The organism is Pseudomonas sp. NFACC45, from assembly GCF_900113505.1.
In the GTDB taxonomy this organism is placed as follows: domain Bacteria; phylum Pseudomonadota; class Gammaproteobacteria; order Pseudomonadales; family Pseudomonadaceae; genus Aquipseudomonas; species Aquipseudomonas tehranensis.
Genome location: NZ_FOPO01000003.1, coordinates 88,321 through 144,395, shown reverse-complemented (window position 1 = coordinate 144,395; position 56,075 = coordinate 88,321). Strand labels below are relative to the sequence as shown.

General features: G+C 58.8%; 57 protein-coding genes and 1 tRNA gene (1 of these 58 running past the window's edge). 17 read left to right on the top strand and 41 right to left on the bottom strand.

Annotated features, from left to right (window positions below; translation table 11 throughout):
• Window positions 1-1,260: the 5' portion of a PTS system trehalose-specific EIIBC component gene (treP, locus tag BM132_RS06275; protein WP_092454062.1), read on the bottom strand. The gene continues 183 nt to the left of window position 1, outside the view; only the first 1,260 of its 1,443 coding nucleotides appear in the window; it begins with the start codon at window positions 1,258-1,260; the stop codon falls past the left edge of the window.
• A gap of 244 nt (window positions 1,261-1,504) precedes the next feature.
• On the opposite strand from treP, the gene treR reads away from it, so the two are divergent.
• Complete coding sequence (treR, locus tag BM132_RS06270; RefSeq protein WP_092454060.1) at window positions 1,505-2,209, top strand: trehalose operon repressor; 705 nt, start codon at window positions 1,505-1,507, stop codon at window positions 2,207-2,209.
• Between the two features lie 39 nt (window positions 2,210-2,248).
• Here the strand turns inward: treR and BM132_RS06265 are convergent, their stop codons facing one another.
• The 3 genes from BM132_RS06265 to BM132_RS06255 form a co-directional block, all read right to left on the bottom strand.
• The gene (locus BM132_RS06265; protein WP_092402635.1) at window positions 2,249-2,773 is read right to left on the bottom strand and encodes a helix-turn-helix transcriptional regulator; all 525 of its coding nucleotides are present in this window, start codon (window positions 2,771-2,773) and stop codon (window positions 2,249-2,251) included.
• Between the two features lie 4 nt (window positions 2,774-2,777).
• A complete protein-coding gene (locus tag BM132_RS06260) occupies window positions 2,778-3,053 on the bottom strand; it encodes a hypothetical protein (RefSeq protein ID WP_092454058.1) in 276 nt (91 codons plus the stop codon).
• 103 nt (window positions 3,054-3,156) lie between these two features.
• Window positions 3,157-4,071, bottom strand: coding sequence for an SDR family oxidoreductase (locus tag BM132_RS06255; protein ID WP_092454056.1), 915 nt, complete (start codon window positions 4,069-4,071; stop codon window positions 3,157-3,159).
• A 106-nt stretch (window positions 4,072-4,177) separates the two neighbouring features.
• Between BM132_RS06255 and BM132_RS06250 the strand changes: the two genes are divergently transcribed.
• Entirely contained in the window at window positions 4,178-4,789 is a 612-nt protein-coding gene (locus tag BM132_RS06250) for a TetR/AcrR family transcriptional regulator (protein WP_092402629.1), read from the top strand.
• Window positions 4,790-5,107: 318 nt separating this feature from the next.
• Here BM132_RS06250 and guaA read toward each other — a convergent pair whose 3' ends face one another.
• The 3 genes from guaA to BM132_RS06235 all read right to left on the bottom strand — a co-directional run bounded on the left by guaA (window position 5,108) and on the right by BM132_RS06235 (window position 9,027).
• A complete protein-coding gene (guaA, locus tag BM132_RS06245) occupies window positions 5,108-6,685 on the bottom strand; it encodes a glutamine-hydrolyzing GMP synthase (RefSeq protein ID WP_047227488.1) in 1,578 nt (525 codons plus the stop codon).
• Window positions 6,686-6,764: 79 nt separating this feature from the next.
• Entirely contained in the window at window positions 6,765-8,234 is a 1,470-nt protein-coding gene (guaB, locus tag BM132_RS06240; RefSeq protein WP_092402627.1) for an IMP dehydrogenase, read from the bottom strand.
• 244 nt (window positions 8,235-8,478) lie between these two features.
• Window positions 8,479-9,027, bottom strand: a complete 549-nt coding sequence (locus BM132_RS06235) for a sugar ABC transporter ATPase (protein WP_092454054.1) — start codon at window positions 9,025-9,027, stop codon at window positions 8,479-8,481.
• Window positions 9,028-9,179: 152 nt separating this feature from the next.
• Here BM132_RS06235 and xseA point away from each other — a divergent pair, with 152 nt between their 5' ends.
• The 3 genes from xseA to leuA all read left to right on the top strand — a co-directional run bounded on the left by xseA (window position 9,180) and on the right by leuA (window position 13,529).
• On the top strand, window positions 9,180-10,559 hold the full coding sequence (gene xseA, locus BM132_RS06230) for an exodeoxyribonuclease VII large subunit (protein WP_092454052.1): 1,380 nt from the start codon (window positions 9,180-9,182) through the stop codon (window positions 10,557-10,559).
• A 3-nt stretch (window positions 10,560-10,562) separates the two neighbouring features.
• Window positions 10,563-11,384, top strand: a complete 822-nt coding sequence (locus BM132_RS06225; RefSeq protein ID WP_092454050.1) for a peptidoglycan DD-metalloendopeptidase family protein — start codon at window positions 10,563-10,565, stop codon at window positions 11,382-11,384.
• Window positions 11,385-11,849: 465 nt separating this feature from the next.
• On the top strand, window positions 11,850-13,529 hold the full coding sequence (gene leuA / locus BM132_RS06215) for a 2-isopropylmalate synthase (protein ID WP_047227484.1): 1,680 nt from the start codon (window positions 11,850-11,852) through the stop codon (window positions 13,527-13,529).
• Window positions 13,530-13,712: 183 nt separating this feature from the next.
• Here leuA and BM132_RS06210 read toward each other — a convergent pair whose 3' ends face one another.
• The 22 genes from BM132_RS06210 to trmJ all read right to left on the bottom strand — a co-directional run bounded on the left by BM132_RS06210 (window position 13,713) and on the right by trmJ (window position 33,311).
• Window positions 13,713-14,129 carry a hypothetical protein gene (locus BM132_RS06210; protein WP_092454046.1) on the bottom strand — a complete coding sequence of 139 codons (417 nt, stop codon included), beginning with the start codon at window positions 14,127-14,129 and terminating at the stop codon, window positions 13,713-13,715.
• Between the two features lie 71 nt (window positions 14,130-14,200).
• Complete coding sequence (locus BM132_RS06205) at window positions 14,201-14,992, bottom strand: amidohydrolase (protein WP_092454469.1); 792 nt, start codon at window positions 14,990-14,992, stop codon at window positions 14,201-14,203.
• On the bottom strand, window positions 14,980-16,128 hold the full coding sequence (locus BM132_RS06200) for a pyridoxal phosphate-dependent aminotransferase (RefSeq protein ID WP_092454044.1): 1,149 nt from the start codon (window positions 16,126-16,128) through the stop codon (window positions 14,980-14,982). Before BM132_RS06200 ends, BM132_RS06205 begins: the two co-directional genes overlap by 13 nt.
• A 316-nt stretch (window positions 16,129-16,444) precedes the next feature.
• Window positions 16,445-17,917, bottom strand: a complete 1,473-nt coding sequence (der, locus tag BM132_RS06195) for a ribosome biogenesis GTPase Der (protein ID WP_076386232.1) — start codon at window positions 17,915-17,917, stop codon at window positions 16,445-16,447.
• A gap of 201 nt (window positions 17,918-18,118) precedes the next feature.
• Window positions 18,119-19,270, bottom strand: a complete 1,152-nt coding sequence (bamB, locus tag BM132_RS06190) for an outer membrane protein assembly factor BamB (RefSeq protein ID WP_092454042.1) — start codon at window positions 19,268-19,270, stop codon at window positions 18,119-18,121.
• Entirely contained in the window at window positions 19,263-19,904 is a 642-nt protein-coding gene (locus tag BM132_RS06185; protein WP_076386234.1) for a YfgM family protein, read from the bottom strand. The genes bamB and BM132_RS06185 overlap by 8 nt, the downstream gene beginning before the upstream one ends.
• A 40-nt stretch (window positions 19,905-19,944) precedes the next feature.
• Window positions 19,945-21,234 (bottom strand): histidine--tRNA ligase, encoded by a 1,290-nt coding sequence (gene hisS / locus BM132_RS06180; RefSeq protein ID WP_092402611.1) that lies wholly within the window; start codon window positions 21,232-21,234, stop codon window positions 19,945-19,947.
• Between the two features lie 24 nt (window positions 21,235-21,258).
• Window positions 21,259-22,368 carry a flavodoxin-dependent (E)-4-hydroxy-3-methylbut-2-enyl-diphosphate synthase gene (gene ispG, locus BM132_RS06175; protein WP_003185136.1) on the bottom strand — a complete coding sequence of 370 codons (1,110 nt, stop codon included), beginning with the start codon at window positions 22,366-22,368 and terminating at the stop codon, window positions 21,259-21,261.
• Window positions 22,369-22,371: 3 nt separating this feature from the next.
• Window positions 22,372-23,397, bottom strand: a complete 1,026-nt coding sequence (locus BM132_RS06170) for a RodZ domain-containing protein (protein ID WP_092454040.1) — start codon at window positions 23,395-23,397, stop codon at window positions 22,372-22,374.
• Window positions 23,397-24,155: a type IV pilus biogenesis/stability protein PilW gene (gene pilW / locus BM132_RS06165; RefSeq protein WP_092402606.1), complete on the bottom strand. Its 759-nt coding sequence runs from the start codon at window positions 24,153-24,155 to the stop codon at window positions 23,397-23,399. The genes BM132_RS06170 and pilW overlap by 1 nt, the downstream gene beginning before the upstream one ends.
• Before the next feature lie 12 nt (window positions 24,156-24,167).
• Window positions 24,168-25,316, bottom strand: coding sequence for a dual-specificity RNA methyltransferase RlmN (gene rlmN / locus BM132_RS06160; RefSeq protein WP_092454038.1), 1,149 nt, complete (start codon window positions 25,314-25,316; stop codon window positions 24,168-24,170).
• A 28-nt stretch (window positions 25,317-25,344) separates the two neighbouring features.
• Window positions 25,345-25,770, bottom strand: coding sequence for a nucleoside-diphosphate kinase (gene ndk, locus BM132_RS06155; protein WP_042727994.1), 426 nt, complete (start codon window positions 25,768-25,770; stop codon window positions 25,345-25,347).
• 188 nt (window positions 25,771-25,958) lie between these two features.
• Entirely contained in the window at window positions 25,959-26,159 is a 201-nt protein-coding gene (gene iscX, locus BM132_RS06150) for a Fe-S cluster assembly protein IscX (RefSeq protein ID WP_092454036.1), read from the bottom strand.
• Between the two features lie 14 nt (window positions 26,160-26,173).
• Window positions 26,174-26,515, bottom strand: a complete 342-nt coding sequence (fdx, locus tag BM132_RS06145) for an ISC system 2Fe-2S type ferredoxin (protein WP_092402602.1) — start codon at window positions 26,513-26,515, stop codon at window positions 26,174-26,176.
• Window positions 26,516-26,518: 3 nt separating this feature from the next.
• Window positions 26,519-28,381, bottom strand: a complete 1,863-nt coding sequence (gene hscA / locus BM132_RS06140) for a Fe-S protein assembly chaperone HscA (protein ID WP_092454033.1) — start codon at window positions 28,379-28,381, stop codon at window positions 26,519-26,521.
• Between the two features lie 50 nt (window positions 28,382-28,431).
• Window positions 28,432-28,953: a co-chaperone HscB gene (gene hscB / locus BM132_RS06135; RefSeq protein ID WP_047227472.1), complete on the bottom strand. Its 522-nt coding sequence runs from the start codon at window positions 28,951-28,953 to the stop codon at window positions 28,432-28,434.
• An 8-nt stretch (window positions 28,954-28,961) separates the two neighbouring features.
• Window positions 28,962-29,285, bottom strand: a complete 324-nt coding sequence (iscA, locus tag BM132_RS06130; RefSeq protein ID WP_003185155.1) for an iron-sulfur cluster assembly protein IscA — start codon at window positions 29,283-29,285, stop codon at window positions 28,962-28,964.
• A gap of 24 nt (window positions 29,286-29,309) precedes the next feature.
• Entirely contained in the window at window positions 29,310-29,696 is a 387-nt protein-coding gene (iscU, locus tag BM132_RS06125; RefSeq protein ID WP_003185157.1) for a Fe-S cluster assembly scaffold IscU, read from the bottom strand.
• Window positions 29,697-29,738: 42 nt separating this feature from the next.
• Window positions 29,739-30,953 (bottom strand): IscS subfamily cysteine desulfurase, encoded by a 1,215-nt coding sequence (locus BM132_RS06120; RefSeq protein ID WP_047227470.1) that lies wholly within the window; start codon window positions 30,951-30,953, stop codon window positions 29,739-29,741.
• Window positions 30,954-31,003: 50 nt separating this feature from the next.
• Window positions 31,004-31,495, bottom strand: a complete 492-nt coding sequence (gene iscR / locus BM132_RS06115) for a Fe-S cluster assembly transcriptional regulator IscR (RefSeq protein WP_003185160.1) — start codon at window positions 31,493-31,495, stop codon at window positions 31,004-31,006.
• Window positions 31,496-31,761: 266 nt separating this feature from the next.
• Window positions 31,762-32,538, bottom strand: coding sequence for a serine O-acetyltransferase (gene cysE, locus BM132_RS06110; protein ID WP_092454031.1), 777 nt, complete (start codon window positions 32,536-32,538; stop codon window positions 31,762-31,764).
• Between the two features lie 2 nt (window positions 32,539-32,540).
• On the bottom strand, window positions 32,541-33,311 hold the full coding sequence (trmJ, locus tag BM132_RS06105; protein WP_047227467.1) for a tRNA (cytosine(32)/uridine(32)-2'-O)-methyltransferase TrmJ: 771 nt from the start codon (window positions 33,309-33,311) through the stop codon (window positions 32,541-32,543).
• A gap of 144 nt (window positions 33,312-33,455) precedes the next feature.
• Between trmJ and suhB the strand changes: the two genes are divergently transcribed.
• Window positions 33,456-34,274: a type III secretion system regulator SuhB gene (suhB, locus tag BM132_RS06100; protein WP_003185165.1), complete on the top strand. Its 819-nt coding sequence runs from the start codon at window positions 33,456-33,458 to the stop codon at window positions 34,272-34,274.
• A gap of 312 nt (window positions 34,275-34,586) precedes the next feature.
• Here suhB and BM132_RS06095 read toward each other — a convergent pair whose 3' ends face one another.
• From BM132_RS06095 to queA, 6 genes are all read right to left on the bottom strand, one after another.
• Entirely contained in the window at window positions 34,587-35,135 is a 549-nt protein-coding gene (locus BM132_RS06095) for a glycine zipper 2TM domain-containing protein (RefSeq protein ID WP_047227466.1), read from the bottom strand.
• A gap of 116 nt (window positions 35,136-35,251) precedes the next feature.
• Entirely contained in the window at window positions 35,252-36,166 is a 915-nt protein-coding gene (gene secF / locus BM132_RS06090) for a protein translocase subunit SecF (protein ID WP_092454029.1), read from the bottom strand.
• A 9-nt stretch (window positions 36,167-36,175) separates the two neighbouring features.
• Window positions 36,176-38,044 (bottom strand): protein translocase subunit SecD, encoded by a 1,869-nt coding sequence (gene secD / locus BM132_RS06085; protein WP_092454027.1) that lies wholly within the window; start codon window positions 38,042-38,044, stop codon window positions 36,176-36,178.
• A gap of 63 nt (window positions 38,045-38,107) precedes the next feature.
• A complete protein-coding gene (yajC, locus tag BM132_RS06080) occupies window positions 38,108-38,443 on the bottom strand; it encodes a preprotein translocase subunit YajC (protein ID WP_007982729.1) in 336 nt (111 codons plus the stop codon).
• A gap of 43 nt (window positions 38,444-38,486) precedes the next feature.
• Window positions 38,487-39,602 (bottom strand): tRNA guanosine(34) transglycosylase Tgt, encoded by a 1,116-nt coding sequence (gene tgt, locus BM132_RS06075; RefSeq protein ID WP_177218148.1) that lies wholly within the window; start codon window positions 39,600-39,602, stop codon window positions 38,487-38,489.
• 14 nt (window positions 39,603-39,616) lie between these two features.
• Window positions 39,617-40,666, bottom strand: a complete 1,050-nt coding sequence (gene queA, locus BM132_RS06070) for a tRNA preQ1(34) S-adenosylmethionine ribosyltransferase-isomerase QueA (RefSeq protein WP_025211994.1) — start codon at window positions 40,664-40,666, stop codon at window positions 39,617-39,619.
• A 108-nt stretch (window positions 40,667-40,774) separates the two neighbouring features.
• Here queA and BM132_RS06065 point away from each other — a divergent pair.
• Window positions 40,775-40,859: transfer RNA gene (locus tag BM132_RS06065), tRNA-Leu, on the top strand.
• A gap of 375 nt (window positions 40,860-41,234) precedes the next feature.
• The gene (locus BM132_RS06060) at window positions 41,235-41,564 is read left to right on the top strand and encodes a hypothetical protein (protein ID WP_092454023.1); all 330 of its coding nucleotides are present in this window, start codon (window positions 41,235-41,237) and stop codon (window positions 41,562-41,564) included.
• A 227-nt stretch (window positions 41,565-41,791) separates the two neighbouring features.
• Here the strand turns inward: BM132_RS06060 and BM132_RS06055 are convergent, their stop codons facing one another.
• On the bottom strand, window positions 41,792-42,538 hold the full coding sequence (locus BM132_RS06055) for an SDR family oxidoreductase (protein ID WP_086946342.1): 747 nt from the start codon (window positions 42,536-42,538) through the stop codon (window positions 41,792-41,794).
• A gap of 139 nt (window positions 42,539-42,677) precedes the next feature.
• Between BM132_RS06055 and BM132_RS06050 the strand changes: the two genes are divergently transcribed.
• The 3 genes from BM132_RS06050 to BM132_RS06040 all read left to right on the top strand — a co-directional run bounded on the left by BM132_RS06050 (window position 42,678) and on the right by BM132_RS06040 (window position 46,571).
• Complete coding sequence (locus BM132_RS06050) at window positions 42,678-43,580, top strand: LysR family transcriptional regulator (protein ID WP_092454021.1); 903 nt, start codon at window positions 42,678-42,680, stop codon at window positions 43,578-43,580.
• A 669-nt stretch (window positions 43,581-44,249) separates the two neighbouring features.
• The gene (locus BM132_RS06045; RefSeq protein WP_256244155.1) at window positions 44,250-44,549 is read left to right on the top strand and encodes a hypothetical protein; all 300 of its coding nucleotides are present in this window, start codon (window positions 44,250-44,252) and stop codon (window positions 44,547-44,549) included.
• Window positions 44,550-44,720: 171 nt separating this feature from the next.
• Window positions 44,721-46,571 (top strand): DUF7380 domain-containing protein, encoded by a 1,851-nt coding sequence (locus BM132_RS06040; protein ID WP_256244154.1) that lies wholly within the window; start codon window positions 44,721-44,723, stop codon window positions 46,569-46,571.
• A gap of 223 nt (window positions 46,572-46,794) precedes the next feature.
• On the opposite strand, the gene BM132_RS06035 is transcribed toward BM132_RS06040, so the two are convergent.
• The 3 genes from BM132_RS06035 to BM132_RS06025 form a co-directional block, all read right to left on the bottom strand.
• Window positions 46,795-47,877: a type I restriction endonuclease gene (locus BM132_RS06035; protein ID WP_092454019.1), complete on the bottom strand. Its 1,083-nt coding sequence runs from the start codon at window positions 47,875-47,877 to the stop codon at window positions 46,795-46,797.
• Between the two features lie 995 nt (window positions 47,878-48,872).
• Window positions 48,873-50,099, bottom strand: a complete 1,227-nt coding sequence (locus BM132_RS06030) for a hypothetical protein (protein ID WP_092454017.1) — start codon at window positions 50,097-50,099, stop codon at window positions 48,873-48,875.
• Between the two features lie 235 nt (window positions 50,100-50,334).
• Window positions 50,335-50,694, bottom strand: a complete 360-nt coding sequence (locus BM132_RS06025) for a DUF6124 family protein (protein WP_092454016.1) — start codon at window positions 50,692-50,694, stop codon at window positions 50,335-50,337.
• 492 nt (window positions 50,695-51,186) lie between these two features.
• On the opposite strand from BM132_RS06025, the gene BM132_RS06020 reads away from it, so the two are divergent.
• Genes BM132_RS06020 through BM132_RS06005 form a run of 4 tightly spaced genes read left to right on the top strand, consistent with a single transcriptional unit; the run spans window position 51,187 to window position 52,992 of the window.
• The gene (locus BM132_RS06020) at window positions 51,187-52,380 is read left to right on the top strand and encodes an S-type pyocin domain-containing protein (protein ID WP_092454014.1); all 1,194 of its coding nucleotides are present in this window, start codon (window positions 51,187-51,189) and stop codon (window positions 52,378-52,380) included.
• A 16-nt stretch (window positions 52,381-52,396) separates the two neighbouring features.
• Window positions 52,397-52,645, top strand: a complete 249-nt coding sequence (locus BM132_RS06015; RefSeq protein ID WP_092454012.1) for a pyocin S6 family toxin immunity protein — start codon at window positions 52,397-52,399, stop codon at window positions 52,643-52,645.
• A 24-nt stretch (window positions 52,646-52,669) separates the two neighbouring features.
• Window positions 52,670-52,765 carry a colicin E3/pyocin S6 family cytotoxin gene (locus tag BM132_RS06010; RefSeq protein ID WP_092454465.1) on the top strand — a complete coding sequence of 32 codons (96 nt, stop codon included), beginning with the start codon at window positions 52,670-52,672 and terminating at the stop codon, window positions 52,763-52,765.
• Window positions 52,762-52,992, top strand: a complete 231-nt coding sequence (locus BM132_RS06005; RefSeq protein ID WP_092454010.1) for a DUF7683 domain-containing protein — start codon at window positions 52,762-52,764, stop codon at window positions 52,990-52,992. The genes BM132_RS06010 and BM132_RS06005 overlap by 4 nt, the downstream gene beginning before the upstream one ends.
• Before the next feature lie 34 nt (window positions 52,993-53,026).
• On the opposite strand, the gene BM132_RS06000 is transcribed toward BM132_RS06005, so the two are convergent.
• Entirely contained in the window at window positions 53,027-53,734 is a 708-nt protein-coding gene (locus tag BM132_RS06000) for a class I SAM-dependent methyltransferase (RefSeq protein WP_092454009.1), read from the bottom strand.
• 233 nt (window positions 53,735-53,967) lie between these two features.
• On the opposite strand from BM132_RS06000, the gene BM132_RS05995 reads away from it, so the two are divergent.
• Complete coding sequence (locus BM132_RS05995; protein WP_092454007.1) at window positions 53,968-54,372, top strand: DUF488 domain-containing protein; 405 nt, start codon at window positions 53,968-53,970, stop codon at window positions 54,370-54,372.
• Window positions 54,373-54,561: 189 nt separating this feature from the next.
• Here the strand turns inward: BM132_RS05995 and BM132_RS05990 are convergent, their stop codons facing one another.
• Window positions 54,562-55,107 carry a DUF4256 domain-containing protein gene (locus BM132_RS05990; protein ID WP_092454005.1) on the bottom strand — a complete coding sequence of 182 codons (546 nt, stop codon included), beginning with the start codon at window positions 55,105-55,107 and terminating at the stop codon, window positions 54,562-54,564.
• Window positions 55,108-55,551: 444 nt separating this feature from the next.
• Here BM132_RS05990 and BM132_RS05980 point away from each other — a divergent pair, with 444 nt between their 5' ends.
• On the top strand, window positions 55,552-55,968 hold the full coding sequence (locus BM132_RS05980) for a VOC family protein (RefSeq protein ID WP_092454003.1): 417 nt from the start codon (window positions 55,552-55,554) through the stop codon (window positions 55,966-55,968).
• Window positions 55,969-56,075: the final 107 nt, after the last annotated feature.

The window sequence follows — 56,075 nt, the reverse complement described above, 5'->3', positions numbered from 1 at the left end:
GAAAATGCAGCCCAGGGCCGAGCCGGCCAAGGCGCAGTAAAAGGGGAATTTGTAGCGCAGGTTGACCCCGAACATCGCAGGTTCCGTGATGCCGAAGTAAGCGGAAATCGCCGAGGTGGACGCCATGCTCTTGTCCCGGACATTGCGGGTCATGTAGAACACCGCCAGCGCCGCGCTACCCTGGGCCAGGTTGGACATGACGATCATCGGCCAGATAAAGGTCCCGCCCTGGGTCGAGATCAACTGAAGGTCCACCGCCAGGAACATGTGGTGCATGCCGGTGACCACCAGTGGCGCATAGAGCAGGCCGAAAATCGCGCCGCCAATCACTGGCGCCAGGTCGAACAACGCCACCATGCCTTCGGTGATCAGGATCCCGAGGTGCCGGGTGACCGGCCCAATGATAGCGAGGGCCAGCACCCCGGTGACCACGATGGTGGTGATGGGAATCACCAGCAGCTGGATGGCGTTGGGCACCCTGGCACGCAACCACTTCTCGATCACGCTCATGACATAGGCCGCGAGCAGGATCGGCAGGATCTGCCCCTGATAGCCGACTTTTTCGATCCGGAACCAGCCGAAGATATCGAAATAGGGCAGGCTCTGGCCGTCCAGTCCCGCCACGGCCTTGCCGTAGTTCCAGGCGTTGAGCAGGTCCGGGTGGACCAGCATCAGGCCCAGCACGATGCCGAGGATTTCACTGCCGCCAAAACGCTTGGCCGCCGACCATCCCACCAGGGCCGGAAGAAAGACGAAGGACGTGTTGGCCATCAGGTTGATCAGGCTCCAGACACCGTCCAGGTTCGGATACGCGTCGAGCAACGTCTGGTCGGCAATGAACATGCCCTTGGCGCCCAGCAGGTTGTTGACGCCCATCAACAGACCGGCGATCACCAGTGCGGGCAGGATCGGCATGAACACGTCGGAAAGCACACGTACCAGGCGCTGCATGCCGTTGCCCTTCTGCGCGCCCTGGCGCTTGACGTCGGCAATGGTCGCGGCCGCAAGGCCAGTCAGTTCCCGCAGGGCAGCGTAGACCTTCTCCACTTCGCCCGGCCCGATGACCACCTGGAACAGCCCGCCGGTAAAAAACGAGCCCTTGACCAGGTCAATCTGGTTCAGCGCGGCGCTGTCCACCCGCGCGGCGTCCTTGAGGGACAGGCGCAGGCGCGTCACGCAATGGGCGGCCTGCTCGATATTGTCGACGCCACCGAGGCTTTGCAGCAGCTCACTGGCGATTTTGGGGTAGTCGTGGCTCATGCTTTTTTCTTCCGCGTCATTCTTGTTATTGAGAGTCGACAGCACGTGGAAGAGAAAGTACTCGTCTGTACGAGTTAAATCAACAACTCGTACAGACGAGTTTTGAAATTGTTTATGATACCTCCTGATAAAACAGGAAACGTCCTACGCTCCTGCCATCAAATAACGACAGCCGAATGGACAACTCCCCCACTTGCCCCTTAAGGTTCCGCCCCGGTGAACAGCGCGGCACAGAGCCATTTCCATGAGTAAATACAATCAGATCTACAACGATCTGCTGACCAGCATTACCACCGAACGCCTGGAGCGTGGCGCCCGCTTGCCTTCGGAAACCGAACTGATGGACAGCTACCAGGCCAGTCGCGGCACCGTGCGCAAGGCCATCGAACAGCTTCAGGAACGTGGTTTTGCGCAGAAGATCCATGGCAAGGGCACCTTTGTGCTGTCGACCTCTCCCATCGAGTTCCAACTCGGCGGGATCGTCAGTTTCCAGGAGACGTACCCACGCCTGGGCGACGATGTCAGCACCGATGTGGTCGAGTTCACTCAACTGCCGTTGGAAGGCGCCCTGCTCGAGCACATCAAGGCCCCCGTCGGCAGCCCGATCACACGCATCAAGCGGGTACGGCGAATCGATGGCAAACGGGTGATCCTGGACATCAACCATTTCGTCAGCGACGTGATCCCCGGCCTGACCCGCGACATAGCCGTGCAGTCGATCTACGCCTTCATCGAACAGACCCTGCAGCTACAAATCGCCTATGCCCAGCGCACCATCGAAGCGGTCCGCTGCGGTAAGGACGACCAGCAACACCTGGACCTCGACGGCCAGAGCCACGTCATCGTGGTCAGCAACCAGACCTTTCTCCAGGACGGCCGACAGTTCGAGTACACCGAATCGCGGCATACCCTGGATAAGTTCTATTTTTCGGATGTGGCGCGGCGCTGAAGTCGTGTGCAATCCCCGTTCAGCGACGCCACAAGCATGTCACCCAACCAAAGCTTCCAACTCTTTGGAAGCCATGCCCGGTAACCGTCGGCCTTCTTTCGCAACGTTGACCTGCAAGGCCACCTGGGCCACGGCCAACACGTTCTTGGTCAGCGAATAGCTGCCCTTGGCCTGCAGCCAGGTCAGAACGTCCGCCAAGTGCCAGATAGACGCACTCCCCTCATGCACGGGCGTCGGGAAGCTGCCCGGATGAGCCAACATCAGCTTGCGCATGTTTTGCCGAGATACACCGACGATCTCGGCTACGTCGGTCAGCCCGACTAAATCAGGTGCAACCTCGATCAGTCTGGCCGATGGCACGGCGCGGCGAACGTCGCCCAGCGCACTAAGCACGGCCTCAACTGCATCAGGCGCATCGCGAGTGAACTCAAGCGCCAGCCGCCCCGGCTGCCCGATGCCTACCAAGGCATCGTCGCAGCCCGCTTCACCCAGCCGCTCGACCAGTTCATCCGGGGTGCAACCATCGTCAGCAAGCTGATATTTCAAGGTAAAGGTAAATTCCATTGTTCTATTCCTTAGCATCGTAATCCGCACCGCGCCGATTGCGATGCGTCGAGCAATTGTCCACGACGCGTCGCAACGCTCGCGCATGGTTGCCAGGATTCTTCGGCGTGCTCCATATCGATGTGATGCAGAACTCGCCACAACGGCACTCCACGTCGTTGTACGGGCAATAAACCCGTTCCCAGGCGTGACCGCCGCCAACTTCTATGCGCCACCCGCGCCCTTCGGCATGCCTGAGCGCGTCTTCGATCTCTTTCTTCGGGTGCGTTGGACGAATCATCCGTGATCTCCAGTATTCGCATGACCCGCAGAGTTGTCAGATGACAACCTTCCCTTCTTTCAAGCAGCCGCACACAGCAACGTCTCAAAAAGGCGCGGTTGGTTTACCGAAAGACCGCTTCCGTAAGCCCTTCCGACTCAATCCACAGCCTCGCAGCAACGCCCGTATCCAGTGCTTGCGGAGGTATCTTGGCAACGGCCGGATAACCGCGTGTTTCGCTGAGCCTGTCCGGGCCGTAATAGACACCGCCTTGAGCCTGCGTTGAAGTCGCGGCGAAGAGGGTCGGCAACGCCCCCTGCGCTGCCGGCTGGAACAGGAACCACATGTACCGACGAGCCATACCCGGAACGCTCCATGCACCGGCGCCATTGGGCAGCAGATCGGTGCGCGAGATGCCAGGATGGGCAGCGACGCTCTGGATGCCCCAGCCCGCAGCATCGCTGCGGCGTTGCAATTCAAGGGCGAACATCAGGCAAGCGAGTTTCGATTGACTGTAAACCGGCATCGGCTTGTAGCTGCGCTGAGCTTGCAGATCATCAAAGTTGATCGTGCCGCTTCGGGCGGCGACGCTTGAAAGACTGACCACCCGTGGCTTGTTACCCTTGCGCAACAGCGGCAGCAGTTGGGCGGTCAAGGCGAAGTGCCCCAAGTGGTTCGTGCCGAACTGCAACTCGAATCCGTCGCAAGTCACCTGACGCTTCGGCGGCGCCATCACTGCCGCGTTGTTGATCAGCAAGTCCAGGCTGTCGCGCGAACTCCGCAGGCTCTCGCCGAACGCCTCGATGGATTCGAGGCTGGCGAGATCCAGAGCCTCGAAAGTCACATTCGCGCCGGGAACACTTTGGCGAATCTGATTGACTGCTGCTGCCCCTTTCGACCGATTTCGGCCTGCGATGATGACATTCGCACCGGCACGGGCCAGCGCCAGCGCGTCCTGGAACCCAAGGCCGCCAGTACCGGTGACGACCGCCGTACGGCCGCGTTGGGAAGGGATATCGGAAACTGTCCAGTGAGTCATGATCCTTGCCTGCCGAGGAGTGGGAACGTACACTAGGTGCACATAAATATGCACTTAGTGCTAAAACTTAATGCACTTAGTGCATAAATGCAACAGGCCATCGAAAATGTCAGAAACCCTCCCTCCCGCAGGTGCAGCCCCCACAGAAGGCTTGCGGGAACGCAAGCGCCGCGAAACACGTCAGCGCATCGCCGAGGCCGGCCAACGCTTGTTCCTCGCCAACGGTTACGAAGGCACAACGCTGGACACCATCGCGGCAGCGGCTGGCATTTCGCGCCGCACGTTTTTCTCGTACTTCAAATCGAAGGACGACATCATCTTGTTCTGGCAGGACGCCGATTCGGCCAGACTGATTGCCGACCTGCTGAAGACATCGCCCGACGTACCGCCACTCGATGCTGTTCGCGATGTGATGGTCAAGCACATCGCGCGCTATACGACCGAGCAGATGACAGCCGTGGACAATCTCATGCGTTCGAGCGAATCGCTTCTTGCACGCAAGCAGGCGTACTACGCGGAACAGGAGCAAGCGCTGTTCAATACGCTGTGTGAGGTCTGGCGGCAGCCTGAGCGGCGGCTGGCCCTTCGGATGGTGGCTGTGGTGTCCGTCGGTGCGATGAGACTCGCGCTTCAGGCGTGGCGGGATCAGACCGGCCAGCGAAAGCCGGTGGCCGAGTTCCTGCAGGACGCCTTTGACAGTTTGAGAACAGAGCTTTGACTGTGGCGACGAGGCGTTTGCGGTTGGCCATTGAGACCGGACGCGGCAGAACTGCCGCGTCCGGTTCGGGAAGAGCCCCGGCGCACGCCGGGGCCATACTGCGAGGTCATACGGCCAGTGTGGAGGCCACCCTCTCCTCGGCGGCATCTTCCGGCCCATCGTCATCGCTCAGCATGTGGCGCCGCTGCTCGGCGTACTCGGCCTTGTTGTAGACCGAGCGCGAAGAACGTCCGTCCTCAGCTTTCGTGACGTACCTTTTTAATCAATACATTACAGCGGCTTTTCGATAGCCTGCGGTTGACCCCAAAGGACCTGATTTCACTCCCACTCAATCGTCGCCGGCGGCTTGCTCGACACGTCATAAGTCACGCGAGAGATGCCTTCGATTTCATTGATGATGCGTCCGGAAACGGTTTCCAGCAGCTCGTACGGCAGATGCGCCCAGCGAGCGGTCATGAAGTCGATGGTTTCCACAGCGCGCAGGGCGACGACCCAGGCGTAGCGACGGCCATCGCCGACCACGCCAACCGATTTCACCGGCTGGAACACCACGAACGCCTGGCTGACCTTGTGGTACCAGTCGGCCTTGCGCAGTTCTTCGATGAAGATGTGGTCGGCGCGACGCAGCAGGTCGGCGTATTCCTTCTTCACTTCACCGAGGATCCGCACGCCCAGGCCCGGGCCTGGGAATGGGTGGCGGTAGACCATGTCGTACGGCAGGCCCAGTTCCAGGCCGAGGCGACGTACCTCGTCCTTGAACAGTTCGCGCAGCGGCTCGACCAGCTTGAGGTTCATCTCTTCCGGCAGGCCACCGACGTTGTGGTGGGACTTGATCACGTGGGCCTTGCCGCTCTTGGCGCCGGCCGACTCGATCACGTCGGGGTAAATGGTGCCTTGAGCCAGGTACTTGATGTTGTCCAGCTTGCAGGATTCGGCATCGAATACGTCGATGAAGGTGCGGCCGATGATCTTGCGCTTCTTCTCCGGGTCGGACTCGCCGGCCAGGTTGTTCAGGAACTGCTCTTCGGCGTTGGCGCGGATCACCTTGACGCCCATGTTCTCGGCGAACATGGCCATCACTTGCTCACCTTCGTGCAGGCGCAGCAGGCCATTGTCGACGAAGACGCAGGTCAGTTGGTCGCCGATGGCCTTGTGCAGCAGCGCGGCAACCACCGAGGAGTCCACGCCGCCGGACAGGCCGAGCAGTACGTTGTCGGTGCCGACCTGGGCGCGAACCTGGGCGATGGCGTCTTCAGCGATCTTCGACGGAGTCCACAGGGCCTCGCATTCGCAGATGTCGAGGATGAAGCGCGACAGGATGCGGCCGCCCTGCTTGGTGTGGGTCACTTCCGGGTGGAACTGTACGCCGTAGTAACGGCGATCATCGTTGAACATGCCGGCAATCGGGCAGCTCGGGGTGCTGGCCAGGATGTGGAAGTCTTCCGGCATCTTGGTGACCTTGTCACCGTGGCTCATCCACACGTCGAGGCCGAACAGGCCGTCGGCGTCGATGTGGTCTTCGATGCCGTCCAACAGGCGGCTCTTGCCGACCACGTCGACGCGGGCATAACCGAACTCACGCAGGTCGGAGCCTTCTACCTTGCCGCCCAGCTGCTCGGCCATGGTCTGCATGCCGTAGCAGATACCGAAGACCGGCACGCCGAGGTCGAACACCGCTTGCGGGCAGCGCGGGCTATCGGCTTCGTGCACGGACTCCGGGCCGCCGGCGAGGATGACGCCTTTAGGCGCGAATTCGCGAATCGCTTCGTCATCCATGTCGAACGGATGCAATTCGCAGTACACACCGATTTCACGCACGCGGCGGGCGATCAGCTGGGTGTACTGGGAACCGAAGTCGAGGATCAGGATGCGGTGAGCGTGAATGTCGAGGGCCATGACTCATTCTCATGTAGTGAATCAGAAACAACTCGGGGCTGAATGAACAGCCCCGGTGATTAACGTTTTACTGAAGGCCTTAACCTACTCGGTAGTTCGGCGCTTCCTTGGTGATCTGCACGTCGTGGACATGGGACTCGGCCATGCCGGCGCCGGTGATGCGGACGAACTCCGGCTTGGTGCGCATCTCGTCGATGTTGGCGCTGCCGGTGTAGCCCATGGAAGAACGCAGGCCGCCCATCAGTTGATGGATGATGGCGCTCAGGGTGCCTTTGTACGGCACGCGACCTTCGATGCCTTCAGGCACCAGCTTCTCGGCGCCTGCGGAGGAGTCCTGGAAGTAACGGTCGGAGGAGCCCTGGGCCTGGGACATGGCGCCCAGCGAGCCCATGCCGCGGTAAGCCTTGTAACTGCGGCCCTGGAACAGTTCGATCTCGCCCGGCGCTTCTTCAGTACCGGCGAACATCGACCCCATCATCACGCAAGAGGCCCCGGCGACGATGGCCTTGGACAGGTCACCGGAGAACCGGATGCCGCCGTCGGCGATCAACGGTACGCCTGTGCCTTCAAGGGCAGCGGCGACGTTGGCGATGGCGCTGATTTGCGGCACGCCGACACCGGCAACAATGCGGGTGGTGCAGATCGAGCCAGGACCGATACCGACCTTGACTGCATCGGCGCCAGCTTCGGCCAGGGCCTTGGCGGCAGCGCCGGTGGCGATGTTGCCGCCGATCACCTGCACGTCAGGGAAGTTCTGCTTGACCCAGCGAACGCGGTCGATCACGCCTTTGGAGTGACCGTGGGCGGTGTCGACCACCACCACGTCGACGCCGGCATTGACCAGGGCCGCGACGCGGTCGCCGGTGTCCTTGCCGGTGCCGACCGCAGCGCCTACGCGCAGACGACCCTGGTCGTCCTTGCTGGCCAGCGGATAAGCCTTGGCTTTTTCGATGTCATTGACGGTCATCATGCCCTTGAGGGCAAACTTGTCGTCGACGATCAGCACGCGTTCGATGCGGTGTTTGTGCAGCAACTCGCGAACTTCGTCCTTGCCGATGCCTTCCTTGACCGTGACCAGACGCTCTTTAGGCGTCATCACCTGGCGAACGGTGGCGTCCAGACGGTTCTCGAAACGCACGTCGCGGGAGGTGACGATGCCGACCAGGTCGCCATCGTGCAGCACCGGAACGCCGGAGATGTTGTGCATGCGGGTCAGTTCGAACAGATCACGGACCGTGGCGTCAGCCTCGATGGTGATCGGGTCCTTGACCACGCCAGCCTCGAACCGCTTGACCTTGCGCACTTCGGCGGCCTGCTGTTCGATGGTCATGTTCTTGTGGATGATACCGATACCGCCTTCCTGGGCCATGGCAATGGCCAGACGGGCTTCGGTCACGGTGTCCATGGCGGCGGAAACCAGCGGAATATTCAGCTCGATGCCACGGGTAAGACGGGTTTTGAGACTGACTTCGTTAGGCAGTACCTCGGAATAACCAGGCACTAAGAGAATGTCGTCGAAGGTCAGAGCTTCTTGGCTGATACGCAGCATCGCGGGGGCTCCCGAGCGGGAAAATGGAAGCGCGCCATTATACTCATGGACCCCCTCTGGCTCAATGTAAAACTCTGTCTATTATTGCCTGGCTGATCGATGGGCTAAATCAATGCCTGACCGCCTGCATCTATCCCTGTGGGAGCGGGCTTGCTCGCGAAAGCGGTGGATCAGCTACCTATATGCAGAATGACACACCGCCTTCGCGAGCAAGCCCGCTCCCACAGGGGTTATTGCGGCGCCCTTACAACTCCACCTTCACCCAACTCACCGACTGATCCAGCCAGTCGGCGAACTCGTCGATAAAGTCCTGCTTGAACCCCGCCTCGAGCCAGTTGTTGAAGATGAACCCCAGATTGGAAAAGCCACACGGCTGCAGGAACAGGAACCCGTTGATGTCATCTTCATGCCCACACTCGGGACAAGTGAAGTTATCGGTGCGGGCAGGCATCCACTCTTCCAGGCTTTCGAACAGCGCCTCGCCGATCTCCTTGCGGCATTCGGCGCAGCCCGCTTCCTCGAGAAAGCCTTTGGCCGGGGTATAGATGCAGCGCTTGGTGATGATTTCCAAGCCATTGACCGGCTCGCCAAACGGCAAGGCTTCAGGGTGCATGACCACCTCGCGGGCGCCAGGGGCGATGGCGTGGGCCATGCGATTGCCGGTACGCCCGCAGGTGGTCAGTTGTTCTTCGACGATATTCTTGCGGACCAGCCAGCGCACAACCGCCCGGGCCCGAGGCTCGTGGACCGGCAAGGAGGAAATTTTCGGGACGATGATGCTTTGCGAATTCATGGGACATCCTGCGGTGAATCTACCGGTGGCGACGAGCAAAGCCCGCGCCCACCTGGAACCTATGGGCAATGGAGCATTGTACCGCGCCCATTCCCGGAAGGTTTTGCGGTGAACATGGAGATTGAGCAGCGAATGCCCTTATCATGCGGCCCATGATTAAAGATCCCTTTGCCCGACTGGGCCTGGACCGCGAGGTCCTGACTGTCAGCCAGCTCAACGGCCGTGCGCGGGTGTTGCTTGAAGACGTGTTCAGCAACATCTGGGTCGAGGGCGAAATCTCCAACCTTGCCCGGCCCGCTTCTGGCCATGTGTATTTCACCCTCAAGGACAGCGGCGCCCAGGTGCGTTGCGCACTGTTCCGGCAAAATGCCGCGCGGGTGCGTCAGGCCCTCAAAGACGGGCTGGCGGTGAAAGTACGCGGCAAGGTCTCACTGTTCGAGGGCCGCGGCGACTATCAGCTGATTCTCGACACCGTGGAACCGGCGGGCGATGGCGCCCTGCGCCTGGCCTTCGATGCGCTGAAGGAAAAGCTCAGCGCCGAAGGTCTGTTCAGCGCCGAACGCAAGGTGCCGCTGCCGGCCCATCCGCAACGCATCGGCATCATCAGTTCGCCCACCGGCGCGGTGATCCGCGACATCATCAGCGTCTTCCGCCGCCGTGCGCCGCAGATTTCCCTGACGCTGATCCCCACCGCCGTACAGGGCCGCGAAGCCACTGCGCAAATCGTCCGCGCGCTGAAGCTGGCGGATGCCCGGGGGTTCGATGCGCTGATCCTGGCCCGGGGTGGCGGTTCGCTGGAAGACTTGTGGTGCTTCAACGAAGAAGCCGTGGCCCGGGCCGTGGACGCCTGCGTCACGCCGATCGTCAGCGCCGTCGGCCATGAAACCGATGTGTCCATCAGCGATTTCGTCGCTGACGTGCGCGCTCCGACCCCGTCCGCCGCTGCCGAACTGCTGGCCCCCGATGCCGGCGACCTGGTGCGCCGGGTCGAAAGCCTGCACCGGCGGCTGGTGATGCGCATGCGCGACCGCCTGATGCGCGATCAACTGCGCCTCGAAGGCCTCACCCGCCGCCTGCGTCATCCTGGTGAACGCCTGCGCCAGCAAGCCCAGCGTCTCGACGACCTGGACATGCGCATGCGCCGGGCCTTCGAGCGCAGCCTCAATACCCGCCGCGAACGCCTGATCCGCCTGGAAACCCGCCTGGCCGGGCAACATCCGGGGCGGCAACTGGCACTGCTGCGCCAGCGCCTGGACAGCCTCGCCTCGCGCTTGCCCCGTGCGATGCGTGAAGGGCTCAAAGCCCGACGCGTGCAGCTGCACAACCAGATGCAGACGCTGCACATTGTCAGCCCCCTGGCGACCCTCGGCCGGGGCTACAGTATTTTGCTGGACGAACGCGGCCAGGCGATCCGCAGCGCCGGGCAGACCCAAACCGGCCAGCGCCTGACTGCGCGGCTCGGTGAAGGCGAACTGCTGGTGCGGGTCGAAGACAATCACCTGACGCCGGTCACCCTTTCTCTATTGGATTGATTCATGCTGCGATATCTCGCCCCATTGCTTTTGCTGTGCCTGACCTTCAACGCCAACGCCGACAGTTACATCACCCGCCTGCTGAACAAACCGGTGCCCGGCGGCGTAGCCGTGGTGGACCTGGGCAGCGCGGCCCAGCCGCCAAAAGCCAGTTACCAGGGCAAACCGGTGCTGGTGGTCAAGGAAAAGGACAACTGGCTGGCGATTGTCGGCATCCCGCTGACGGTCAAGCCCGGCACCCAGCAGATCAGCAGTGGCGGCAGCACTCAGCCGTTCGTGGTCGGCTATAAAAAGTACCCCGAGCAACACATCACGCTGAAGAATAAGCGCCAGGTCAATCCAAATCCGGCGGACCTCAAACGCATCAACGCCGAACTGGCCGTGCAACTGAAGGCGTATCGCAGCTTCAGCCCGAACATCCCCAGCAACCTGCTGCTGGACAAGCCGGTCAACGGTCCGATGTCGAGCAAGTTCGGCGTGCGGCGCTTCTTCAACGGCGAAGAACGCAACCCCCACGCCGGCCTGGACTTCGCCGTCCCCGCCGGCACACCCATCAAGACCCCGGCCGCAGGCAAGGTGATCCTCACCGGCAATTACTTCTTTAATGGCAACACCGTATTCGTCGATCATGGCCAGGGTTTCATCAGCATGTTCTGCCACATGTCGAAGATCGACGTGAAGGTCGGCCAGCAGCTCAAGCGCGGCACAGTCGTCGGCAAAGTCGGCTCCACGGGGCGGGCGACCGGGCCACACATGCACTGGAACATCAGCCTGAACGATGCGCGGGTGGATCCGGCGATTTTTATCGGGGCATTCCAGCCCTGAGTTTTTGCGGTGAAGCTGCCGGCCTCATCGCGAGCAGGCTCGCTCCCACATGGGGATCTCTGGTGAACCCAGCATTTGCACCACCAGAGATCCTGTGGGAGCGAGCCTGCTCGCGATGACGGCAGACGCCTCACCACCATCCTGTGAATTGCCAAGCTCAAAACATCGACGCAATTTCCAAGATCAACACCTCTAATATGCGCGATTAAATCTCGCAAACCAGTCTAAAAACAGAACTTATCTCAATTTTTCCCGACTGCTTGCGATCCGCCCTCCGCGCGGTTAGGGTTGAAGGCATGAAAACCTCTCACACCCTCATTCAGCTTCGCCAGCACCGCAGCCTGTGCCTCGTCAGCGCACGACTGCCAGGCTGAATCGCGGCACCTCGTTCCGGCTGTAAGCCACCCCCGTACGAACCACCGGCAGGCCGCCTTTTTCCGGCCACGACAATAAAAGGATTCCCAGATGAGCATGCTCAAAGACCCGTCTTCCAAGTACCGCGCGTTCCCGACCATCAACCTGCCGGATCGCACCTGGCCATCGAAGACCATCACCGCCGCGCCGATCTGGTGCAGCTCCGACCTGCGTGACGGCAACCAGTCGCTGATCGAGCCGATGGACGCCGCCAAGAAGCTGCGTTTCTGGAAAACCCTGGTCGCCGTGGGCGTGAAGGAAATCGAAGCGTCGTTCCCGGCGGCTTCGCAGACCGACTTCGACTTCGTGCGCACCCTCATCGAAGAAGGCCACATCCCGGACGACACCACCATCCAGGTGCTGACCCAGGCCCGTGAAGACCTGATCGCCCGCACGTTCGAATCTCTGCGCGGTGCGAAAAAAGCCATCGTTCACCTGTACAACGCCACCAGCCCGTCGTTCCGCCGCATCGTGTTCAATCAGGACAAGGAAGGCGTGAAGGAAATCGCGGTGAACGCGGCCAAGCTGTTCGTCAAATACGCCGCGCAACAGCCAGAAACCCAGTGGCAGTTCGAATACTCGCCAGAAACCTTCAGCGCCACCGAGCTGGAGTTCGCCAAGGAAGTCTGCGACGCGGTGATCGAGGTCTGGAACCCGACGCCTGAGCGCAAGGTCATCCTCAACCTGCCGGCCACCGTGGAAGTTGCCACTCCGAACGTCTACGCCGACCAGATCGAATGGTTCGGTCGCAACATCACCCGTCGCGACAGCGTGCTCATCAGCCTGCACACCCATAACGACCGTGGCACCGGCGTAGCCGCCACTGAACTGGGCCTGATGGCCGGCGCCGACCGTGTCGAAGGCTGCCTGTTCGGCAACGGCGAGCGCACCGGTAACGTCGACCTGGTGACCGTCGCGCTGAACCTCTACACCCAGGGCATCAACCCTGAGCTGGATTTCTCCGACATCGACGGCGTGCGCAAAGTGGTCGAAGAGTGCAACCAGATCCCGGTGCACCCGCGCCACCCGTACGTGGGCGACCTGGTTCACACCGCATTCTCCGGCTCGCACCAGGATGCGATCCGCAAGGGTTTCGCCCAGCAGAAACCGGACACCCTGTGGGAAGTGCCGTACCTGCCGATCGACCCGGCCGACATCGGCCGCAGCTACGAGGCGGTGATCCGGGTCAACAGCCAATCGGGCAAAGGCGGGATCGCCTACCTGCTGGAGCAGGAATACGGCATCAGCCTGCCACGTCGCATGCAGATCGAGTTCAGCCAGGTGGTGCAGCGCGAAACCGATCGCCTGGGCCTGGAAATGACCGCCCAGCAGATCCATGCCCTGCTCCACAGCGAATACCTGCAAGCCAACACCCCGTACGCGCTGGTCAGCCATCGTCTGCAGGAAGAAAACGGCAACAGCGCCGTGGAAGTCGAAGTGGCCAGCAAGGGCCAGGGCGAGACCAACCTGCACTGGCGCGGCAAGGGCAACGGCGCGCTGGAAGCGTTGGTGGCCGGCCTGCCGATTCCGGTGGAGATCATGGACTACAACGAACACGCCATCGGCGCCGGCACCAACGCCAAGGCTGCGGCGTACATCGAGCTGCGGGTCAACGGTGAGCGCGCGGTCCACGGCGTGGGCATCGATGAGAACATCACCACCGCCAGCTTCAAGGCCCTGTTCAGCGCGCTGAACCGCTCCTTGAGCCAGCCGGAAGCCAAAGCGGCTTGATGGTTTAGCTGAAATGCAAAAGGCCCCGAGGTGTGAACCCTGGGGCCTTTTTGTTTGGCTGATGTTTTGTGCTGGCTGTTTCGGCCTCATCGCGAGCAGGCTCGCTCCCACATTGGAATCGCAGCCCCGCACCCTGTGGGAGCGGGCTTGCTCGCGAAGGCGCCCTACCAGATGGCCGAGATGTCAGGCATGGGTATCGATCGAAACAGTCATCGCCTGCAGCAAAGCGGCCTGCAAGGTCTGCAATGTGGCCTGGGTGGCCATGATCTGGGTCTGGATCGCCATGGTCTCTTGGGCTTTCTGCTCCTGGTTGGCCTGGCTTTTCTGCACGCGAGCCAACTGGGCTTGCTGCTCGGCCAGCAGCTTTTCAGTCTGCTCTATCTGTTTTTTTAGCTGTTCGATGACATCGCCACTGCCGCTGGCCGGAGCGCCAGCGATGTTCGCGCCACTGGTGTCAACTTTCAACTGGCGGTCTTTGTCTGCGCCGGCGTCAGTCGATACTGCCGAGCTGACCGCTGCTTCATCTTCCGCACCCTTGATAGAAACCTTGGGTGCAGAGAGTGGGTATGGATTTACCGTGATTGCGCTGATACTGGTCATAGGGGGACTTCTCCTTGGCTGCCCCGGTTATCGGCCACCATCAGCGCGTCTGAAGGGCTGAATCGTTTCAATCAGATGAATTCGAACGTGTCGGCATCCAGGTTCGCCGGAAAGCGTGTGCGATATGCCGCCAGGTCCGCCGCATTCAAACACACGGTGAACACCCCGTCGGCCTCACCGGCGCTGAGCAGGGTTTCGCCCTGGAAGTCCAACACCTGACTGTCACCGGTATAGGCAAAGCCCTTGCCGTCGTGGCCGATGCGGTTTACCGCTGCCACGTAACACAGGTTCTCGATTGCCCGGGCCGGCAACAGACGATTCCAATGCTGGCGCCGCGCGCCGGGCCAGTTGGCGGTGTACAGCAACAGATCAGTGTCCTCGGCGTCACGGCTCCACACCGGGAAACGCAGGTCATAGCAAATCAGCGGACGGATGCGCCAGCCGTTGAGTTCGAACAGCACCTGGCGCTCGCCCGGCGTGTAGTGATTGTGCTCACCAGCCATGCGGAACAGATGACGCTTATCGTAATGCAGCACTTCGCCGTCCGGTCGCGCCCAGAGCAGACGATTGCGATGGCTGCCGTCGGCGGCCTGGATAATCACACTGCCGGTGATCACCGCTTCGAGCTTCGCTGCCTGAGCCTGGAGCCACTTGTGTGAAGGACCGTTTTCCGGCTCAGCCAAGGTCTCGGACTCCATGGAGAAACCTGTGGTGAACATCTCCGGCAGGATAATCAGGTCCGCCCCGCGCGCCTGCGCAAGCAAGCTCTCAAAATGTTCCAGGTTGGCCTGGCGATCGTGCCAGGCCAGGGTGGTCTGGATCAGCGCCACATTGAGGTTGGGCAAGGCACTCAGATCACGCATAGTTTTTCCGCCGCTTCGCGCAGCGTCTCCTCGCGTTTGGCAAAGCACAGGCGCACCAGGCGCTGGCCTTCGGGTGGGTTCTGGTAGAACACCGAGACAGGGATCGTCGCCACGCCGTGCTCACGGGCCATCCAGATTGCCATGTCGACGTCATTGAGGTCCGGGCGGATCTGCGAGTAGTCCACCAACTGGAAATAAGTGCCGGGCACCCGCCTGAAACTAAAGCGCGAAGGGGTCAGCAAGTCACAGAACAGGTCACGCTTGGCCTGGTAGAAGTCCGGCAGCTCTTCGACGTGTTCCGGGTGATCGGCCATGTAGTCGGCCAGGGCGTACTGCAACGGCGTCACGCCGCAGAAGCTGACGTACTGATGCACCTTGCGCAGTTCCGCCGTCAGGGCGGGTGGCGCCACCACGTAGCCGGTTTTCCAGCCAGTGACGTGGTAGGTCTTGCCGAACGAACTGACCACAAAGGCCCGCCGGTACAGTTCTTCATGGGCCAGGACACTGGCGTGGGCGACGCCGTCGAACACCAGGTGTTCGTAAACCTCGTCACTGATCAGGTAAATGTCGCGGTCGCGAATCAAGGCCGCCAACTGGTCGAGCTCGGCGCGGCTGATCAGGGCGCCACTGGGGTTGTGCGGCGTGTTGAGAATGATCATGCGCGTACGCGGGCTCAAGGCTTCGCCGAGCTTCTGGAAATCGATGGCGAAATCATCCAGGCCCAATTGCACATGCACGCAACGGCCACCGGCCAACTCGACGGCAGGTTCATAGCTGTCGTAGCAAGGGTCGAACACAATCACTTCGTCGCCGCTGTGAACCACGGCCGCGATGGCGCAGAAAATCGCCTGGGTCGCACCGGGGGTCACGGTCACTTCCTGGTCGGCATCAACGCTGACGCCATAGCTGCGGGCAATCTTCGCCGCAATCTGCTGGCGCAGCGCCGGCAAACCGGTCATGGGCGAGTACTGGTTATGACCTTGGGCCACATGCCGGCCGACTGCATCGCGCAGGGCCTGCGGACCATCGAAATCGGGAAACCCCTGAGACAGATTGAGCGCGCCGGTCTGCGCGGCGAGTTGGGACATCTGGGTGAAGATAGTGATGCCGACATTCGGCAACTTGCTGGTGATCATTGGGGTTCCCTGCGTCTACACCCGGCTCTGGCGCGGCGCGGGAGAGCTCGAGGATAGCCCAATCGCCGGGCATGAAAAAGGGTGCCCATGGGCACCCTTCTCATTTGTCGCAGAGTGAACCACCGTGGCGAGGGAGCTTGCTCCCGCTGGGTTGCGCGTAGGAGCTGCCGAAGGCTGCGATCTTTTGATCTCTCGCTTGGGACTCAAGCGTCTAGGGAAAGATCGCAGCCTCGTTGCACTCGACAACTCCTACAGGGCGCAACCCAGCGGGAGCAAGCTCCCTCGCCACAGAAGTTCCCAGGCAATCGTCATCGAATCAACGCTTATCGCGGCGCTTCTTGTCGGCTTTCTTGTGGTGCGACATCAAACGGCGCTTCTTGTTGACCTGACGGTCGGTGAGCGTGTTCTTGTTGCCTTCGTACGGGTTCTCGCCGCCCTTGAACTCGATGCGGATCGGCGTACCGACCAGCTTGAGGACGCGGCGATAAGTGTTTTCCAGATAACGGACGTACGACTTGGGTACTTTCTCGATCTGGTTACCGTGAATCACGATGATCGGCGGGTTGGCGCCACCCAGGTGAGCGTAACGCAGCTTGATCCGGCGGTTGTTGACCATCGGTGGCGCGTGCTCGCCGACGGCGTCTTCCAGGATCTGGGTCAGGCGGTTGGTCGGCCAGCGGGTGACCGCCGACTTGAACGAGTTCTGCACCGACGCGTAAAGGTTACCCACGCCCGTACCGTGCAAGGCCGAGATAAAGTGGATGTCGGCAAAGTCAACGAAGAACAGCCGACGCTGCAGTTCGACCTTGACGAAATCCCGTTCGCTAGGCGTCATGCCGTCCCACTTGTTGATCGCGATGACCAACGCACGGCCGGCTTCCAGGGCGAAGCCCAGCAGGTTCAGGTCGTGATCGACCACGCCTTCGCGGGCGTCCATCACGAAGATCACCACGTTGGCGTCTTTGATCGCCTGCAGGGTTTTGACCACGGAGAATTTTTCGACTTCTTCGTGGATCTTGCCGCGCTTGCGCACACCGGCTGTGTCGATCAGCGTGTACTTCTCTTCGTTACGCTCGAACGGGATGTAGATACTGTCGCGGGTGGTGCCGGGCTGGTCGTACACGATGACCCGGTCTTCGCCGAGCATGCGGTTGACCAGCGTCGACTTGCCGACGTTCGGACGGCCGATGATGGCGATCTTGATCCCGTCTTTTTCGCTAGGGCCAGGAATGCGCTTGGCTTCCTCGCCTTCGGCAACGATTTCTTCTTCGCCGTCTTCCGGTTCGTCTTCGTCGTCTTTCGGGAAATCAGCCAGGGCGATTTCCAGCATCTGGGTGATGCCCCGACCATGCGCACCGGCAATCGGAATCGCCTGGCCCATGCCCAGCGGAGCGAATTCGGCGCGAGCCATGTCCGGATCGATGTTGTCGACCTTGTTGGCCACCACGTAGGAACGCTTGTTACGTTTGCGCAAATGCTCGGCGATCATCTGGTCGGCGGCGGTAAAACCGGCCTTGGCGTCTACCAGGAACAGCACCACATCCGCTTCTTCAATGGCGAGCAGTGACTGCTCGGCCATTTTTTCGTCCATGCCGTGTTCATCACCGGAGATACCACCGGTGTCGACCAGAATATAGGTACGCCCTTGCCACTTGGCCTCACCGTATTGGCGATCACGGGTCAGACCGGACAAGTCGCCGACAATGGCGTCGCGAGTCCTGGTCAGGCGATTGAACAAGGTGGACTTGCCGACGTTCGGTCGGCCCACCAGGGCGATTACGGGAACCATGCGGCTCTCCACTTCGTTATTTCAGAAAATACAAAAGCCGCTGCGAGGCAGCGGCTGGTGCTCGGAGGCAGTCCTGTGGGAGCGGGCTTGCTCGCGAAGACGGTGTGTCAGTTAACAAATTTTCTTCTGATACACCGTCTTCGCGAGCAAGCCCGCTCCCACAAAGGACGGGCCGCTTGAGATCTAGCCCCAAGCATAGTCTTACTTGATGGTCAGGGCTTCCAGTTTGCCGCTGTTGCCATACACATAAATCATATTGCCCACCACCAGCGGACGGGCGCGCAGGCCGTCGCTGTCGATGCGCTCACGGCCGACAAAGCGACCGTCCACCTGGCTGAGCAGGTGCAGGTAACCTTCCAGGTCACCGACTGCAACGTAGCTGGAGAACACTTCCGGGGCCGACAGTTGACGACGGGCCAGGGAATCGTTGCTCCACAATGCGGTGGTGGAACGCTCGTCGACGCCTTCAACCGTGCCCGAGGACAGGCTCACGTAGACGCTGCCCAAACCCTCGGCAACACCGGCGTAGCTGGACGCATCGCGCTGCCACAGCGGGCGACCGCTTTCCAGGTCCAGCGCCGCAACGCGCCCCTGATAGCTGGCGACATACAGCGTACCGCCAGACAACAGCAGGCCGCCGTCGATGTCGACCACACGCTCCAGTTCCGAACGGCCCTGCGGGATGGCCACGCGCTGTTCCCAGACCGGCACGCCGTTGGAAATATCCAAGGCAACCACTTTACCGGTCGACAACCCAGCCACCGCGAGGCGGTTGGTCACGATCGGCGCACTGGTGCCGCGCAGGGTCAGTACCGCCGGAGTGCTGTCGTACAACCAGCGCTGCTCGCCAGTAGCTGCATCCAGACCGATCAGGCTGTCATCCTGGGTCTGTACCACTACCACGTCACCGTTGGTGGCCGGCGGTGCGAGGACTTCACTGGTCACGCGGGCGCGCCATTTCTCTTCACCGCTGCTGGCGTCCAGGGCCACGATTTCGCCCTTGAGCGTGCCGATCATGACCAGCCCGTAACCCACGCCAACGGCGCCGGAAACGGGCAGTTCGAGATCCTGCTCCCACTTGACGTCGCCGTTGATGCGGTCCATCGCCATCACCACGCCAGTGACGTCGGAGGCATAAATAGTGTCGCCATCGATGGCCGGCACCAGCATGTTGTAGGTTTCACCCTGGCCGTCACCAATGGAGCGGCTCCATTGCTTCTGCAGCACGACTTCTTCTTTGAAGTCGGTCAGTTCGGCCGGTGGCAGTTCTTTCTTGCTGTTGCTGCTGCAACCCGCGGCCAGAATGGCCAGAGCCAGCAATGCTGCATGTTTCCAACGGATCACGTCACGCATCCCCTTTGGCCAGGTCGTCCAGCTTGATTTGCAGGCCACCGACCGCGGCTTCATCCGACAGCGCAGCCTTGGCTTTTTGGTAGGCCGCATGGGCCTCATCAGCACGACCAAGCTGTACCAGCAGGTCGCCCTTGAGTTCTTCGCGGGTCGCCAGGAACGCCTTGTCGGCATCACCGTCGAGCAGCTTCAACGCCTCTTCGGCCTTGTTCTGCGCCGCCAGCACCTGCGCCAGACGCTGACGCGCCACTTCGCCCAGGGTCGGGTTGACCGGCTTGTCGACAATGGCCTTCAGCTCGGTGGCGGCGTCGTCCAGCTTGCCGGTGTCGACCGCGACCTTGGCCACGAACAGACGGCCATATTGCGCATAGGCCGTGCCGCCGAATTCGTTGTCGAGCTTGCCGGCCAATTCCGCCACACGGGCAGCGTCAGGCTTGCCGTCCGGGGTCAGGGTGGTTTCCAGCAACTGCTGATAGAGCATCGAAGCGCCTTGCGCCTGGTTGCTCTGGTATTTCTGCCAGGCCTGCCAGCCGAACACGATGACCAGCGCCAACAGGCCGCCAGTGACCAGCGGCTTACCGTTGCGCGTCCACCAGTCCTTCAAATCCGCCAGCTGTTCATCTTCGGTACTCGACACCCCAATACTCCTTAATCGCTAAATCGGCTGTTTGACAGCTTCAACCCTGCACGACGCAGGTGGCCAGGTGTGCGGCAAGCGCATCCCAGGCAATGCTTTGTTGTTCGCCCTGGCCACGCAGGGGTTTGAAACCTACCACTTGCTGGGCCAATTCGTCGTCACCGAGAATCAGTGCATACAACGCACCGCTCTTGTCGGCCTTCTTGAACTGGCTCTTGAAGCTGCCGCCGCCGGCGTTGATCTGCAGGCGCAGGTTGGGCAACTGGTCGCGGACTCGCTCGCTCAGCGCCAGGGCCGCCAGTTCGGCTGCTTCGCCGAAGGCGCACAGGTAAACGTCGACCTGACGGGCGATTTCTTGCGGAATCTTGTCCAGCGTCTCAAGCATCAACACCAGACGTTCGATGCCCATGGCAAAACCCACACCCGAGGTTGGCTTGCCGCCCATCTGTTCCACCAGCCCGTCGTAACGGCCGCCGGCACACACCGTGCCCTGGGCCCCCAGCTTGTCGGTGACCCATTCGAAGACGGTCTTGCTGTAGTAGTCCAGCCCGCGGACCAGCTTGGGGTTGATGACGTAGGGAATGCCGACGGCGTCCAGGCGCGCCTTCAGGCCTTCGAAGTGCAGACGGGACTCTTCGTCGAGGTAGTCAGCCATTTTCGGCGCATCGACCAGGATCGCCTGCGTGTCGGCGTTCTTGGTATCCAACACCCGCAGCGGATTGGTCTTGAGGCGGCGCTGACTGTCTTCGTCCAGCTTGTCCAGGTGAGCGGACAGGAACTCCACCAGCGCTTCGCGGTAGCGCCCACGGGACTCGCTGGTGCCCAGGCTGTTGAGTTCGAGCTTGACCGCATCACGAATGCCCAGCTCGCCCCACAGGCGCCAGGTCAATACGATCAGCTCGGCGTCGATGTCCGGACCGTCGAGGTTGAATACTTCCAGGCCGATCTGGTGGAACTGGCGATAACGACCTTTCTGCGGACGCTCGTGGCGAAACATCGGGCCGATGTACCAGAGTTTCTGCACCTGGCCACCGCCGGTAATGCCGTGCTCCAGCACCGCGCGCACGCACGCCGCCGTGCCTTCGGGACGCAGGGTCAGCGAATCGCCGTTGCGGTCCTCGAAGGTGTACATCTCTTTTTCGACAATGTCGGTCACTTCGCCGATGGAACGCTTGAACAGCTCGGTGAACTCGACGATCGGCATGCGGATCTGCCGGTAACCGTAGTTATCCAGCAAACGCGCCACGGTGCCCTCGAAATAGCGCCACAGGGGCGTCTGCTCGGGCAGGATGTCGTTCATGCCACGAATGGCTTGCAGGGACTTGCTCACAGGTAATCCTTAAATTCGTTCGACTCAACCACGCGCGATTACAGCAGCGTCGGCTTCGACCTTTTCGGCCGCTTTCTGGCGGATCAGCCGTTCCAGTTCATCCACCAGATTGTCATTCGTCAGTTTCTGCGACGGCTTGCCGTCGATGTAAATCAGGTTCGGTGTACCGCCGGTGAGGCCGATATGGGCTTCCTTGGCCTCACCTGGCCCGTTGACCACGCAACCAATCACCGCGACATCCAGCGGCACCAGCAAGTCTTCCAGGCGCCCTTCCAGCTCGTTCATGGTCTTGACCACATCGAAGTTCTGCCGCGAGCAGCTTGGGCAGGCGATGAAGTTGATGCCGCGGGAACGCAGGTGCAGGGACTTGAGAATGTCGTAGCCGACTTTCACTTCCTCCACCGGATCGGCCGCCAACGAGATGCGGATGGTATCGCCAATTCCTTCGGCGAGCAGCATACCGAGGCCGACGGCGGATTTCACCGTGCCCGAACGCAACCCACCGGCTTCGGTGATGCCCAGGTGCAATGGCTGGACGATTTCCTTGGCCAGCAGGCGGTAGGCTTCGACGGCCATGAACACGTCGGAAGCCTTCACGCTGACCTTGAAGTCCTGGAAGTTCAGGCGCTCCAGGTGCTCGACATGGCGCAGGGCCGACTCCACCAGCGCAGCCGGGGTGGGTTCGCCGTATTTCTTTTGCAGGTCTTTTTCCAGGGAACCGGCGTTGACGCCGATGCGGATCGGAATACCACGGTCGCGGGCGGCATCCACCACCGCACGCACGCGGTCTTCGCGACCAATGTTGCCCGGATTGATGCGCAGGCAGTCCACACCCAGCTCGGCCACGCGCAGGGCGATGCGGTAGTCGAAGTGAATGTCGGCCACCAGCGGCACTTTGACCAACTGCTTGATTTTGCCGAACGCCTCGGCGGCGTCCATGTCCGGCACGGAAACCCGCACGATATCGACACCGGCGGCTTCCAGTCGGTTGATCTGCGCAACGGTGGCGGCCACGTCGTTGGTGTCGCTGTTGGTCATGCTTTGCACAGCGATGGGCGCATCGCCGCCAACAGGAACGTTGCCGACCCAGATCTTTCGCGATTCGCGACGTTTGATTGGAGATTCGCCGTGCATGACTTATTGACCCAACTTCAGGCGAGCGGTCTCGCCACTGGTGAACGGAGCCACGTCGACCGGTTGGCCGTTGTAGCTGACCTGCGCGCCACGGGCATAACCCAGGCGCACGGCAAACGGCGGCGTGCCGTTGACGGAAGCACTGTCGCCCTTGCGCTTGAGGCCACTGAACAGCACCTTGCCGGTGCCATCGGTGATCTGCGTCCAGCAGTCGGCGGTAAATTGAATCTGTACCTGGCCTTCACCGGCAGCGGGTGCGACCGGAGCGGTGGAGGCTGTCGGAGCCGCTGGCGCTGCGGCGGGTGCAGCAGGAGCCGGCGCAACCGGAGCCGGCGTATTCGGCACGCTCGGCGCTGGGGCAACCGGCTCGCTGTTGGTTGGGGCGGGGGCAGCGGGCGCGTCTGCCGGAGCGGCCGGCACACTCGGTTCGGCACCGACGGCCGGATCAGCGCCGTCCTGCCCCTGAGGCAACACCAGGGTGGTTTCCCCTGCGCTCTGGCCTTCCACCACAGCCTGATCTTCCGGCTCGTCCAGCGGATGTATGCGGGTGGTGCCGTCGGCGCCTTCGACTTCGACATGCTCAGGGTTCATGGCGATGGGATCCTTGGCGCGCAAGGCGGCCTGATCCTGCCACCAAAGGAAGCCGCCACCAATCACCGCGATCAACAGCAACAAGCTGACGATTCGCAAAATGGTGTGGGAAACGCGAACCGGCTCTTCGATGCGACCCAGGCTGTGCACGCTGCTGCCCTGAGCGTCGGAACCGGTGTATTGATCGAATTGCTGGACCAGTTCGGTCTGGTCCATCCCGAGCAATTTGGCGTAGGCACGGATGTAGCCCCGGGCAAAAGTATGCCCGGGCAGCTTATCGAACGCGCCCGCTTCCAGGTTGCCCAGGGAAGCCACAGTGAGATTGAGCTTGAGGGCCACCTCTGCCAGCGACCAACCATGGCTTTCGCGAGCTTGGCGCAGGGTCTCACCGGGATTTACGCGAGTCGCTGCTACAACTTCAGGATGCGCCGCTTTCATCATTGCTCCGACAGGTATTGCTGATATTCCGGCGTACCGGGATAGAGTCTTTTTAGTTGCAGGCCAAAACTGGCGGCCTTGTCACGATCTTCAAACACGTGGGCCAGCCGAACACCGAGCAATAGACTACGTGCATTTTGCTCGCTCAGCAGGCTAAAACGTTCGTAATAATCGCGCGCGGGCACATAATGCCTGTCTTCGTAAGACAACTCAGCCATTTCCAGCAATGCCCGCGGCTGCTGGCGGTTGAGCCGCAGGGCTTTTTCAAGCTGCTGGCGAGCCAGATCACGCTGGCCAAGTTTCGAGGCCGTCATGCCCAGGTTCTCGAAAACCCGTGAGCGCTCGGGATAAAGGGTGTCGGCGGCCGCCTGCTCGAAGCGTTCGTAGGCTTCTTTATAGCGCTCCTGCTCGAAGAGGAAACTGCCGTAATTATTCAGGATCCGTGCATCCTGCGGCTGGGCAGACAGCGCCTTGCGAAAATGCGCGTCAGCCAGCTCAGGTTCCATCTCAGCCTGGAATACCAACGCCAGGGCCGCGTTGGCATCGGCATCTGAATCGTCCAGCTCCAGGGCTTTCTTGAGCGGCACCTTGGCTCGCTCGGTCATGCCCTGTTGCAGATAGCCTATGCCCAATTGCACATAGGCTTCACGCGCCTCGTCGCGCCCCTTGCTGGTTTTCATGGGGTTGTAGTCACCCGACAGAACACAACCGGTACAAAGACCGGCCAACAGCAACAGCAGCGCGAAGCGCAGGGACATAGAGTTCCTCTCTTAGTGACTGTTCGCAGCGTTTTGCGCGACATCGTCGACGGCGTTCAACTCACGCACGGCAATGTAGCGCTCACTGCGACGGGTGCGATCCAGCACCTGTCCTACCAATTGGCCACACGCGGCATCGATGTCTTCGCCGCGGGTGGTGCGCACGGTGACGTTGAAGCCAGCGTGGTGAAGCTGATCCTGGAAGCGACGAATCGCGTTGTTGCTCGGACGTTCATAGCCGGAATGCGGGAACGGGTTGAACGGAATCAGGTTGATCTTGCAAGGGATGTTCTTGAGCAACTCGATCATCTCGACCGCATGTTCAACCTTGTCGTTCACGTCCTTGAGCAGCGTGTACTCGATGGTCAGCACGCGTTTTTCGCCCAGGGACGACATGTAGCGCTGACACGATTCCAGCAGCATCTTAAGCGGGTATTTCTTGTTGATCGGCACCAATTGGTTACGCAATGCGTCATTGGGTGCGTGCAGCGACAACGCCAGGGAGACGTCGATGTGCTTGGCCAGCTCATCGATCATCGGCACCACGCCGGAGGTAGACAGGGTCACCCGGCGCTTGGAGATGCCATAACCCAGGTCATCCATCATCAGGTGCATGGCAGCGATGACGTTGTCGAAGTTCAGCAGCGGCTCACCCATGCCCATCATCACCACGTTGGTGATGGCACGGTCGACGGTCGCCGGGACGCTGCCAAAGGATTTGTTGGCAATCCACACTTGGCCGATCACTTCGGCGGCGGTGAGGTTGCTATTGAAGCCTTGCTTGCCGGTGGAGCAGAAACTGCAATCCAGGGCACAGCCTGCCTGGGACGAAACGCACAAGGTGCCGCGCTTGCCCTGGGGAATGTAAACGGTCTCGACGCAGCTGCCGGACGCCACGCGCACCACCCATTTACGGGTGCCATCGCTGGAGATGTCCTCGCTGACCACTTCCGGACCGCGAATTTCAGCAACGGCCTTGAGCTTTTCGCGCAGGGCCTTGCTGACATTCGTCATGGCGTCGAAGTCGTCGACGCCAAAGTGGTGAATCCATTTCATCACCTGGCCGGCACGGAAACGCTTCTCCCCGATCGAGTCGAAGAATTTCTCCATTTCCGGCTGGGTCAGGCCCAACAGGTTGGTTTTGCCGTTCGATGTAGTCATGGATTCACCTTCACTCAAAAGCCTGGGCTTAGCGAGTGGTTACTTCAGTAGCGGAGAAAAAGTAAGCGATTTCGCGAGCAGCAGCGGCTTCGGAGTCCGAACCGTGAACGGCGTTGGCGTCGATCGACTCAGCGAAGTCAGCACGAATGGTGCCGGCAGCGGCTTCTTTAGGGTTGGTGGCGCCCATCAGCTCACGGTTGCGAGCAATAGCGTTTTCGCCTTCCAGCACCTGAACGACAACCGGACCGGAAGTCATGAAGGCAACCAGCTCACCGAAGAAGCCGCGCTCGCTGTGCTCAGCGTAGAAGCCTTCGGCTTCGGCCTTGGACAGTTGCTTCATTTTCGAAGCTACAACGCGCAGGCCAGCGTCTTCGAAGCGGGTAACGATCTTGCCGATCACGTTTTTAGCAACGGCGTCAGGCTTGATGATGGAGAAAGTACGTTGAACAGCCATGGTGTAACTCCAGAAACGGTAATTTGCGAAAAATTAAACCCGCGAATTATACGCGGGTTCTTGGGTATTGCCTAACTGCGTCTGCCTACGTGCAGGAGCTGCCGAGCGAAGCGAGGCTGCGATCTTTTGATCTTGACCGTTCGCTTATAATCGCGAAAAGATCGCAGCCTTGCTTCGCTCGTCAGCGCCTACTCTGTCTCTTCGATCCAGGCCGACTGAATCGCTTCCAGCACCTTCTCACCGCCACGGGTCGGATCATCGCTGAACTCCGGCAACGCCAGCACCCACTTGTGCAGATCGACGAAGTTCACGTAGCGGGGGTCCACATCCGGCTTGGATTCAGCCAGCTGGATTGCGATTTCCAGTACATCAACCCATTTCAGACTCATTGCAGCTTCCTGAATCAGTGCGGCGCTTCGGCCGCATGGTTAAGCGAATATTTCGGGATTTCGACGGTCAGGTCTTCGGTGCCGACAATAGCTTGGCAGCCTAGACGCGATTGGGCTTCCAGGCCCCAGGCCTTATCAAGGAAATCTTCCTCCAACTCATCCGCTTCTTCCAGCGAATCGAAGCCCTCACGAATAATGCAATGGCAAGTCGTGCAGGCGCAGACGCCGCCACAGGCACTTTCCATCTCGATATGGTGCTCATGGGCCAGCTCGAGAATGGAAATTCCGGGCTCAGCCTCCACGACCATGCCCTCGGGACAGAACTTCTCGTGGGGCAGAAAAATCACCTGCGGCATCAGTTATTCCTCAATTTCATTCAGGTTGCGCCCCGCCAGGGCGGCTTTGACCGTCGAGTCCAGGCGGCGGGCAGCAAAGGCATCGGTGACTTGCGACAGACGCTTGGTCTGCTGCTCGATGGCATAACCATCGGTGCCTTTGATCAATTCAGACAATTCCTGCATTTGCAGCTCGATCACCATGCGTTCCTCGGCGTCCAGCAGACGGTCGCCATCGGCCTCAAGAGCGGCCTGCACGGCTTCGACCAGACGCTGGCCGTCGACCTGCTGCTCGCGCAATACGCGGGCGACCTTGTCGTCGCTGGCATGCTGGAACGAATCCTTGAGCATTTTGGCGATTTCGCCGTCGGTCAGGCCGTAGGACGGCTTGACCTGGATACTCGCCTCGACGCCCGAACCCAGCTCGCGGGCGGAAACATTGAGCAAACCGTCGGCGTCGACCTGGAAGGTCACGCGGATCTTCGCCGCACCGGCCACCATCGCCGGGATGCCGCGCAATTCGAAGCGCGCCAGGGAACGGCAGTCGCTGATGAGTTCACGCTCGCCTTGCAGCACATGAATCATCATGGCCGACTGGCCGTCTTTATACGTGGTGAAGTCCTGGGCACGGGCAACGGGGATGGTGGTGTTGCGCGGAATCACCTTCTCCATCAGGCCGCCCATGGTTTCCAGGCCCAGGGACAATGGAATCACGTCGAGCAACAGCAGCTCGCCGCCGTCGCGCTTGTTGCCGGCCAGGGTATCGGCCTGGATCGCGGCGCCGATGGCAACCACCTGGTCCGGGTCGATTTCAGTCAGCGGCTGGCGGCCAAAGGCCTCGGCAACGGCTTCGCGAACCCGAGGCACACGGGTCGAACCGCCGACCATGACCACGGCCTTGACGTCTTCGAGCTCCACACCGGAATCACGCACGGCACGGCGGCAGGCCTTGAGGCTGCGGGCGACCATGGGTTCGATCAGCACATCAAAGGCTTCACGACTCAGCACAGCCTTCCAGTCGCCGTGAGCCACTTCGACCGTTGCAGCGTCGGTCAGGGCTTCCTTGGCGGCACAGGCCGTTTGCAGCAGGTGACGTTGCGCGCCCGGATCAAGGTCGGCGGACAGGCCCGCTTGCTCAATGATCCAGCCGGCGATGGCGTGATCGAAGTCATCGCCGCCCAGGGCGCTGTCGCCGCCGGTGGCCAGGACTTCGAAGACGCCGCCGGTCAGGCGCAGAATGGAAATATCAAAGGTGCCGCCGCCCAAGTCGTAGATCGCGACGAGGCCTTCGGCGTGCTGGTCCAGACCATAGGCCACCGCAGCGGCAGTCGGCTCGTTGAGCAGGCGCAGCACGTTCAGACCGGCCAACTTGGCCGCGTCCTTGGTGGCCTGGCGCTGGGCATCGTCGAAATAGGCCGGGACAGTGATGACCGCACCGACCAATTCACCGCCCAACGCCGCTTCAGCGCGCTGGCGCAACACCTTGAGAATGTCGGCGGAAACTTCCACCGGGCTTTTCGGGCCCTGTACGGTTTCAATGAACGGCATGTGGGATTCGCCGTCGACGAAACGGTACGGCAGCTGATCACCCAATTGCTTGACGTCGGACAGACCACGGCCCATCAGGCGCTTGACCGAGACAATGGTGTTGAAGGGATCGGTCGCGGCGGCCAGCTTGGCTGATTCGCCCACTTCCACGCGATCGGCGTGATAGCGCACGGCAGACGGCAGAATCACTTGCCCCTGCTCATCGGCCAGCGGTTCGGAAAGGCCGCTGCGCAACGCAGCGACCAGGGAATTGGTAGTACCCAAGTCAATTCCCACAGCCAGGCGACGCTGGTGCGGTTGTGGACTTTGGCCGGGTTCGGCGATCTGCAGTAGGGCCATCGTAATCAGGACTTATCTGTAATCAGGCGTGCGACCGGAGCGGCACTGGGTTAATCGTCGAGGCGCTCTTCTAGCTGGCGCACTTCGTAGGTGAGCTTGTCGAGGAATTGCATGCGCCGCATCAGGCGTTCGGCCTGTTCGCGCTGCGCAGCATCGTCCCAACAGGCTGCGAAGCTTTCATTCAAGGTGTGCTGGGCGTCCTTCAGGCGGCGCTTGAACACCGCGACACCGGCCAGATCGGCGCTGTCCTGCAGATCTTCGAGTTCTTCGCGCCACTGCATCTGCTGCAATAGAAACTCGGGATCATGCACGGTGACTTCCAGAGGCAACTCATGACCGCTGATGGCCAGCAGATAACGCGCGCGCTTGGCCGGGTTCTTGAGCGTCTGGTAAGCGTCGTTGAGGTTCGCCGACTGTTCCAGCGCGCGCCGCTGCTCTGCCTCCGAGGCATCAGCGAAACGGTCGGGATGGACACCGCGGGCCAGCTCCAGATAACGAGCGGACAACTGCTCGAGATCCAGGGAAAAGCCCGGCTGCAACTGGAACAAAGCAAAATGACAAGGAGTACCCACAAGCCGCCTCAGATGTTGAAGCTTTCGCCGCAGCCACATTCACCGCGCACGTTGGGGTTGTTGAACTTGAAGCCTTCGTTCAACCCTTCCTTGACGAAATCCAGTTCAGTGCCGTCCAGGTACGTCAGGCTTTTCGGATCGATGATCACTTTCTGACCATGACTCTCGAACACCTGATCGTCTTCGCCCACTTCGTCGACGAATTCGAGCACATAGGCAAGACCAGAGCAGCCCGTGGTGCGAACACCCAGGCGGATACCCTCGCCCTTGCCGCGCCCTGCAAGAGAGCGCTGGATATGGTTAGCTGCCGCTTCTGTCATCTGGATAGCCATGAAAACTCCTTACCTGTGCGCGGATCAGATCAAGCCTTTCTTCTGCTTGTAATCGCGAACGGCGGCCTTGATGGCGTCTTCGGCGAGTACCGAGCAGTGGATCTTCACTGGCGGCAGGGCCAGTTCTTCGGCCAGCTGAGTGTTCTTGATGGTTTCAGCCTCATCAAGGGTCTTGCCCTTCATCCACTCGGTGGCCAGGGAGCTGGACGCAATGGCCGAACCGCAGCCATAGGTCTTGAACTTGGCATCTTCGATGATGCCTTGCTCGTTGACCTTGATCTGCAGGCGCATCACGTCGCCGCACGCCGGGGCGCCGACCATGCCGGTGCCAACATCAGGGTCCTGCGCGTCCATCTTGCCGACGTTGCGCGGGTTCTCGTAGTGGTCGATGACCTTTTCGCTATATGCCATTTGCTTCAATCCTCATCAGTGAGTCGCTCTGGAGGCGACTTCTCAGTGCGCCGCCCACTCGATTTTCGAGATGTCGACACCGTCTTTGTACATATCCCACAGCGGCGACAGAGCGCGCAGCTTGGTAACGGCCTCGCAGACTTTCTGCGCGGCGTAATCGATTTCTTCTTCGGTGGTGAAGCGGCCGAAGGTGAAGCGGATCGAGCTGTGAGCCAGTTCGTCGTTGCGGCCCAGGGCGCGCAGTACGTACGAAGGCTCGAGGGACGCCGAGGTGCATGCCGAACCGGACGACACGGCCAGATCCTTGAGCGCCATGATCAGCGACTCGCCTTCAACGTAGTTGAAGCTCAGGTTCAGGTTGTGCGGTACGCGGGCGATCATGCTGCCGTTGACGTAGAGCTCTTCGAGGTGCTCGACCTGCTTGAAGAAACGGTCGCTCAGTGCCTTGATACGCACGTTCTCGGCAGCCATGTCTTCCTTGGCCACACGGAAGGCTTCGCCCATGCCGACAATCTGGTGGGTCGCCAGGGTGCCGGAACGCATGCCACGCTCGTGACCGCCGCCGTGCATGGTCGCTTCGAGGCGAACACGTGGCTTGCGGCTCACGTACAGCGCGCCAATGCCTTTAGGGCCGTAGGTCTTGTGGGCCGAGAACGACATCAGGTCGACTTTGAGCTTGGACAGGTCGATGTCGACCTTGCCGGTGGACTGGGCCGCGTCGACGTGGAACAGGACGCCCTTGGAGCGGGTCAGCTCGCCGATGGCTTCGATGTCGTTGACGGTGCCGATTTCGTTGTTCACGTGCATGATCGAAACCAGGATGGTGTCGTCGCGCAGTGCGGCTTCAACCATGGCCGGGGTGATGATGCCGTCTTCACCTGGCTCGATGTAGGTGACTTCGAAGCCTTCACGCTCCAGCTGGCGCATGGTGTCCAGGACAGCCTTGTGCTCGATCTTGGAGGTGATCAGGTGCTTGCCCTTGGTGTGATAGAAGTGCGCGACACCCTTGATTGCCAGGTTGTCGGACTCAGTAGCACCAGAGGTCCAGACGATTTCACGTGGGTCGGCGTTGACCAGGTCAGCGACCTGGCGGCGGGCGTTTTCGACCGACTCTTCAGCTTTCCAGCCGAACACGTGGGAGCGGGACGCCGGGTTACCGAAGTTTCCGTCGACCAGCAGGCATTCACTCATCTTTTGCGCGACACGCGGATCAACCGGGGTGGTCGCAGAGTAATCAAGGTAAATCGGCAATTTCATGGACTTTCTCCTAAATCAGGCTGGCTGGCGTTCCGCGTGCTCTGCGGCGGTCATTCGACGGCGGACGCTTCAATCTTGTCCAGGTGCGGCGCCTTGCTGTTGCAACGGCGCTGGTCCTGACGCTGGGCTACTTCTTGCACCTCACGGCGAGTTACAAGGTCAGCCAAGCTGATACCGCTTAGAAATTCGTGAATCTGCAGGCTCAGGTCACACCACAAGTGATGGGTCAGGCAAGTATCGCCGCCATGGCAGTCGCCAAGGCCCTGGCATTTGGTCGCATCGACCGATTCGTTCACCGCGTCGATCACCTGGGCGACCTGGATGCCCTGCATGTCGCGTGACAGCTGATAGCCACCACCGGGGCCACGCACACTGGAAACCAGGTTGCTGCGGCGCAGCTTGGCGAACAGCTGCTCAAGGTAAGACAGGGAAATGCCCTGGCGCTCGGAGATATCGGCCAGGGACACCGGCCCGTGCTGCGCATGCAATGCCAGATCCAGCATCGCGGTCACGGCGTATCGGCCTTTTGTAGTCAGTCGCATGGACAATTACCACGGAGTTCGGAATGGGGCGAGTATGCAATTCCCGAGTATTTAAGTCAACTATAAGACCTAGTGCTTTACTCAGGTTTACCCGCAAAAGAGCGCGCGCATCATAGCAAAGGCTGGCCAGTGGCGACCAGTGATACCGCGTTATCGTTCATCGCGAGCAGGCTCGCTCCCACAGGGGCCTTTGGTGGCTACCCAATATGCGTACACCGCAAATCCTATGTGGGAGCGAGCCTGCTCGCGATGAGGCCAGCAGGGTCTCAACTGGCCTGGCTTTGATCCTTATCCTTCACACACGCAAAATCTTCCTCGCGCAGTTCAGGCAGGTCCTTGGCGCAGTAATTACTGCCCAGGTCCTTCAGGGCGCCGCACATCCCCTCCAGACGCCCGTCGACGGCCTGCAGGTGATCGAGCAACTGGTTGATGGCGCGAGCGACCGGGTCGGGCATGTCTTCGCCGACACCGTAGGCATCGAAGCCGATCTTCTCGGCCATGGCCTTGCGGCGGGCGTCCTGCTCTTCATCGGACTTGACGATGATTCGCCCCGGGATACCCACCACGGTCGCACCGGCCGGCACAGCCTTGGTCACCACCGCATTGGAGCCGACTTTCGCCCCCGCCCCCACCGTGAACGGCCCGAGCACCTTGGCGCCGGCACCGACCACTACGCCGTCTTCCAGCGTCGGGTGGCGCTTGCCCTTGTTCCAACTGGTGCCGCCGAGGGTCACGCCCTGATACAGCGTCACGTCATCGCCGATCTCGGCGGTTTCACCAATGACAATGCCCATGCCGTGGTCGATGAAGAACCGGCGACCGACCTTGGCGCCCGGGTGGATCTCGATCCCGGTCAGCCAGCGTCCGAAGTTGGAGACAACCCGCGCCAGCCACTTCCAACCCATGTTCCATAAGGCACCGGAGAGGCGATGGATCCAGATGGCGTGCATGCCCGGGTAGCAGGTCAGCACTTCAAAGGCATTGCGCGCCGCCGGGTCACGATGGAAAACGCTTTGGATATCTTCACGCAAACGATCGAACATCTTTATTCCTTCCGCTTAATCAGCTCGCCACGGGCCGCTTTCTGGGTTTCCGTGAGGATGCCGCGCAATATATTCATCTCCGCCCGGCTGACCGAGCTTCGTCCGTACAACCGACGCAGGCGCGCCATCAAGTGCCGGGGCTTGTCCGGGTCAAGAAACTCGATATCCACCAGGGTCTGCTCCAGGTGCTCATAGAGCCGCTCCAGCTCGTCCATGGTCGCCAGTGTCTCACTGCGCGGCGACGTGGCCTCGAATTTTTCGACCTTGCTGGGTTTGCCTTCGGCTGCCAACCAGGCCATGCGCACTTCATAACTCAATACCTGCACCGCCGCCCCGAGGTTCAGGGAACTGAACTGTGGGTCGGAAGGGATATGCACGTGAAAGTGACATCGCTGCAGCTCTTCGTTGGTCAGGCCGGAATCTTCACGGCCAAATACGAGGGCGATCTCAGCGCCCTGCCCGGCTTCCTCGACCACCTTCGTTCCGCATTCGCGGGGGTCGAGCAGCGGCCAGGGGATGCGGCGATCGCGGGCGCTGGTGCCGAGCACCAGGTTGCAGCCCACCAGGGCATCTTCCAGGGTGGCGACCACTTGGGCGGCTGCCAGGATGTCACCAGCACCGGAAGCCCGGGCGTCGGCTTCGTGATGGGGAAACGAGCGTGGCTCGACCAGCACCAGCCGCGACAGGCCCATGTTCTTCATGGCCCGCGCAGCCCCGCCGATATTTCCCGGATGGCTGGTATTGACCAGGACGACACGAATGTTCTGCAACAAGGGAGGCGCTCTCGAACACGATAAAGGGAGCAAATCTTACCTAAGCACCTACCGTTAAGCTATGAAAGCGAACACCAACCTTCTCCTGGGAAAACTTTCTGATAGAATGCGCGGCTTTCTTTAACAACCTTAGGTGACACATCCATGCAGCCCATGCTGAATATCGCGCTGCGCGCCGCCCGCAGCGCCAGTGAACTGATCTTCCGCTCCATCGAGCGCCTGGATACCATCAAGGTCGATGAAAAAGACGCCAAGGACTACGTGTCCGAGGTTGATCGCGCCGCCGAACAGAAAATCGTCGACGCGCTGCGCAAGGCTTATCCGAACCACTCGATCCTGGGTGAAGAGACCGGCATGCACGCCGGCACCGGCATCGAAGGTGAAGAGTACCTGTGGATCATCGATCCTTTGGACGGCACCACCAACTTCCTGCGCGGCATCCCTCATTTCGCTGTCAGCATCGCCTGCAAATACCGTGGTCGCCTGGAACACGCCGTCGTGCTGGACCCGGTTCGCCAGGAAGAATTCACCGCCAGCCGTGGCCGTGGCGCCCAACTGAACGGTCGTCGCCTGCGCGTCAGCGGTCGCACCAGCCTGGACGGCGCCCTGCTGGGTACCGGTTTCCCGTTCCGCGATGACCAGATGGACAACCTGGACAACTACCTGGGCATGTTCCGCGCCCTGGTCGGCCAGACCGCCGGCATCCGCCGCGCTGGCGCCGCGAGCCTGGACCTGGCGTATGTCGCCGCCGGCCGTTTCGATGCCTTCTGGGAGTCGGGCCTGTCCGAATGGGACATGGCCGCAGGCGCCCTGCTGATCCAGGAAGCCGGCGGTTTGGTGAGCGACTTCACCGGCGGCCACGACTTCCTTGAAAAAGGCCACATCGTTGCTGGCAACACCAAATGCTTCAAGGCTGTGCTCACCGCCATCCAGCCACACCTGCCGGCTTCGTTGAAGCGCTAAGCAGCTCGGCTACAGAAAAAGCACCTTTCGGGGTGCTTTTTTTATGCCCGTGCTTAACCACTCAGCTCAGCTGTGAACACTACGTGGCGAGGGAGCTTGCTCCCGCTGGGTTGCGCAGCAGCCCTAAGATTTTGCGGTCGCTGCGCAACCGAGCGGAGCAAGCTCCCTCGCCATAATGGATTACATCCAAGAACATCGAGGCAAGCTGAACCACCGCTTTCGCGGGCAAGCCCGCTCCCACAAGGATGGAGGGATGTCCGAAATACGGGCGTAAAAAAGCACCCCGAAGGGTGCTTCTTCATAACAGCCGGATCACTGAGCCGGTTCGTTCTGCCCCAGGATCAGTTGGCCTTCCTTGTTCACTGGGATCTGGTTGCCCGGGTCGCGGTCCATGCGGACTTTGCCTTCCTTGCCATCGAGCATGTAGCGAACGTCGTAACCTACAACCTTGTCGCTGATGTCGTTGACCGTGTTGCAGCGAGTTTGGGTGGTGGTGTAGGTGTCGCGCTCCTGCATGCCTTCCTGAATCTTGTTACCGGCATAACCGCCGCCGGCCGCACCCGCCACGGTGGCGATTTTCTTGCCGGTGCCGCCGCCAATCTGGTTACCCAACAGGCCACCGGCCACGGCGCCCAATACGGTACCCGCGATCTGATGTTGATCCTGGACCGGCTTCTGCCGGGTCACGGTGACGTCCTTGCACACTTCACGGGGGGTCTTGATTTGTGTCTTAACCGGGTCCACGGCCAATACTTGCGCATACTCAGGGCCGCTTTTGACCAAGCTGTAGGTGGCTACCGCACCACCGGCAGTCACACCGACAGCACCCAATACCGCACCAACCAGCATCGATTTGTTCACTTGAACCTCCTGACCATCACATGCGGATTTATCCGCGCTTCTCCCAGCCTTGGAGCACAAAAAAAGGCGCGAGTTCAACTCGCGCCTTTCGGGCTGTGACGGGCGGAGACCAAACCCTACGGGCGGTCGTCCACTTCCGTGTCAGTGGCCACCGGAGGAATCAGATCCTCGGTGCTCAGGTTCAGCCAGATCAGCACCACGTTGGCGATGTAGATCGACGAGTAAGTACCCGCCAATACACCAATGAACAGCGCAATGGAGAAGCCAAACAGGTTGTCACCACCGAAAATCAGCAGCGCGCCGATCGCCAGCAACGTGGAGATCGACGTCGCCATGGTCCGCAGCAGGGTCTGGGTGGTCGAGATGTTGATGTTCTCGATCAGCGTCGCCTTGCGCAGCACACGGAAGTTTTCCCGCACCCGGTCGAACACCACGATGGTGTCGTTGAGCGAGTAACCGATGATCGCCAGTACCGCCGCCAACACCGTCAAATCGAAGGTGACCTGGAAGAACGACAGGATGCCCACGGTCACGATCACGTCGTGGATCAGCGAAACAATCGCGCCCACCGCGAACTTCCACTGAAAGCGGAAGGCCAGGTAGAGCAGGATGCCGCCCAGCGCCATCAGCATGCCGAGGCCGCCCTGGTCGCGCAGCTCTTCACCCACTTGCGGGCCGACATACTCGACACGCTTGACCTGCGCCGGGTTGTCGCCACCGGCCTTCTGCAAGGCCTCGGCCACTTGCTGACCCAGCTGCGGGTCTTCACCCGGCATGCGCACCAGCAGGTCGGTGGTGGCGCCAAAGCTCTGCACCACAGCGTCGGTGTAACCCGAGGCCAGCAGTTGCTCGCGCACCTTGCCGACATCTGCCGGACGCTCGTAGGTCAGCTCGATCAGCGTACCGCCGGTGAAATCCAGGCCGTAGTTCAGGCCCTTGCTGAACCAGCTGAACAACGCCAGCAAGGTCAGCAATACAGTGACGCCGAACGCAACGTTGCGAACGCCCATGAAGTTGATTGTACGTAACATGGCAGCCCCTTAAATCCACAACTTCTTGAAGTCACGGCCACCATAAATCAGGTTGACCATTGCACGGGTCACCAGAATGGCTGTGAACATCGAGGTAAAGATCCCGAGGGACATGGTGACCGCGAAGCCCTTGACCGGGCCGGTGCCCATGGCGAAGAGAATCCCGCCCACCAGCAACGTCGTCAGGTTGGCATCGATAATCGCGGTAAATGCCCGGCCGAAGCCTTCGTTGATTGCCCGCTGGACCGACATGCCCGCGGCGATTTCTTCACGAATCCGCGAGAAGATCAGCACGTTGGCGTCCACCGCCATGCCCATGGTCAACACGATACCGGCGATACCCGGCAGGGTCAGCGTAGCCCCCAGCAGCGACATCAGCGCCAGCAGCAGCACCATGTTCACCGCCAGCGCCACCGTGGCGATCACACCGAAGAAGCGGTAGATGGCGATGATGAACAGCGAGACAAACAGCATGCCCCACAGCGATGCATCGACACCCTTGGCAATGTTGTCGGCACCCAGGCTCGGGCCGATGGTGCGCTCTTCGGCGAAGTACATCGGCGCAGCCAGACCACCGGCACGCAGCAGCAGGGCCAGTTCCGAGGATTCACCCTGGCCGTTGAGGCCGGTGATGCGGAACTGACTGCCCAGCGGCGACTGGATGGTCGCCAGGCTGATGATCTTTTTCTCTTCCTTGAACGTCTGGACGGGTACGTCTTTTTCGACGCCGTTGACCACTTGCTTGGTGTAAGTCGTCGTCGGCTTCTGCTCGATGAAGATCACCGCCATGCTGCGACCGACGTTGCTGCGCGTGGCGCGGCTCATCAGTTCGCCGCCGTGGCCGTCCAGGCGAATGTTCACCTGTGGGCGACCCTGCTCGTCGAAGCCCGCCTGGGCGTCGGTGACCTGGTCACCGGTGATGATCAGGCCACGCTCGATCTGCGCCGCCGGACGACCGCCTTCACGGAACTCGAAGCTCTCGGTGGTGGCGCGGGAAGCACCCGGCTCGGCCGCGAGACGGAATTCCAGGTTGGCGGTCTTGCCGAGGATACGCTTGGCTTCGGCGGTGTCTTGCACGCCCGGCAGCTCAACCACGATGCGGTTGGCGCCCTGGCGCTGGACGATCGGCTCGGCCACACCCAGCTCGTTGACGCGGTTACGCACCGTGGTCAAGTTCTGCTTGATGGAGTATTCGCGGATTTCCGCCAGCTTGGCCGGGGTCATCGCCAGACGCAGCACCGGTTGACCATTGAGGTCGGCCGGAACAATGTCGAAATCGTTGAAGTTCTTGCGGATCAGCGCACGGGCCTTCTCGCGGACATCTTCATCAGTGAAACCCAGCTGAATGGCACCGTCGACCTGCGGCAGGCTGCGATAGCGCAGGCGCTCTTTGCGCAGCAGGCTCTTGACGTCGCCTTCGTAGACTTTCAAGCGTGCATCCAGCGCTTTGTCCATATCCACTTCCAGCAGGAAGTGCACACCACCGGACAAGTCCAGACCCAGCTTCATCGGATGCGCGCCGAGGTTGCGCAGCCATTGCGGGGTGGTCTGGGCCAGGTTCAGGGCCACGACATAGTCGTCACCGAGGGCCTTGCGCACCACGTCCTTGGCCGGCAGCTGGTCTTCAGCCTTGAGCAGACGCAACAAACCGCCCTTGCCGCCTTCGGCAACGGTCGCGGCCTTCACGTCGATGCCGGACGCCTTGAGCGCTGTGCTCGCACGGTCCAGATCGGCCTGAGTGACCTGCAAGGCAGTGCTTGCGCCACTGACCTGAATGGCCGGGTCATCAGGATAAAGATTGGGAGCGGAATAAATCAGACCGACCGCCAGCACCGCCAGGATCAGTAAATATTTCCACAGAGGGTATTTGTTCAGCATCACGCCGCCCGCTTATGACGCGGGGCGCCTTGCGCGCCCCGTCGATTGAATAGAAGTTGTTACTTAGATCGCTTTCAGCGTGCCTTTTGGCAGCGTGGCCGCGATGGCGCCTTTCTGGAACTTCATTTCAACAGTGTCGGACACTTCCAGTACCACGAAGTCGTCGGCCACTTTGGTGATCTTGCCAGCGATGCCGCCGGTGGTGACCACTTCATCGCCCTTTTGCAGGCTGCTGAGCAGGTTCTTCTGCTCTTTGGCGCGCTTGGCCTGTGGACGCCAGATCATCAGGTAGAAGATGACCAGAAAGCCCACCAGGAAAATCCACTCGAAACCGCCACCCATAGGGCCGGCAGCAGGTGCCGCCGCGTCAGCCATGGCATTAGAGATAAAAAAGCTCATTTAGCACTCCAGTTGCAAGTATTGAATCTTAGGATCGGAAAACTCAGTCCAAGGGCGGAACAGGCAACCCGCGCTTGGCATAGAAGGCATCGACAAAGGCGGCCAATGTACCCTGTTGAATAGCCTCGCGCAAACCAGCCATAAGCACCTGGTAATGGCGCAAATTATGGATGGTATTCAACATGCTACCCAGCATTTCGCCGCACTTGTCCAAATGGTGCAGATAAGCACGGGAGAAGTTCTGGCAGGTGTAGCAATCGCAGGTCGGATCCAGCGGCGAATTATCATGGCGATGAAACGCGTTACGGATCTTCAGCACGCCCGTATCAATGAACAGATGCCCATTGCGGGCATTACGGGTTGGCATCACGCAATCGAACATGTCCACCCCGCGGCGCACACCCTCAACCAGATCTTCCGGTTTGCCAACGCCCATAAGGTAACGAGGTTTGTCAGCGGGCATCTGACCCGGCAGGTAATCGAGCACCTTGATCATTTCATGCTTGGGCTCGCCCACCGACAGACCGCCGATGGCCAGGCCGTCGAAGCCGATCTTGTCCAGGCCTTCGAGCGAGCGCATGCGCAGATCCTGATGCATGCCGCCCTGAACGATGCCGAACAGCGCCGCCGTGTTCTCGCCATGGGCGTTCTTGGAACGCTGGGCCCAACGCAACGACAACTCCATGGACACCCGCGCCACGTCTTCATCGGCCGGGTACGGCGTACATTCGTCGAAGATCATCACGATGTCCGAGCCCAGGTCACGCTGGACCTGCATCGACTCTTCCGGCCCCATGAACACCTTGGCGCCATCCACCGGAGACGCGAAGGTCACGCCCTCCTCCTTGATCTTGCGCATCGCGCCCAGGCTGAACACCTGGAAGCCGCCGGAGTCAGTCAGAATCGGGCCGTTCCACTGCATGAAATCGTGCAAGTCACCGTGGGCCTTGATCACTTCCATGCCCGGGCGCAGCCATAGGTGGAAAGTGTTGCCCAGGATAATCTCCGCGCCCGTGGCGACGATATCCCGCGGCAGCATGCCCTTGACCGTGCCGTAAGTACCCACCGGCATGAACGCGGGGGTTTCCACCGTACCGCGGGGGAAGGTCAGACGACCGCGACGAGCCTTGCCATCGGTAGCAAGCAACTCGAAGGACATGCGACAGGTGCGACTCATACTGTTTCCTCGGGTCCGCGTGGCGCGGGGTTACGGGTGATGAACATCGCATCACCGTAGCTGAAAAAGCGGTATCCATGCTCGACGGCGGCCTTGTAGGCGGCCATGGCTTCGGGATAACCGGCGAACGCCGAAACCAGCATCAACAGCGTGGATTCGGGCAAATGAAAGTTGGTGACCAGGGCATCGACCACGTGGAACGGCCGGCCCGGGTAGATAAAAATATCGGTGTCGCCACTGAACGGCTTGAGCACGCCATCGCGCGCAGCGCTTTCCAGAGACCGCACACTGGTGGTCCCCACCGCCACCACCCGCCCACCGCGGGCGCGGCAAGCCGCCACGGCATCGACCACTTCCTGACTGACCTCCAGCCATTCGTTGTGCATGTGATGGTCTTCGATACGCTCCACTCGCACCGGCTGGAACGTGCCAGCGCCGACGTGCAGCGTCACAAACGCCGTCTCCACACCCTTGGCGGCAATCGCCTCCAGCAACGGCTGATCAAAATGCAGCCCCGCCGTCGGCGCCGCCACCGCCCCCAGGCGCTCGGCGTACACAGTCTGATAACGCTCGCGGTCCGAACCTTCGTCCGGACGGTCTATATAAGGAGGCAACGGCATGTGCCCGACACGGTCGAGCAGCGGCAACACCTCTTCGGCAAACTCAAGCTCGAACAACGCATCATGCCGCGCCACCATCACAGCCTCGCCGCCGCCGTCGATCAAAATCGACGAACCTGGCTTGGGCGACTTGCTCGAGCGCACATGGGCCAGCACCCGATGACTGTCCAGCACCCGCTCCACCAGAATCTCCAGCTTGCCGCCGGAGGCTTTCTGGCCAAACAACCGTGCGGGAATGACCCGGGTATTGTTGAACACCATCAAATCGCCCGGGCGCAAATGCTCAAGCAAATCAGTGAATTGACGGTGAGCCATGGCTCCGCTGACCCCGTCCAGGGTCAACAGTCGACTGGCGCGACGCTCGGCCAGAGGGTGGCGAGCGATCAGCGAATCAGGGAGTTCGAAAGTAAAGTCAGCAACACGCATGATGGGGTTCGTCTAGCAGGGCCGGAAAGTCTAGCGGAATTATCAAAAATTCACCATGAAACGTGATTGACCAACGGTAGGCACCTCTCTATACTTCGCCGCCATTGAGCCCTGATGGCGGAATTGGTAGACGCGGCGGATTCAAAATCCGTTTTCGAAAGGAGTGGGAGTTCGAGTCTCCCTCGGGGCACCATCTTAAAAAAAGACCTTGAAATTCAAGGTCTTTTTTTTCGTCTGTAGGAAAGTGGTTTTTCGCGGCTAACGTAGATCCCAACCAATCCCCCACCCGCTTTTGTGGTGGGGGGGGATAAATCACCGCTCCCCTTTGTGGCGAGGGGATTCATCCCCGCTGGGCCGCGAAGCGGCCCCAGAATACCCAACCTTATGGTGAGGAGGAGCCAGTGGTAAGGAAGAACCTGGGAGCAAGGAATAACCCGTGGCGAGGGAGCTTGCTCCCGCTTGAGCGCAAAGCGCTCACAAAAATGCCACTGCCCCCACCGATGCTCCGCCTTGCAACGCCAAGTTGACCCACCGCCCCTCCTCACCCGCTGACAAAGGACTTCACCCCATGGAATTGCTGCTGGAAACGGTCGCTCTTTACTCCCTCAAGCTGGCTTATGAGACAGAAGGCCACAGCCCAATTCTGCGGGATGATCCGTTGATGGGCGGTTGTGATCGGGAGGTTTTTGGGTTGTTGATACGGCGCGGGGATGTGGCAGGGATTCAGAGTGAGATAGGCCGGTGCCTGGATTTGGCGTTGGGGGCGGTTGGTGGGGTGGATACGGTGCTGGGGCGGGAGCTGCATCGTCTGACTGCGAATTTCAGCGCGGCGCAGAGAATGGAGGACCTTCATGCTCCACTCATCGCGCTTAACGCTTACGTGAAAGACATCCTATAAACCGCAGCGCTCGTTTCCGATGCAGTAGCCAAGAGTGCTATTGCGTCCTGCAAGTGCTTGCGGAACCGGATGGGGTAGTCCCTTCAACTGCCGCCTGAATGCTGAAACGGCTGGCCAGCGCACGGCGCCAATCAGCCACTCGACAGACGGCAATGAAGGCGAGTCCGTTCTATTCGATCACTTTTCCGTAAAAGCGCAGGAGACGTTCCTTCGCGTATCGTTGGTAGCTAAAGCGAGCGGCCACCGTCGACGATGAGTTCCGAGCCAACCGTCCAGCGGGACTCGTCTGACGCCAGGTACAGCACGGCCTTGGCCACTTCCTCGGGCGTACCAAACCGGCCGAACGGAATGGTCGCTGCGATATCCTGGTTGAGCTGTTCGCGATAGGCATCGGGAATACCGAGCTTGTCGTAAAGCGGCGTATCAATCGGACCAGGGCTGACTGCATTGACGCGAATGCCACGCGGGAGCAGTTCGCTAGAAAGCGTCTTCGACATGTTCAGGAACGCGGCCTTGGTCGCGCCATAAACTGATGAACGCGCGGCGCCGAGGTGTGCGCTAACCGAGGTATTGAGAACCACCGACGCAGGGTTCGCGAAGACTGGTAGCAATGCCTGGATCAGAAAGTACGGCCCCTTAACGTTGATGTCGAAGGAGCGATCGAACATTTCCTCCGTCCACTCTTCGATCGGCAGCCAAACGGATACGCCTGCATTGAGAAAGGCAACATCGAGTTGGCCATAGTGAGTCTGAACGGCCTGCGCCAGTTCCTTCTGCGCATCGATGCTGGCTGAGTCAGCACGCAGTACCAATACTTCGCTGCCCAGTTCCGCCTGAGCCTTTGCGATGGACTCCGGATTGACTCCGGTAACGATCACGCGAGCGCCTTCGGCGAGGAACTGCTTAGCCGTTTCCAGGCCAATGCCGCTGGTGCCGCCGGTGATGAGAGTACGTTTGCCTTGCAATCGGGACATGTAAGTTTCCTTTTGGGTTTTTCACGGTCAGTCGATGTACTGACCTGCCAGAGGGAAACTATGTATTCATACCTGTGCATTGATAAGATGGCCTATTCGAATACATTTCATGCTTGTATTGCATGAATGAGAGGCCTAGATGGATCGACTACTGCTGATGACCTGCTTTGTTCGCGCTGTTGAGACAGGAAGCTTCTCGGCTGCGGGGCGTGACCTCGGGCTGGGGCAGCCTAACGTCAGCCGCTATGTGGCGGCGCTGGAAGATCATTTGCAAACCAGGCTGCTTCACCGATCCACACGAAAGCTTGCCCTCACCCCCGAAGGAGAACGCTATTACGCAGATACCCGGCGCATTCTCGATGCCGTGGAAGAATCGGAGTCGTCCTTCAGGGAGAACGTCGCCCCGTCCGGATTGTTGCGAGTCGCCTGCCCGACCGCGCTAGCCCATGCATTCGTGGTGCCGCATGTATCCACATTTCTGGAGCGCTATCCAGAGTTGACGCTCGACCTGCAGATCAATGATCGCTATGTGAATCTGGTCGACGAAGGGGCTGAACTGGCGATCCGCATCGGACATCTGGAAGACAGCGCAATGCGTGCGCGGCCGCTAGGCTGGTTCGAGCGTGTATGCGTTGCCAGCAAGGGATACCTGGCCAAACGCGGAATCCCCACGACGCCCAATGATCTGAGAACGCACGATTGCCTGATCTACACCCTGCTGTCGACAGGCACCGCATGGCGCTTTCGGGATATCGATGTTCCCGTTTCTGGCAGGCTTCGGGTCAACTCACCTGAGGCCATACGAGAGTGTGTAAACGACGGACTGGGGATCGCACAGGGCCCCGAATGGCTTTACGAGGAAGGGCTGAAAAATGGCAATCTGCAGGTGTTGCTTAGGGACTACGCAGCTCCGCCTGTCCCCGTGCAAGTCATTTACGTCGCCGACCGGCTTCTCCCCAAAAGGGCCATTGTATTCATGGATTTCATCGCCGAGGTGTTCGCAAAAAATTCTGCATTTAAGGATCAGCCTAGACCGTCGTAATTGCAGTAGTCAGCTTGGGGTGCTCATGACGCCCGACTAATCATGAAAATTCGCCAGGTGCCGGTTCGGCATTTTCGGCAGACCAGGGAGTCTATCCTTAACCAGTTTCGTGAAAACATTATTGACAGCTCGTCGGAAATTGGATGGAGATATCCGATCAAACTTTCATCCACACCAGTCCTTATTAAAAGCAGGCAAGGTGTACACTTCGCAGTACAACGTGGAAGTTTATGTAGAAAAAAAGTATTTAAATCATACGGCTATGCTATTACTCGAGTCTCCCTCGGGCACCATCTTAAAAAAAGACCTTGAAATTCAAGGTCTTTTTTTTCGCCTCCAGGAAAGTGGTTTTTCGCGGCTAACGCAGATCCCAACCAATCCCCCACCCGCTTTTGTGGTGGGGGGGATAAATCACCGCTCCCCTTTGTGGCGAGGGGATTTATCCCCGCTGGGCCGCGAAGCGGCCCCAGAATACCGAACCTCATGCTGAGGAAGAGCCAGTGGTAAGGAAGAACCTGGGAGCAAGGAAGAACCCGTGGCGAGGGAGCTTGCTCCCGCTTGAGCGCAAAGCGCTCACAAAAATGCCACAGCCCCCCCACCGATGCTCCGCCTTGCGACGCCCAGTTGATCCACCGCCCCTCCTCACCCGCTGACAAAGGACTTCACCCCATGGAATTGCTGCTGGAAACGGTCGCTCTTTACTCGCTGAAGCTGGCTTATGAGACCGAGGGTCACAGACCGATCCTGCGGGATGATCCGTTGATGGGCGGTTGTGATCGGGAGGTTTTTGGGTTGTTGGTGCGGCGGGGGGATGTGGCAGGGATTCAGGTCAAAGTAAGCCACTGCCTGGACTTGGCGCTGGAAGCGGAATCCCATAATTACTGGTTAAATCCGTGGTTCATCTGCAATTCGCGCAGCTTTCTATTCCCCTTACGCTCTTGCCCCAGCCTGCCAACCTCACTGGGCTGACCGAACTGGTTAGACGAAGACTTGCTACTTATCGCTAATGTTTGTCATTACCGACTGGCACTACCCACTCTTCTCCTGGCCCGGCATGCGCCAGACCCTGGCCGTCATCGTGATATGAGATAAGCTGAGCCCACCAAATCCAAGAGGGCCGAGGACGTGTTAGAAAGAGAAATGGAAGCAAAACAGTCGTTGATGGATATCGCGACTCTGGATGACTTCGCGCATATCGGCCCGTCTACCATCCTGACGTTGAGCAACTCTCTACACTTTCATACGCTTGAGCGTACTTTCCTAAATGCCTCCCAAGCTGCAGAGGCATGCGGGGATAAGGCGGCAGTTAGGGCTTACAATGTTCTGGCAGTAATTTGCAGCTATCACTTTAACCCTGATAGACCGGATACGTTCACACCCCAGCAGATTATGGATAGACAGCGAACCCTAATCCCTAGTGATTTCGTAGGTGAGCAACAAGAGATCCTTGTAAAGATCGTTGAAAAAGTTGACCACCCCTTACTACGAGCTAGGATTGCGGACAGCTGCTGGTATATGAACAGACGGCTGCACGAGGTGGCTATGCTGGCCGCTGAGTCTTATTTGATGGCAGTACAAGGATTTTTTGACAAAAAATTGCTCCATGAATATGTGTCTGACTTTAAAGTACCAACTAAAATTACCCGACTGATTGAAAGAGCATTTTCTATATATGCTTCAATAGGCAAAAGGAAGGGAATACCTTTAATCGCAAAGGACACACTGTCCCTGGCACGCGAAATAGCAATAGAGAACAACAATCTAATCGCGTTTTATGACCTTTCACTTGTTTCAGAAAATTACCACCTGATTGGTTGGGACGTTATAGCAAGCGAGGCTGAGTCTCTAGCAAAAGCAAACAACACTAAACAACATGCCGATGCCGTGAAGAAAATCTGGGGGCTAGCAGCCCAGGCTTACAATAAACTTGATGACAAAGAGTCTGCGAAGAGATGTAAGGTTTCAGCAGTCGATCAAACCTTACGAATGAGAGACGGTGTTAGCCAATCATCAGCAAAAGCGTATTGGACTAAATTAGCGATTGGCGAATATCGTTCCATCAAAGGGATGACAGAAGAGATTGTGAAGCTGAAAGCTGAGCTACAAATTCTCGAAGAAAAATCCCTCGATGATCTAGCTGAATTCAGCATGCCACTTGATCTCTCAGACATAAGGCAGCTGACTCGGGAGAAATTTGAGAACATCGAAGTCCACGAGATGTTATTTCGGCTTGCTCTAATAGATAAAATTCCGCAAAAAACAGCATTGCACACTAGTTGCCTATCCAGAAGAGACCGTAATTTCTTTTCGTCAATGGCAGGCAAAACTTTCGCAGATGCCCAAGGAAAGATTATTGCCAATTCACCGTCAGCTCCCATGGGTTTGCCGCCACCAGAGACGTGGTTCGACCACGAGAGTTTAGTGGATGTTAGATTTCACAGCCATGTGGCCTCAGAAGGAAATATAAGGGCGGCATGCCGGGCTATGTGTCGACACCAACAGATAGACGAGCGCCATTTAATGCCTGTAGTTTCGCAGAGTGCATTTGTTCCATATGGCCACGAGTTTGTATTCGCGCTAGGATTTGCTCGTCTGATTCAAGGCGACATGATTTCAGCCGCGCATTTACTCATTCCACAACTTGAAAACTCGTTGCGTTTCATTTTAGAGAATGACGGATCGAATACAGCAAAGCTTAACATTGACTTGACACAGGAAGACCAGTCCCTGAGCCAGTTGTACTCCAACCAAAGGAAAGCTCTGGAAAACAGGTTGGGCATCGATATCACTTACATGCTGCACCTGCTTTTCAACCTAAAAGGAGGTGCCATGCTAAGACATGAAATGGCACATGGAAAACTATCATCAAGCGATTGCTACAACCCTTTATGCGTTTATGCCTGCTGGTTGATGTACCACATAACCTGCCTTCCACTGCTGAGTCGTTGGAATTCCCAAGTAGCTCCGGCGATCCGGGAACTCGCACATTGACGACTACGAGTAAGCGAATTCGCAACACCTAACTGCGAATTCGCTTTAATTAGGAGTCAAAATCCATGTAGCTAACGCAACGTGAATCGGTCCCGAAGCAAAGATTCCACATGAGAGGCAGCTTATGGCCGAAAGCTGGCAGTCACCAATACCAGCTATTGGCCGGAGATTAGCGAAAATCCCAGTCCCTGGGCTTGTAGCCAAAGGACTGGGAAGTCCTTACTCAGGCTTCTTGGTAAAAAGATATCGTCTCTTTTAGCGAGGCTGAAAACTCATAGATCTCGTCGAGTGAGTTGATAGGGTGACGCGTCTCGACTTTGTCTTTGTCAAAAATCCCAAGATATTTTTGGCTACGATTGAAGTGGAGTCTCGCGATAGGTTTGCGGTTGTTGTCGTCTAGAAGTATACCGAAGTAGCTCTGGGTGTCTCTGCTGGCTATGCGCTTTGCATCTATGACGGTCCGGACAATCGCTTTGATTATATGAAAACCTTCCAGCTCCTCCATCGTAGTCAGAATACGATCTTCAGGCTCTTCTTGGGCTTCAGCCTGATTTTCAGCGACGACCGATTCAGCGGGCGTGGGAAATGTGGCTTTGCTCATCGCCGACTTCAACCTGTCGTTGATTTGGTCACTGAGAAACTGGGCAGCGGCTTTCCTTGTGAGCAGAGTAAACTGATCTCGAACTTTCTGGGTTATGACCCCTTCGTAGACTCGCGATGCGAAGAAGCGAACGAAATCATCATCAGGTTGGGTGAACTGCGAAGCCATTTCCTTTTTTATGTTTCCCACGTACTTCAGTTCGCCTGCGGCATTGATGATCGAATCAACGTCGAAAGCGGACTTCGTAAGCTTTTGAAGTTCAGGGATTACGTGCTCATCAATATTAAGCAGGTCGATCTCTAGGAACGGCTTTTCATCCATTTTGTTTGGTGCATCAAGATCGGTGTAGAACCGATAAAATCTGCCATTTGTAAGAATGGAAATTCGTGCAGTGGTGACATGAAAGTATCGGAAAAGTTGGCTCGCATGGTTGATATTGAGCGGCTCGCCGACTTTTTTTGTTTCGATCAATATCTGGATTTGGCCATCTTTCAAAATCGCGTAATCAATCTTTTCTCCTTTTTTCGTGCCCACATCGCAGACGTATTCTGGAACGACTTCGGAAGGGTCGAATACATCATAGCCCAGCACGGTATGAATGAACGGCATGACGAAAGCAGTTTTCGTTGCTTCCTCCGTTTGTATAGTCGACGCTAGCTGATTGACCTTCGCTGACATTGCGTTCAAGCGTTCTACAAAATCCATTTCACTGCTCCGTTACACGTTCACCCGATCGGGGTCGTAGAGGCGCAACGCTACTATGGCTAAATCCACTCCTGCTACTGGCATTCCATCCACGCTGGATGCTTGGACAGGGAAATGACATTTGCGCAGGTGCTATCGAGCTCAAAAACGCCTCTGATCTCAACGCATTCGAACGACTCTTTTTGGCCTAATCGCTGATAGCTTGCTGGCGCCTAGCAAAGTGTTCATACCTAACTGCCAATCGTTGCTGATGGGCAGGCGAGAGTTCGACTAGAGCTTCTTTCCTGTTTTATGGGTCTACTTCAGACGCTCGGAAGCGTTACACCAGTTGGCTTAGTAACACTCGTAGAAACTCATGCTCATACACAGTGTTACGCCGGTAATATCCAATAAATACAGTTAGTTATCGACAACCGTTACACCAGTAACGTTCGTAACACTGCTTTTCAGAAGGATGCGTATTCCCCCGCTCCCCGGAAGCATCAATGCCACCAGCGAACGTCAGGAGCAGTTCCAAATTTTGCCGGGGACCCTGAGGTTTCTTTAAGACACGGGGTCGGAAACCCGCGTGATCGTGTTAGCGAAAAAGTGCACAGCTTAGTGAACAGGTGAACCTGGTGAACTGGTGGTTCACCTGTGCATTTGCCCTATCGCTTGGTAGCTCGCGGGGTCCCTGGGCAATTCGGTGGGTATGGGGCAAAGAACCCGCAGCATCTTGTTAGCGACTGAGTTTTCTACGTCGGTTGACAGGTTGACGTGGTTGATAGCATCCCCAAGGTTGACCGGGTTCAACCGTTCTCTATCAACTACACAATGGCTCACCTTTACCGTTGCGGTAACGATCCCCTTTTTTCGTCAGGATCCTTTCAATTTCAACGTTGAAATTTCAGTAAGCTGCAATCTCTGTCGCTACCAAGATCCCGCGGGTTTCCGACCCCGTACCGCGAGCATTGCCTCAGGGTCCCCGGCGGCTTTCCGAACAAAAAACTCCAGTCTCAATCGGTACCGAGATCGAATGCCAATAGCGAGATGATCACCCTTCTCTCATTATCTTGCGGCAGAGAAAACACATAACGGTCACTCGTTTCATCCAAGTTTACAGGGCCGCTCACGTAGCGAGGATGGCTCTTTATCAACACTCGCATCTTCTGAATTACCGCTGTGAAGCTGGAATTCCGATTGAACATCACAATCGCTGTCTTAGTGTCACGCCAAGAGAGGTAGCTCAGTAGCTGATCAATCGTGGCCAGGAAACGCTTGTCTCCACCCCAGATCTTGAACTCAGCTACAAAGAGGTTGCCCTCGCCATGACGTATGAGCACGTCGGTCTTACCTTGATAGTTGAATGCCTCTCCTGTGGCAGTTCCGAAGTGGGCATTCAGGGGAACCAAGAAAAGATCTCTGAGCGATTCTTCATCTAGCTTTCGCGTACGCGATGAGCTTTGCTCGATACTTCTACCAGCACCTCGCACAAGGCCAAGGATCGTTTCGTATTGCTTCAAATCCAGTGTTGGCTCAGGTGCAACGGCGGGAGTCATCGGAGGTAATTGGGGGATTACCCTTTGTTTCACGGTCGGTGGAATGTAGCTACGAGCATCTCCTTCCTTTTCTTTTAGGCGAATCCCCATGCCAGAAAGCTTCGAGGCATTTTCCTTTTGTGCAAGGAGCTTGCTGCGGCGTGCATCGATCTCAGCTCTCAGCGCATTTGCCAATTGCTCGTGGAAGCCTGCCCACTGACGGCGATGTGATTCTAAATATTTTTCAATCGAAGCTAGGGTCGAATCTAGCTCAGCCTTTACCGCTTCCGGCGTTAGTGAACGATCTGAGATGGTAAAGGCTAGGTGCTGCTTGCGAACCAAAGCCCTCGGAGGTGACATGTCGAATGAATTGGGACGCAGTTTAAAAATATCCGCCTCCCCCACGAAAGGGACTTCAAAATCGTAGGCTTCACCGGGCACCAGCCTGATCTGCTTATCCCAATGATCGTAGATCTCGACTTGACGCTCATGCTGAGACGCCACGATTTCATCGCGAAGCAGAGTGGGTATTTCAACGCCGTACTTTTCCACGAAGTAAGTAACCAGCGCGTCAGGATCAGTCTCAAGTAAACGGCGTTCAGGCAGCTTGCTTGCTTCAGCACAAGCGCCGTTGATTTGGGCTGTCATGGAGTTCGATGCATCCCCATCACAAAAAAGATAATCTCTCACTTCCCTACGATTCATCAGTGCGCCCCTGCAGTATGATCAAATTGCCATCGAAGCTAATCGTGATTTAATTCACAAGCAACGTCGAGTACAGACGAAGCACTATGCGTTATGTATCCCCAGGTGTATCCCTAACTTCCAAACTCGCCTGAAACCCTTGTAAAATATGGCGGAAGCGAGTCTCCCTCCGGCTCATAAAAAGGTCTTGCTAGGCAAGACCTTTTCCAATCTAGGTAACACGTAATATTGCTGCCTACCTCACCTCAACAATATCCAAAGCCCGATTCGCCAACAATTCACTCACCTCAATCACCTGCAAAATCCCCAACGCAACACGCCGCCGCGACCCCTCCAGATCAAACGCCAAATCATTGATCATGGCATTCGCCGAAGCCAGATTCTCACTGAGATTCGCAAGCAAACACTCAGAATCCACCCCCGGATCAATCCGTAAAATGGAGTCGGACTTGTCAGACGTTTCGTTCTTAGGTTTGGGCTTCAGATAAAAATCCAACGCTCGCGTGGCAGCGTCGTCGATTTTCTTGTTGCGGGCGGACTGGGCGCGGGAGGTGGGTTCGTCTGCCGCTGGGGGATTTGGTGTAACTTTTGCCATCGTCTTGCTTCCTGTAATTGGAGCCATCACCCGCTCGCGACTAAACGATGGGAGGCAGCTGTACGCAGGTTAGTCGACCGGGGAAACAAGAAACCGGCGCGTCCGAGGACGCCCTGCGCACAGCCACCATCGAGTGCAGGATGGGAATCCCGACTGGATGACGCCTTGCACAACCTGTTTCACCCTGGGCGACTAAACCCGATCACTGATGAGCAGTGACAGGTCCCAAACTACCGACGCAACCCAAGGCGAACAAGCCGGCGGATTCTGGCGTAGTTGTAGGCAAAGGCGCAAGGCGAGGTCGGCTGGCGAGTTGCGGACGCCCAATGTCTGACATCCCGATCTGACGCTTCAGTTTGTTCCGAGCCTCAAATAGCCAGCCCTACCGGTATTGAGGAAACCGGAACAACCACTTCAAGAAACCTCCTACATCGCGTCCCTCCCTTCCCGCGTTAGCGTCTGTCCTGCATTTTTCCGGACGAGACTCACTACGTGGCGACACGCAAAAAGGACATCCCCCAGGTCCGCAACCCGCCCAGCGGTGACGGGCATCACGTCACTTATCGGGACATGACCGCCAGCGAACTGGCCGAGCGCGAAACCCGGCAGCAGGCGTACGAAGGCATGCTTGCCCGGCAGGCGGCCTATGAGCAAGAACGCTGGGCCGCCGTGGATAACAAGCCTTTGCCCACCGTGCCCGGATGCGTGTTTGCCAAGAGCTGCAAGCTCCCCAACGGCATCATCGATTACAGCAACGCCAACGGCTACGTACCGGCAGATCTGGTCAAGCAGTACGGCGATCTCATGTGGCTGGGCGGTCGGAGCGCCGACCCATCCGGCACGCTCCCCCTCAAGCCGTTCGGCGCTGGCACGGTTCCGGTTACCTTGGGCCGGCTCGCGCTGGGCGGTTCGGCAACTTCCACGGCTGCCGCTGCGGGCGGCACCGTCGGCGCAGCCTTACTGACAGGCATCGTCGCCCTGCTCTGGCCGTCCAATTTGGGTGACAGCGCGCTCTACAGCGAAGACCAGTTACGCAACCTCAAACAGGCCCGCAGCCGCATGCGCTTGAGCATCGAGCAGCAGGCCGACGGCAGTCTCAAGGGCTACGGCTTCTACACCGGCCAGAACCGCGACTGGGAAATGGTCGACGTTGTGCAGTTCATCCCGCGAGCCGATCAGTTCATCGCCGACCTGGGGGATGGCATTGAACTGATCTGGACGCCGGCCACCAACCCGTCCGACACCCTCGGCATCCCCGCCCTGGAAGCGGCGCCCCAGGCACCTCACATCTGGATCTATCCGCCGACGCCGATGGCCGACAGCATCATCGTCGACCCGATCTATCCGCCGGAGTACAGGGATTTCATTCTGGTGTTTCCGGCGGACTCGGGGGTTCGGCCGGTTTATGTTGTGGTGAGTTTGCCCGGGGACCATCAATATCACGATGCGCCCGATTTATTGCCTGCATTTCCAGATGCCACTGTCGTGAAATCCAAGTCTTCTGTTCAGGGAGGAGGAAAACGCAGAGTTCGTTGGATGGATAAGAAAGGGAGAATTTACGAATGGGACTCAAAAAGCGCCGCGGTAGAAAAATATGACAAGCTAGGCAATCATCTTGGAGAGTTCGATCATATAACAGGCAAACAGACCAAACCTGCTAAGCCTGGCAGAAAAACCCCCAGATAATTAGAAGAGTAGACAGATGCGATACTTATCAATAACAGGTTTCTATCCAGATGAAAAAAATGACGACACCTTGCAATTTCAAAGATCCATTAAAGATGTGAATTTAATGCAAGCATTAGCTCAACTAACCGAAGCAAAGCCTCTCGAAGAAATCGAACCCGGCGAGCTGGAGCTTACAAAAAGCCAAATCAACGAAATTTCAAAACTTCTGAACATCGAATTCCCAGAAGGACTGGAGTACTTTATTGGAACAAGGGCGGACTGACCTAACCAGCACTCAAAAGCAGGTATATCACCCAAGCGACGGGAGCATTTAGGCGAATTCGATCCGATAACTGGCGAACAAACCAAACCTGCCGATCCAACAAGGAAAGTAGAAAAATGACGCCCACGGTTGAAATTTTCGACATGACCACTGAAGAGTTAATTCAGACCGTAGAAGTCCCAAGCGCATACATGGACCCGTTGGCCGCGCTTATGGGCTGGACAAAACCTGAAGATTTCTGCTTCGTCTACGACCTGTCACCACAGCAGATAAAAACGATAGAAGAGTGGACGCATACAACGATTCATGGCGACAACCGCATCATTCAAATCGTCTGTCTTGAATAAGGCTAAGGAGTATTTCGGCGACAGTGCGTCTAGCTCACTCAATATCGGCCTGCCGCGTACAGAACCATCCGTGCATCAATCCCGCCTGAAAGAACTGCACAGGGGCGTCAAATCCGGCGGCTTCAATAAGCCCCGCGACCTGTTGCGCAGGCAGGATCGCAACATTCCTGGCGTAGGCAGTACGGGCTCGCTCCAGCACTTCTGGCTGAAGACCATCGGAGGACATCAATGTCAGCCAACTGCGTAACAGCACCTCGTAGGCCGGCGATTCGGTATCAGAGGCGAGGTCGGCGTTCGCCAATATTCCGTGTGGTTTAAGGCGGCGGGCAATCTCGCGAAAGAACGAGGTGCGGGCGCCTTCTTCTAACAAGAATTGGGATACCAGCAAGCAGGTAGCCGCGTCGTAGCTGGCCTCGGCGACGAGCGTGCCAAGGTAGCCTTCGTGAAAATGGCAGCGCGCGAGAAAGCCATTCTGAACGGCTCTCTGACGACAGACGTCAAGCATCGCGCCCGAGGGGTCGACAGCAGTGAAATGCCAGCCGGGAAAGCGCTCCGCCAGATGGGCAAGTTCTGCCCCCGTGCCAACGCCGACGCAGAGTATCCGGGCATTTTCCGGCAGGCCGGCGAACTGAGATTCGAGCAGCAAATAGAGGGCAGCGCGAATCGGCGCCATCCTTTCCCATTGCTTGTCGTAGCTGACAGCTTGCTGGTCGAACACTATCTTGAGTTCTTCATTGCGCATAGGGCACCTTGAGTCGTGATAGACGCATCGCGTTAACCGCGGTACTGCTTTCAGTATCCCAGACCTGTCAAGCCCCACGCATTTGCAGCCACGATGCTGTGGATCAGCACTTCCTAGGACCCCAGTCGAGCATTGATATTAGGATTATCTCAGCAGGTTGCGAGGGGGGACTCAACCCGATCACTGACCTCGGCCTATTCTGACGCTGTCCCCTCTCCCACAGGCATGCCCTTATGATCCACTGCAAACGAGCCTACGAAGCAGCGAGCACAGAGGATGGCGTGCGGGTTCTGGTGGACCGTCTATGGCCGCGCAATTGTCGCAAGGACGAACTCCCGATTGCTGAGTGGCTGCCGGAGGTTGCGCCTTCCCATGAGCTGCGCAAGGCGTTCAAGGCTGGGGCGGTTTCGTTCGAGCAGTTCAAGGTGGCCTATCGCAAGGAGTTGGCTGCGCGGCCGCAGTGTTGGTGGCGGTTGGTGGATGTGGCGCTGGGCGGCAATCTCACCCTGGTGTATGCCGCCAAGTCCACGGTCGAGAACAATGCCGTGGTGTTGGCTGAATGGTTGGAGGATGAGGTGGAGAAGCGGGCGCAAGGGAGTTCGCCGGTTTGCTATCTATCCGAATTCCCCGACCACTGATGTGGGCTGCTGCTGGGCGGCATTTTCCGGGGGCATTGTGCTGGAGGGTTTGGGGCTGCTGCGCAGCCCAGCGGGAGCAAGCTCCCTCGCCACGGGTTCAGCGGCGTATTTAGGTCAGCGGGGCTGGGTGGAGGATGGGCGGTTGTTCAAGGGGGATCGCAATGTCGCCGCTGTCATCCATGCAAACCATCAAACACAAAGCAAACCCCGAAACCCCCTCGCCGCGTAATACGACTGCACGCCGTTGTGATAGATGAACACCCGCTCATAACGGTAATCACCGAACAGCGCCCCGCCGAGTGCGCGAAGTTCGGGAGGTGTGGCCAGCCAACTGGACGTTTTGGCATCAAACTCACCGAGCTTTTGCAGGGCGCGGTACTGGTCTTCCGTCAGCAGGGCGATGCCCATTTCTTCGGCCATTTCCAGGGCACTGCCTTTGGGTTTGTTCTCTTTACGTGCGTCCAGGGCGGCGCGATCGTAGCAGAGGCTTCGGCGGCCAGTCGGGCTTTCTTTGGCGCAATCGCAGAAGGTGATGAGACCGGACACTTTGTTCTGGTCGATGACGTCGGGTTCGCCGCCGGTGGCTTCCATGGCCAGGAGGGATTTCAGGGCGTTGGGGTTGGCTTCGAGCCTGGTTTGGACGTCGGCCCAGGGGATGTTTGGGTGGCGCTGGGGGTTTTGGTCGAAGCGGGTTTTCAGGGTTTGGAGGAGGTTTTCGTGGTCTTGTTTGTTCATGGTTTTGGGTCCGTGGGTGAGCGGTTCCAAATCTCGGCAGTACCAGCGTAGCAACCCATTGAAGCGTGAAGTCAGAAACCCTGCCTACATCCATTTTTTCTACCTCACCCCTGAGTGGCGATTACGCGGTGCCGGGAAGTTGCTGCTGGCCTACGTGACCGACTTTCTTGCAAGGCTGGGTTGAGGAAAAGCCCATTCGCTCAGTGCAGAAAAAGGAAGTCTTCTGCCTTGGTTGAATCATATTGTTTGCACGCTATCAGAGCCGTTGATAGCGTGCAAAAAACCTGTTCGCAGCGATTCACGGTCCCCCGTGACCTTCTGGCCGACATTCAGGAAGGTCAGGTTATGGGTGACAGCGACCCATTCGCGGGGCGATATTCAAGCGTTATCCGCTATGGTGAAGTAACCCCTTGGCCCTGCCACTACTGAACATAGGAGGCCTGTATGAGGAACTTCACGATCCAACACATCGACCACATCGTCCTGCGGGTAAAAGACCTCGAGCGCAGTCTCGCTTTCTATACGTCTGTGCTCGGCTGCGAGCTCAAGAAGCGCCGGGACGACCTTGGGATGCTCCACCTCAGCGCCGGTGTGTCGATGATTGATCTGGTTGCGGTTGACGGGCCCCTCGGCCGCCAGGGCGGGCCGGCTGCCGGTAAGCAAGGGCACAACGTCGATCACCTCTGCCTGCGTATCGAGCCGTTTGATGAACCAGCCCTCCTCGCTCATTTGGCCTCAGCCGGCCTGAGTGTTGAGAAAGCGCAGATGCGCTATGGCGCGCAGGGGAAAGGTTGGTCGATCTATTGCTTCGATCCGGATGGTAATCAGATTGAGCTGAAGGGACCGGCGCTGGAGCCTTGAGCTTCACAGTCTGCCTGGGTCAGTGATGTTGAATGTGCCGCCGTCATCGCGAGCAGGCTCGCTCCCACAGGGGGATCTGTGGCTGGCATAGAATCTGTGAACACCGC

Coding starts and splice junctions, on each gene's coding strand:
- treR (WP_092454060.1), top strand. CDS start 1,505: ATGAGTAAATACAATCAGATCTACAACGATCTGCTGACCAGCATTACC.
- BM132_RS06265 (WP_092402635.1), bottom strand. CDS start 2,773: ATGGAATTTACCTTTACCTTGAAATATCAGCTTGCTGACGATGGTTGC.
- BM132_RS06260 (WP_092454058.1), bottom strand. CDS start 3,053: ATGATTCGTCCAACGCACCCGAAGAAAGAGATCGAAGACGCGCTCAGG.
- BM132_RS06255 (WP_092454056.1), bottom strand. CDS start 4,071: ATGACTCACTGGACAGTTTCCGATATCCCTTCCCAACGCGGCCGTACG.
- BM132_RS06250 (WP_092402629.1), top strand. CDS start 4,178: ATGTCAGAAACCCTCCCTCCCGCAGGTGCAGCCCCCACAGAAGGCTTG.
- guaA (WP_047227488.1), bottom strand. CDS start 6,685: ATGGCCCTCGACATTCACGCTCACCGCATCCTGATCCTCGACTTCGGT.
- guaB (WP_092402627.1), bottom strand. CDS start 8,234: ATGCTGCGTATCAGCCAAGAAGCTCTGACCTTCGACGACATTCTCTTA.
- BM132_RS06235 (WP_092454054.1), bottom strand. CDS start 9,027: ATGAATTCGCAAAGCATCATCGTCCCGAAAATTTCCTCCTTGCCGGTC.
- xseA (WP_092454052.1), top strand. CDS start 9,180: ATGATTAAAGATCCCTTTGCCCGACTGGGCCTGGACCGCGAGGTCCTG.
- BM132_RS06225 (WP_092454050.1), top strand. CDS start 10,563: ATGCTGCGATATCTCGCCCCATTGCTTTTGCTGTGCCTGACCTTCAAC.
- leuA (WP_047227484.1), top strand. CDS start 11,850: ATGAGCATGCTCAAAGACCCGTCTTCCAAGTACCGCGCGTTCCCGACC.
- BM132_RS06210 (WP_092454046.1), bottom strand. CDS start 14,129: ATGACCAGTATCAGCGCAATCACGGTAAATCCATACCCACTCTCTGCA.
- BM132_RS06205 (WP_092454469.1), bottom strand. CDS start 14,992: ATGCGTGATCTGAGTGCCTTGCCCAACCTCAATGTGGCGCTGATCCAG.
- BM132_RS06200 (WP_092454044.1), bottom strand. CDS start 16,128: ATGATCACCAGCAAGTTGCCGAATGTCGGCATCACTATCTTCACCCAG.
- der (WP_076386232.1), bottom strand. CDS start 17,917: ATGGTTCCCGTAATCGCCCTGGTGGGCCGACCGAACGTCGGCAAGTCC.
- bamB (WP_092454042.1), bottom strand. CDS start 19,270: ATGCGTGACGTGATCCGTTGGAAACATGCAGCATTGCTGGCTCTGGCC.
- ispG (WP_003185136.1), bottom strand. CDS start 22,368: ATGCACGGCGAATCTCCAATCAAACGTCGCGAATCGCGAAAGATCTGG.
- BM132_RS06170 (WP_092454040.1), bottom strand. CDS start 23,397: ATGAAAGCGGCGCATCCTGAAGTTGTAGCAGCGACTCGCGTAAATCCC.
- pilW (WP_092402606.1), bottom strand. CDS start 24,155: ATGTCCCTGCGCTTCGCGCTGCTGTTGCTGTTGGCCGGTCTTTGTACC.
- rlmN (WP_092454038.1), bottom strand. CDS start 25,316: ATGACTACATCGAACGGCAAAACCAACCTGTTGGGCCTGACCCAGCCG.
- ndk (WP_042727994.1), bottom strand. CDS start 25,770: ATGGCTGTTCAACGTACTTTCTCCATCATCAAGCCTGACGCCGTTGCT.
- iscX (WP_092454036.1), bottom strand. CDS start 26,159: ATGAGTCTGAAATGGGTTGATGTACTGGAAATCGCAATCCAGCTGGCT.
- fdx (WP_092402602.1), bottom strand. CDS start 26,515: ATGCCGCAGGTGATTTTTCTGCCCCACGAGAAGTTCTGTCCCGAGGGC.
- hscA (WP_092454033.1), bottom strand. CDS start 28,381: ATGGCCCTACTGCAGATCGCCGAACCCGGCCAAAGTCCACAACCGCAC.
- iscA (WP_003185155.1), bottom strand. CDS start 29,285: ATGGCTATCCAGATGACAGAAGCGGCAGCTAACCATATCCAGCGCTCT.
- iscU (WP_003185157.1), bottom strand. CDS start 29,696: ATGGCATATAGCGAAAAGGTCATCGACCACTACGAGAACCCGCGCAAC.
- BM132_RS06120 (WP_047227470.1), bottom strand. CDS start 30,953: ATGAAATTGCCGATTTACCTTGATTACTCTGCGACCACCCCGGTTGAT.
- iscR (WP_003185160.1), bottom strand. CDS start 31,495: ATGCGACTGACTACAAAAGGCCGATACGCCGTGACCGCGATGCTGGAT.
- cysE (WP_092454031.1), bottom strand. CDS start 32,538: ATGTTCGATCGTTTGCGTGAAGATATCCAAAGCGTTTTCCATCGTGAC.
- suhB (WP_003185165.1), top strand. CDS start 33,456: ATGCAGCCCATGCTGAATATCGCGCTGCGCGCCGCCCGCAGCGCCAGT.
- secF (WP_092454029.1), bottom strand. CDS start 36,166: ATGTTACGTACAATCAACTTCATGGGCGTTCGCAACGTTGCGTTCGGC.
- secD (WP_092454027.1), bottom strand. CDS start 38,044: ATGCTGAACAAATACCCTCTGTGGAAATATTTACTGATCCTGGCGGTG.
- yajC (WP_007982729.1), bottom strand. CDS start 38,443: ATGAGCTTTTTTATCTCTAATGCCATGGCTGACGCGGCGGCACCTGCT.
- tgt (WP_177218148.1), bottom strand. CDS start 39,602: ATGTCCTTCGAGTTGCTTGCTACCGATGGCAAGGCTCGTCGCGGTCGT.
- queA (WP_025211994.1), bottom strand. CDS start 40,666: ATGCGTGTTGCTGACTTTACTTTCGAACTCCCTGATTCGCTGATCGCT.
- BM132_RS06060 (WP_092454023.1), top strand. CDS start 41,235: ATGGAATTGCTGCTGGAAACGGTCGCTCTTTACTCCCTCAAGCTGGCT.
- BM132_RS06055 (WP_086946342.1), bottom strand. CDS start 42,538: ATGTCCCGATTGCAAGGCAAACGTACTCTCATCACCGGCGGCACCAGC.
- BM132_RS06050 (WP_092454021.1), top strand. CDS start 42,678: ATGGATCGACTACTGCTGATGACCTGCTTTGTTCGCGCTGTTGAGACA.
- BM132_RS06045 (WP_256244155.1), top strand. CDS start 44,250: ATGGAATTGCTGCTGGAAACGGTCGCTCTTTACTCGCTGAAGCTGGCT.
- BM132_RS06040 (WP_256244154.1), top strand. CDS start 44,721: ATGGAAGCAAAACAGTCGTTGATGGATATCGCGACTCTGGATGACTTC.
- BM132_RS06035 (WP_092454019.1), bottom strand. CDS start 47,877: ATGGATTTTGTAGAACGCTTGAACGCAATGTCAGCGAAGGTCAATCAG.
- BM132_RS06030 (WP_092454017.1), bottom strand. CDS start 50,099: ATGAATCGTAGGGAAGTGAGAGATTATCTTTTTTGTGATGGGGATGCA.
- BM132_RS06025 (WP_092454016.1), bottom strand. CDS start 50,694: ATGGCAAAAGTTACACCAAATCCCCCAGCGGCAGACGAACCCACCTCC.
- BM132_RS06015 (WP_092454012.1), top strand. CDS start 52,397: ATGCGATACTTATCAATAACAGGTTTCTATCCAGATGAAAAAAATGAC.
- BM132_RS06005 (WP_092454010.1), top strand. CDS start 52,762: ATGACGCCCACGGTTGAAATTTTCGACATGACCACTGAAGAGTTAATT.
- BM132_RS06000 (WP_092454009.1), bottom strand. CDS start 53,734: ATGCGCAATGAAGAACTCAAGATAGTGTTCGACCAGCAAGCTGTCAGC.
- BM132_RS05995 (WP_092454007.1), top strand. CDS start 53,968: ATGATCCACTGCAAACGAGCCTACGAAGCAGCGAGCACAGAGGATGGC.
- BM132_RS05990 (WP_092454005.1), bottom strand. CDS start 55,107: ATGAACAAACAAGACCACGAAAACCTCCTCCAAACCCTGAAAACCCGC.
- BM132_RS05980 (WP_092454003.1), top strand. CDS start 55,552: ATGAGGAACTTCACGATCCAACACATCGACCACATCGTCCTGCGGGTA.